46 protein-coding genes (1 of these 46 running past the window's edge) are annotated in these 57,671 nt (G+C 60.2%); 20 read left to right on the top strand and 26 right to left on the bottom strand.

All coding sequences use genetic code 11. The features are described 5' to 3' along the window. The coding region (locus R3C19_21570) for a serine/threonine-protein kinase (GenBank protein ID MEZ6062943.1) at positions 1-1,288 on the bottom strand (1,288 nt) is incomplete at its 3' end. Continuing rightward, positions 1,275-1,919, bottom strand: a complete 645-nt coding sequence (locus tag R3C19_21575; GenBank protein ID MEZ6062944.1) for a sigma-70 family RNA polymerase sigma factor — start codon at positions 1,917-1,919, stop codon at positions 1,275-1,277. The genes R3C19_21570 and R3C19_21575, both read right to left, overlap by 14 nt. A gap of 363 nt (positions 1,920-2,282) precedes the next feature. Between R3C19_21575 and R3C19_21580 the strand changes: the two genes are divergently transcribed. From R3C19_21580 to R3C19_21610, 7 genes are all read left to right on the top strand, one after another. Then, positions 2,283-2,963, top strand: coding sequence for an SdrD B-like domain-containing protein (locus R3C19_21580; GenBank protein ID MEZ6062945.1), 681 nt, complete (start codon positions 2,283-2,285; stop codon positions 2,961-2,963). 617 nt (positions 2,964-3,580) lie between these two features. After that, positions 3,581-3,970, top strand: a complete 390-nt coding sequence (locus R3C19_21585; protein MEZ6062946.1) for an SdrD B-like domain-containing protein — start codon at positions 3,581-3,583, stop codon at positions 3,968-3,970. Positions 3,971-4,122: 152 nt separating this feature from the next. Continuing rightward, positions 4,123-4,257 (top strand): hypothetical protein, encoded by a 135-nt coding sequence (locus R3C19_21590; GenBank protein ID MEZ6062947.1) that lies wholly within the window; start codon positions 4,123-4,125, stop codon positions 4,255-4,257. A gap of 1,122 nt (positions 4,258-5,379) precedes the next feature. After that, positions 5,380-6,720, top strand: coding sequence for a tandem-95 repeat protein (locus tag R3C19_21595; GenBank protein ID MEZ6062948.1), 1,341 nt, complete (start codon positions 5,380-5,382; stop codon positions 6,718-6,720). Between the two features lie 9 nt (positions 6,721-6,729). Continuing rightward, positions 6,730-7,077, top strand: coding sequence for a hypothetical protein (locus R3C19_21600; GenBank protein MEZ6062949.1), 348 nt, complete (start codon positions 6,730-6,732; stop codon positions 7,075-7,077). Beyond that, positions 7,052-9,163: a hypothetical protein gene (locus tag R3C19_21605; protein MEZ6062950.1), complete on the top strand. Its 2,112-nt coding sequence runs from the start codon at positions 7,052-7,054 to the stop codon at positions 9,161-9,163. The genes R3C19_21600 and R3C19_21605 overlap by 26 nt, the downstream gene beginning before the upstream one ends. Positions 9,164-9,518: 355 nt before the next feature. Continuing rightward, positions 9,519-14,216, top strand: a complete 4,698-nt coding sequence (locus tag R3C19_21610; protein MEZ6062951.1) for an Ig-like domain-containing protein — start codon at positions 9,519-9,521, stop codon at positions 14,214-14,216. Positions 14,217-14,584: 368 nt separating this feature from the next. Here the strand turns inward: R3C19_21610 and R3C19_21615 are convergent, their stop codons facing one another. After that, positions 14,585-17,890 (bottom strand): HEAT repeat domain-containing protein, encoded by a 3,306-nt coding sequence (locus R3C19_21615; GenBank protein ID MEZ6062952.1) that lies wholly within the window; start codon positions 17,888-17,890, stop codon positions 14,585-14,587. Between the two features lie 253 nt (positions 17,891-18,143). On the opposite strand from R3C19_21615, the gene R3C19_21620 reads away from it, so the two are divergent. The 4 genes from R3C19_21620 (at position 18,144) to R3C19_21635 (ending at position 21,569) form a co-directional block, all read left to right on the top strand. Continuing rightward, positions 18,144-19,232, top strand: coding sequence for a dipeptidase (locus R3C19_21620; protein MEZ6062953.1), 1,089 nt, complete (start codon positions 18,144-18,146; stop codon positions 19,230-19,232). Between the two features lie 129 nt (positions 19,233-19,361). Further along, positions 19,362-20,591 (top strand): DUF1015 family protein, encoded by a 1,230-nt coding sequence (locus R3C19_21625; GenBank protein ID MEZ6062954.1) that lies wholly within the window; start codon positions 19,362-19,364, stop codon positions 20,589-20,591. A 4-nt stretch (positions 20,592-20,595) separates the two neighbouring features. After that, the gene (locus R3C19_21630; GenBank protein MEZ6062955.1) at positions 20,596-21,000 is read left to right on the top strand and encodes a CoA-binding protein; all 405 of its coding nucleotides are present in this window, start codon (positions 20,596-20,598) and stop codon (positions 20,998-21,000) included. Between the two features lie 194 nt (positions 21,001-21,194). Further along, positions 21,195-21,569, top strand: a complete 375-nt coding sequence (locus R3C19_21635; GenBank protein ID MEZ6062956.1) for a DUF3127 domain-containing protein — start codon at positions 21,195-21,197, stop codon at positions 21,567-21,569. Between the two features lie 425 nt (positions 21,570-21,994). Here the strand turns inward: R3C19_21635 and R3C19_21640 are convergent, their stop codons facing one another. Next, complete coding sequence (locus R3C19_21640) at positions 21,995-22,975, bottom strand: serine hydrolase domain-containing protein (GenBank protein ID MEZ6062957.1); 981 nt, start codon at positions 22,973-22,975, stop codon at positions 21,995-21,997. A 14-nt stretch (positions 22,976-22,989) separates the two neighbouring features. Next, positions 22,990-24,933 (bottom strand): serine hydrolase, encoded by a 1,944-nt coding sequence (locus R3C19_21645; protein ID MEZ6062958.1) that lies wholly within the window; start codon positions 24,931-24,933, stop codon positions 22,990-22,992. Between the two features lie 626 nt (positions 24,934-25,559). Between R3C19_21645 and R3C19_21650 the strand changes: the two genes are divergently transcribed. Together R3C19_21650 and R3C19_21655 are read left to right on the top strand one after the other, a co-directional pair. Further along, on the top strand, positions 25,560-26,183 hold the full coding sequence (locus tag R3C19_21650; GenBank protein MEZ6062959.1) for an alpha/beta hydrolase-fold protein: 624 nt from the start codon (positions 25,560-25,562) through the stop codon (positions 26,181-26,183). 112 nt (positions 26,184-26,295) lie between these two features. Then, complete coding sequence (locus tag R3C19_21655) at positions 26,296-27,300, top strand: SMP-30/gluconolactonase/LRE family protein (protein MEZ6062960.1); 1,005 nt, start codon at positions 26,296-26,298, stop codon at positions 27,298-27,300. Positions 27,301-28,042: 742 nt separating this feature from the next. Here the strand turns inward: R3C19_21655 and R3C19_21660 are convergent. Both R3C19_21660 and R3C19_21665 read right to left on the bottom strand, forming a co-directional pair. Then, positions 28,043-28,513 carry a hypothetical protein gene (locus R3C19_21660; GenBank protein MEZ6062961.1) on the bottom strand — a complete coding sequence of 157 codons (471 nt, stop codon included), beginning with the start codon at positions 28,511-28,513 and terminating at the stop codon, positions 28,043-28,045. A gap of 302 nt (positions 28,514-28,815) precedes the next feature. Further along, on the bottom strand, positions 28,816-29,199 hold the full coding sequence (locus tag R3C19_21665) for a DUF2237 domain-containing protein (GenBank protein ID MEZ6062962.1): 384 nt from the start codon (positions 29,197-29,199) through the stop codon (positions 28,816-28,818). 237 nt (positions 29,200-29,436) lie between these two features. Here R3C19_21665 and R3C19_21670 point away from each other — a divergent pair, with 237 nt between their 5' ends. The 3 genes from R3C19_21670 (at position 29,437) to R3C19_21680 (ending at position 32,299) form a co-directional block, all read left to right on the top strand. Beyond that, positions 29,437-29,928, top strand: coding sequence for a hypothetical protein (locus tag R3C19_21670; protein ID MEZ6062963.1), 492 nt, complete (start codon positions 29,437-29,439; stop codon positions 29,926-29,928). Positions 29,929-30,006: 78 nt separating this feature from the next. Then, positions 30,007-30,846, top strand: a complete 840-nt coding sequence (locus R3C19_21675) for an AAA family ATPase (GenBank protein ID MEZ6062964.1) — start codon at positions 30,007-30,009, stop codon at positions 30,844-30,846. Between the two features lie 106 nt (positions 30,847-30,952). Further along, a complete protein-coding gene (locus R3C19_21680) occupies positions 30,953-32,299 on the top strand; it encodes a heterodisulfide reductase-related iron-sulfur binding cluster (GenBank protein MEZ6062965.1) in 1,347 nt (448 codons plus the stop codon). Between the two features lie 90 nt (positions 32,300-32,389). On the opposite strand, the gene R3C19_21685 is transcribed toward R3C19_21680, so the two are convergent. The 8 genes from R3C19_21685 to R3C19_21720 all read right to left on the bottom strand — a co-directional run bounded on the left by R3C19_21685 (position 32,390) and on the right by R3C19_21720 (position 41,185). After that, positions 32,390-32,854, bottom strand: a complete 465-nt coding sequence (locus R3C19_21685) for a TadE/TadG family type IV pilus assembly protein (GenBank protein MEZ6062966.1) — start codon at positions 32,852-32,854, stop codon at positions 32,390-32,392. 10 nt (positions 32,855-32,864) lie between these two features. Further along, entirely contained in the window at positions 32,865-33,935 is a 1,071-nt protein-coding gene (locus tag R3C19_21690) for a VWA domain-containing protein (GenBank protein MEZ6062967.1), read from the bottom strand. Between the two features lie 150 nt (positions 33,936-34,085). Beyond that, positions 34,086-35,156: a VWA domain-containing protein gene (locus tag R3C19_21695; GenBank protein ID MEZ6062968.1), complete on the bottom strand. Its 1,071-nt coding sequence runs from the start codon at positions 35,154-35,156 to the stop codon at positions 34,086-34,088. 4 nt (positions 35,157-35,160) lie between these two features. Then, entirely contained in the window at positions 35,161-35,589 is a 429-nt protein-coding gene (locus tag R3C19_21700; GenBank protein MEZ6062969.1) for a pilus assembly protein, read from the bottom strand. A 187-nt stretch (positions 35,590-35,776) separates the two neighbouring features. Further along, positions 35,777-36,295: a hypothetical protein gene (locus R3C19_21705; GenBank protein ID MEZ6062970.1), complete on the bottom strand. Its 519-nt coding sequence runs from the start codon at positions 36,293-36,295 to the stop codon at positions 35,777-35,779. Between the two features lie 304 nt (positions 36,296-36,599). Next, entirely contained in the window at positions 36,600-38,225 is a 1,626-nt protein-coding gene (locus R3C19_21710; GenBank protein ID MEZ6062971.1) for a hypothetical protein, read from the bottom strand. Beyond that, entirely contained in the window at positions 38,218-39,024 is an 807-nt protein-coding gene (locus R3C19_21715) for a glycosyltransferase family 2 protein (protein ID MEZ6062972.1), read from the bottom strand. Before R3C19_21715 ends, R3C19_21710 begins: the two co-directional genes overlap by 8 nt. A gap of 7 nt (positions 39,025-39,031) precedes the next feature. Beyond that, entirely contained in the window at positions 39,032-41,185 is a 2,154-nt protein-coding gene (locus R3C19_21720; GenBank protein MEZ6062973.1) for a prolyl oligopeptidase family serine peptidase, read from the bottom strand. Positions 41,186-41,622: 437 nt separating this feature from the next. On the opposite strand from R3C19_21720, the gene R3C19_21725 reads away from it, so the two are divergent. After that, entirely contained in the window at positions 41,623-42,108 is a 486-nt protein-coding gene (locus R3C19_21725) for an Rrf2 family transcriptional regulator (protein ID MEZ6062974.1), read from the top strand. 142 nt (positions 42,109-42,250) lie between these two features. Here the strand turns inward: R3C19_21725 and R3C19_21730 are convergent, their stop codons facing one another. Further along, on the bottom strand, positions 42,251-42,721 hold the full coding sequence (locus R3C19_21730) for a hypothetical protein (protein ID MEZ6062975.1): 471 nt from the start codon (positions 42,719-42,721) through the stop codon (positions 42,251-42,253). Positions 42,722-43,102: 381 nt separating this feature from the next. On the opposite strand from R3C19_21730, the gene R3C19_21735 reads away from it, so the two are divergent. Together R3C19_21735 and R3C19_21740 are read left to right on the top strand one after the other, a co-directional pair. Then, a complete protein-coding gene (locus R3C19_21735; GenBank protein ID MEZ6062976.1) occupies positions 43,103-44,152 on the top strand; it encodes a carbon-nitrogen hydrolase family protein in 1,050 nt (349 codons plus the stop codon). A 153-nt stretch (positions 44,153-44,305) separates the two neighbouring features. Further along, positions 44,306-44,938, top strand: coding sequence for a sigma-70 family RNA polymerase sigma factor (locus R3C19_21740; GenBank protein ID MEZ6062977.1), 633 nt, complete (start codon positions 44,306-44,308; stop codon positions 44,936-44,938). A 132-nt stretch (positions 44,939-45,070) separates the two neighbouring features. On the opposite strand, the gene R3C19_21745 is transcribed toward R3C19_21740, so the two are convergent. Beyond that, positions 45,071-46,543, bottom strand: coding sequence for an SbcC/MukB-like Walker B domain-containing protein (locus tag R3C19_21745; GenBank protein MEZ6062978.1), 1,473 nt, complete (start codon positions 46,541-46,543; stop codon positions 45,071-45,073). 311 nt (positions 46,544-46,854) lie between these two features. Then, positions 46,855-47,310 carry a hypothetical protein gene (locus R3C19_21750; GenBank protein ID MEZ6062979.1) on the bottom strand — a complete coding sequence of 152 codons (456 nt, stop codon included), beginning with the start codon at positions 47,308-47,310 and terminating at the stop codon, positions 46,855-46,857. A gap of 71 nt (positions 47,311-47,381) precedes the next feature. Between R3C19_21750 and R3C19_21755 the strand changes: the two genes are divergently transcribed. Continuing rightward, positions 47,382-47,633 carry a hypothetical protein gene (locus tag R3C19_21755; GenBank protein MEZ6062980.1) on the top strand — a complete coding sequence of 84 codons (252 nt, stop codon included), beginning with the start codon at positions 47,382-47,384 and terminating at the stop codon, positions 47,631-47,633. A gap of 163 nt (positions 47,634-47,796) precedes the next feature. On the opposite strand, the gene R3C19_21760 is transcribed toward R3C19_21755, so the two are convergent. The 8 genes from R3C19_21760 to R3C19_21795 form a co-directional block, all read right to left on the bottom strand. Further along, positions 47,797-48,162, bottom strand: a complete 366-nt coding sequence (locus tag R3C19_21760; GenBank protein ID MEZ6062981.1) for a hypothetical protein — start codon at positions 48,160-48,162, stop codon at positions 47,797-47,799. Continuing rightward, the gene (locus R3C19_21765; GenBank protein MEZ6062982.1) at positions 48,159-49,145 is read right to left on the bottom strand and encodes an AAA family ATPase; all 987 of its coding nucleotides are present in this window, start codon (positions 49,143-49,145) and stop codon (positions 48,159-48,161) included. Before R3C19_21765 ends, R3C19_21760 begins: the two co-directional genes overlap by 4 nt. Then, a complete protein-coding gene (locus R3C19_21770; GenBank protein ID MEZ6062983.1) occupies positions 49,063-49,263 on the bottom strand; it encodes a hypothetical protein in 201 nt (66 codons plus the stop codon). Before R3C19_21770 ends, R3C19_21765 begins: the two co-directional genes overlap by 83 nt. Beyond that, positions 49,254-49,427: a hypothetical protein gene (locus tag R3C19_21775; GenBank protein MEZ6062984.1), complete on the bottom strand. Its 174-nt coding sequence runs from the start codon at positions 49,425-49,427 to the stop codon at positions 49,254-49,256. The genes R3C19_21770 and R3C19_21775 overlap by 10 nt, the downstream gene beginning before the upstream one ends. Before the next feature lie 319 nt (positions 49,428-49,746). Next, positions 49,747-50,310 carry an exonuclease subunit SbcD gene (gene sbcD / locus R3C19_21780; protein MEZ6062985.1) on the bottom strand — a complete coding sequence of 188 codons (564 nt, stop codon included), beginning with the start codon at positions 50,308-50,310 and terminating at the stop codon, positions 49,747-49,749. A 476-nt stretch (positions 50,311-50,786) separates the two neighbouring features. Then, positions 50,787-54,242, bottom strand: coding sequence for a pyruvate carboxylase (locus R3C19_21785; GenBank protein MEZ6062986.1), 3,456 nt, complete (start codon positions 54,240-54,242; stop codon positions 50,787-50,789). 455 nt (positions 54,243-54,697) lie between these two features. Further along, the gene (locus R3C19_21790) at positions 54,698-56,917 is read right to left on the bottom strand and encodes a peroxidase family protein (protein ID MEZ6062987.1); all 2,220 of its coding nucleotides are present in this window, start codon (positions 56,915-56,917) and stop codon (positions 54,698-54,700) included. Positions 56,918-57,197: 280 nt separating this feature from the next. Further along, positions 57,198-57,671, bottom strand: partial view of a hypothetical protein gene (locus R3C19_21795; GenBank protein MEZ6062988.1) — the 3' portion only. 240 nt of this gene lie beyond the right edge of the window; 474 of the gene's 714 nt are visible here — the last part of the coding sequence; its start codon lies beyond the right edge, outside the window; it ends in the stop codon at positions 57,198-57,200.

Raw genomic sequence — 57,671 nt, forward strand, 5'->3', positions numbered from 1 at the left:
GGTTGATCGCTCGCACGTCCGCAGGCGGCGTCAGGCGATCCAGTCGCATTTGTTCCAGGCTGGCATTGTCGGCTCCGTCGCGCGACGGGAACGGGCGCCTTCCCGTGAGCAGTTCGTACATCACAACGCCCAGCGAATACACATCCGCCGCGGCGCTGACGTCACCTGCAGAAATCAGCGACTGCAGATGTTCGGGCGCCAGATACGGCAGCGTACCTCCGACCAGGCTCTGAGCGGCTCCCGGCGACTGCACTTCGGAAGACAGATTGAAGTCCAGCAGCATCGGATGTCCGTCGGCGGCGATCAGAATGTTGGCCGGCTTGACGTCGCGGTGCAGCAGATTTCGACGATGCGCGTGCTGCAGCGCTTCCGCAAGCTGCAGGATGACGAAGCACACTGATCGAGGATAGCTGTCATCGGCCAGGTCGGTTCCGAAACCTTCCGGCATCGACGGCGATTCGTCGGCAAACCGCGGTTCGGTCGGCGTGCCTTTCGCCGCGCCGCGCAGCCAACTGGCCAGCTCCGTTCCTGAGGACGGCAGCCGATCGTGACTGTTCAGTTTCTGAATCGCATCGGCAAGAGTCAGCCGGCCCAGAAACGGCATGCACATCGCCTGCCAACTGCTGGAACGGTGTACCGAATAGACGGGCACGATTCCCGAATGCTGCAGACAGGCAAGCCGCTCCGGTTCATTGGACGTGTCGCTGGAAATCTTGATGACGACGCAGCGATGGGCAAGATCCCGTTGCCGCGCCAGAAACACGCAGGCGAATGCGCCCCGACCGAGTTCCTCAACAATATCGAATTCCGGAAAGGCGGCGGTGAGCCGTTCGACGAGTTCCGCATCGTGACCAGCGTCACCCGCTTTTCGCAACAGACTGCGAAACGAGGAATCCGGTCTTTCATACGCGGTCTCCGGACGTTCGCGGACAGGCCAGTTGGAAACATCGATCCCCAGCCGCCGGGAGTAATCCGCCGGGTCAACCGGCTGACCATGCATCTTTCGAACTCGAAATTCCTCGTAGGCCAACTGCGAACGCCGGTCCTGTTCCGCGAAGATGTCGGGAAAATCCAGCACGTAGTCTTCAACCGTCCGGGGTACTCCCGTGCGCCAGCCTCGCTCCAGATCCACGCGGACCAGCTCGACAACAATCTCCGCGTACGCCGGATGAGACGGCTGCGGCGCAAAGTCAACGGGGGCACAGGGAACACCGGACGCGATGGCGGCTTCGAATGCCTCAACGGCCGAATCCAGGTCGTGCGACTCACTGAGTTCATGCACGCTCATGGTCGCCTCCAATGGCGGTGCGAAGGCGGTCGCGAAACTGCTGCAGCACGCGTTCAATCGTGCGCTTCGATCGCTGAGTGCGTTCCGCGATGCCGGAAACGTCGCAGCCTTCGATGCGCAGGTTGACGATCTGCGCATGAGATTCCGGCAGCGATTCCACCAGTTCGTCAATCACCATTCGCAGCAGAGCGATCTCCGACTGATCGCTTGCCGGAATGTCGCTGTGCGTCGCGTCGAAGTTGACGGTGGTGCCGACGTTCCTTTTCGCGGCGCGATGATGCGCCGAATGCGCCCGGATTTTATTCAGTCCGATCACCAGCAGCAGACCCCACAATTCCTCGCCTTCCGGCACGGCATAGTCACCGCGCGCTGCGCGTCGGAAGAAGGTCCGGAAGACGGACTGCACGACATCGTCCGGGTCGACGCGAATGCGCAGATCATCGGCCAGTTGTCGTCCTGCGAGCGTTTCGAGACGCTCGGCATACCGCACAAACAAAGCCTCGGCCGCATCGTCACACCCGAGCTGTACCCGTTCCATCAGGGTCTGATCGGTCGTCGCGATGTCCGAAGCATTGATACGGGAACCGTCCGGCAACGGGCCACTGTCGGGAGTCGGTTTCGAGTTCATCATCCGCCAAAAAAATGCAGGATTCCTGGTACAGCAGGCATTTTTGTGATGTGGCCCCGGATCGTCAGTGCGGCCCGTCTGTTCCCGGTGATCAGCAGCGCGCCATTCCGTCCGACATCGTACTTGAGCAGGCTTCCGGCACCGAACTCTGCTTTTTGTGGCCGGAAACCGGGCGGACTACTGCTGCCCTCGAAGTTCTCAGTCACTGCAAGTCGATCTGGCGGAGTGCGTCGAAGTGGCGAGTCACGATTCTGAGAACTTTGCGAAGGGTGTCGGTTATTTTGGCGGATCACTCAGCGAAAAGCTACTCACGGTTCCGGAGGCTTTGTGGCAGCGGGTCCAAAAGAATCACCCAAGGGTAGCTAAATGATCATTGATACGATTTTTCGTTCACGTCGTCCGAGCCGGCTTGTTCAAACGCGGCGACGCCGCAACGTCAGAAGGAATCGCACCGAAAGTCGGCTGGAATCGCTCGAATCTCGGCTGCTGCTGGCGGCTCAGATTCATGGGACGGTTTATCACGATGTGAATGCCGACGGAATTCGCCAGCAGGATGAAGGCGGGCTTCCCAACTGGACCGTGTTTCTGGACCAGAATCAGAACGGAGCGCTGGACGCCGGTGAAGATTCGGTCCAGACGGACAACGAAGGCGACTTTCAATTCACAGGGCTTGCGGCCGGTGATTATCGCGTGGTCGAAATTGTTCGCCCTGACTGGACCGCAACGAATCCCGCAACCGGCTATGTCGATGTCACGCTCGCGGATGGCGATGACTTACGAGTTGACTTCCTGAACGAAGGGACGGCCGGCAGTGGGATCATCACCGGCAATGTCTGGACAGAGACATCAACAACGACGCAGAATCATGATCCGGAAGACACCCCGCTGTCGAATTGGACCGTGTTTCTGGATCTTAACGGTGATGGAGTCCTTGATCCCGACGAACCATTCCAACTGACCGACGGCGATGGCAACTACATGTTCACCGGTGTTCTTGGGCTCCGCCGCATGCTGATCAGTTATGAAGTCGCCGCAGTTTGGCCCTGACGGGGTGGGATCCGCGTGACAACAACTTCACCGCCGAAGTTGTCGAACAGGCGAAACGACGGTGATGCCGGATTCTCGCCAACTGGCCGATCCCGAACAGTTCACTTCAATCAGCGGCCGAGTTTCAACGACGCCAACGGCAATGGAATTCAGGACGCTGGCGAATCCGGGCTTATGGCTGGGTCGTGTTCGCGGATACGAACCTGAACAAATGGCCGACGCGCGGGAGAGGCCTCCGCAACGACGTCCGCCAGTGGCAAGTGCAATTATTCGCTATTCGGGCTGGAACCGGGCACGGTGCGAGTCGCGGAGGTGACCCACATCGACTATCGCCCGACATCGCCCGCCAGCGGCTACCGAAATGGCCGTGGCCGGAGGAACGACGACGGCCAATTTCGGCAACCAAAGCTGCGCACCGACGCGGCCATCGGCGGTGTCATCTACGTCGACCGCGACGCTAGCGGAACTCGCGACAAGCCGGGGAAGAAGGCCTGCCGGGCATTACGGGTCTATCTGGACTTTGGACGAAGACGGCGTGCTGGATGCTGACGAACCCAGCATGGTGACGTCGGACGACTTGTTCTATACGCCCGACGACGAAGCCGGACGGTATCGCTTTGAGGCTGGCCGGAGGCACGTATCTCGTCCGGCAGATTCTCCCGGACGTCCTGAGTTCCACACCGGTCGATGAGAGCCGCCAAGTCAGTGACGGTCGGTCCGCTGATGATCGCGACGATATCGACGGCGGCGACCGCTATCGTCCGAGCGAAATTCATGGCATCAAGTTCGAAGACATCAACGGCAATGGCGTGCGTGACGCCGGAGAACCCGGCGTTGAGGGTGTGACAATCTTCATCGATCTCGATCGCGACAATGTTTTCGATGAAGGCATTGTTTCGCCGACTCTGACGCTGGCCGATGGTTCGTACGAATTCCTCGACCGGAAACCGGTGCCTACATTGTTCGCGAAGTTGTCCCGGCTGGCTGGATTCAGACGTTTCCAATGACTGGTGGTGGCGATGGAATTCTGTGGCCAGGAGGTGTCAGCAACCCGGCTGTTGGGAATGTTTCTCCGGACCACATCACTGTGCCTGGCCGAGGCGAACCCACACCGAAACCGTTAGTCTGACGCCGCCGACCACCGGGCGCGATTACCGACATGGTGGACGTGTTCCTGCTGTTTGATGACACCGGCAGTTTTACGTTCAACAGCCCGATTGTTCGAGCTGCCTTTCCGAACATCATCAGCGAACTGCAGACGCGGCTGCCCGGCATCGACTTGGGATCTGTGTGACGTCTGGAGGAATACGGCAACTTCGAGCTGAATACAGCACCGGCAGGCCGTTCATTCTGAATCAGCTGATCATCATTCCAGCCCGACAGGCTACACCGACGCGGAAGTGCAGGCGTCGATTCAGGCGTTCTGGATCATGGCTCCCGGGCTACGGCGGCGACCGTCCGGAAACAGTCATCGAAGCCGCTGTATCAGATGGTCACGGGAGCCGAAGCCGCTGACGGCAACAACGACGGCGACACCACCGACAGCGGCCCGCCGGAGGCTATTCGACTCAGGTCAGTCCCGCACGAGCGGTGACGTTCCTGCGTTTTCAACATTCACTCCCGATACGGCTCATGGAGGCCTGGCCGCGTCCGGAACCATCGGCGGAGCGGGTTCCGGAGCCGCTGCCGATCATCATCACGGCAACTGATACCGGTTTCGCTTTATCAGCCGAAGGGCGAAACCGAGGGTGCTGGTCGGCGTCGACGGTCTGACTCTGCCGGTTTCGAGCGCGTCTCCTACAACGGCCGTGGAACGACGCCGTTCAGCAGCGGAGCCGGCATTCAGGAAACCATCACCGGTTCGAACGCATCAGCGCTTTGGTGGTCGGGCTGGGAACAACTGACTCGCCAACGACTGGATCCTCGTGTTGGTCTGGAAGCCCTCGCCAGTCTGATAGAACCATCAATCGCACGACAACGACGATCGCCAACGGCATCTGCTGACCGATCGACCCCGGCGATCCGTTCTACTTCAAAAATCGGCAGCGGCGGCGATCCTCTGGTTGGCAAATATCGCCGACGGAATCGTGGCGGCGATTGACGGTGCCGCCTGCTCCATCAATGTGAACGTGACTCTACGGGCGTCTGATCCGCGAGTTCACATCGATTTCAGTCCCGGCGTGATCAACGGACTTGGTGCCGGAGATACCGCTACGCTTGACGTTACGTTTACCGGCGACGGACGTCCGCATCGCTTTGATCTGCAGTTCGTGCGCGAAGGCACGGACGTTGTCCTTCGGTCTGACTCCGTCGTGCTTGGCACCCCGGTTTCCGGTGAAGGTTGGGAACAGCGGAGGACTGCGAAGACGGTGAGCACAGGACGGCATCGACTTCGGCAACCAGCAGTGGTGCGTTTGTGCCGAATGTCGCCCCCAGTTTCACAGCCGGAGCAAACCAGGCCGTCGCGGAAGATTCCGGACCGCAGACTGTCGAAGCGTGGGCCACTAACATCAGCCCCGGTCCGCTCAGTGAAGCCGCTCAGGCTGTGGACTTCATCGTCAGCAATGACAACGCAGGCCTGTTTTCCGCCCAGCCGGCGATCTCACCGACCGGCACGCTGACGTACACGCCGGCTGCCAACGCCTTTGGTTCCGCAATCGTCACAGTGCAGATTCACGACAACGGCGGCACCGCCATGGGTGGCGTCGACACGAGTGCTTCGCAGACGTTTGTCATCGAAGTGACTGCCGTCAACGATCTCCCGACGGCCGAAGATGATGGCTACTCAATCGACGAAGACGGTGTGCTGACCATCAATGCCGACACGGGCGTTCTCAACAACGACTCCGACATCGACAGCACGACTTTGACAGCGCATCGAGGCACCGGACCCGCCAACGGAACACTCGTGCTGAATGAAGACGGTTCGTTCACCTACACCCCGAATGCTGACTTCAACGGAACAGACACCTTTACCTACTTCGTATTCGACGGTACGGACTTTTCCGATCCGGCAACCGTTGAAATCCGTGTGAATGCAGTGAACGACGCGCCGGTTGGGCTGCCGACGATCGGTGTGACCGATTCGGGACTGGTCACGTTTCCCGTTGGCACGACGATAACCAACATCTTCCGGACCGGTTCGATGTCGTCGGTTGTCGAACGTAACGGTTACTCCTTCACCATCACCGGCCTGAACACGTATGGCCTGATGTCGATCAATACGTCCGACTTCGACGGTGTTCATCCGGATGGCGGCGGACTGCTGATGCGGCAGGCCGATTACGCTCGCTATCCGGTGATTGTGCGACGCCTCGACGGGCAGCCGTTTGGAATTCGCACCGCAGCAATTCGCGAAGACAGCACTGCATCGGGGCTGCAGCTTCCGATCTTTGGCAAGCATCACGAAACGGGAGCTTCCTTCAGCAACGATTTCATCTTCGACCGTGATCCGACCACCTACGACGTGTTCGACTTCGCTGCAGCGGACGAACGATTCCTGTCCGTCGACTATCTGGTCATCTATCCCGTGGAAAGTACGGTTATCGAACCGATTATCACCACGCACACAATTGATTACCTTGACGTCTTTTCGCTGTCTGCTCCAACCGTGGTTCAGTCCGGCGATCTGCTGACCGCGAACACCGGCGACATCAGCGACGTCGATGGTCTCGGGACCGTTCAGCTATCAGTGGCTGCGAGACGGCTCGCCGATCGCCGGAGCCACCGCAGACAACTATCTGCTGACGGATGCTGACAACGGCACATGATCAGCGTTCAGGTCAACTATACCGACGGCGGCGGTACTCTGGAAGTACTGACCAGCGACGCGATCGGGCCAGTCGGCGGAAGCACGAATTCCCCGCCGACCGGTGAACCCGTCATCACCGGCACACCCACCGAAGACCAGACACTTTCGGTCGACGTGAGCAGCATTGCCGACGCGGATGGACTCGGCCCATTCACCTATCTCTGGAGCACCGGCGCCACCACACCGACGATCACGCTGGGCGACACTGAAGTCGGCACGGAAATTTTCGTGACCGTGTTCTACAACGATGGCAACGGAACACTGGAAACGCTGACCAGTGCCTCCGTTCGGACCGATCGTTAACGTGAACGATGCTCCCACCGGCAACGTCGTCATCAGTGGTACGCCTACGGAAGACGAAATTCTGGCGGCCGATGTCAGCGGCATCGCGGACGCCGATGGCCTTGGCGAATTCAGTTATCTGTGGAGCACCGGTGCGACAACGCCTTCGATCACGCTGGGTGATTCCGACGTCGGCAGCAGCATCACCGTGACCGTCAACTACACCGACGGTCAGGGCACGGCCGAATCGCTGACAAGCGTTGCCGTCGGCCCAGTTGCCAACGTCAATGATCTGCCGACGGGTGATGTGGTCATCGTCGGGAGTCCACTGGAAGGACACGTTCTGTCTGCCGACACGAGCGGTATCGCCGACGACGATGGTCTCGGACCATTCAGCTCTCTCTGGAGTAACGGAGCCACAACGGCCTCGGTCACACTCACCGCTGCGGACGTGGGAACCAGCGTCTCGGTCACCGTCAGCTACACCGACGGCCACGGCGCGGTGGAATTTCTGACGAGTGCCTCCGTCGGCCCCGTCGGCGACGTGAATTCACCGCCGACTGGCAGTGTCATCATCACCGGCGTGCCGACGGAAGACGAAATCCTGACCGCCGACGTGACTGGCATCGCCGACGCGGACGGCCTCGGTCCATTCAGCTATCTGTGGAGCACCGGCGCCACAACGCCGTCGATCACGCTTGGCGACTCCGACGTCGGCAGCACTATTACCGTCACCGTCAGCTTCGTTGACGGCGGTGGCACCAGCGAATCACTGACGAGTGCCGCAGTCGGGCCGGTCGCTAACGTGAACGATGCTCCCACCGGACTTCCGATGATTACCGGCATCGCTCGCAGTGGCCAGACGCTGAGTGTCAGCACGAGCGGCATCGCAGACGCCGATGGCCTGGGACCGTTCACGTACCAGTGGCTGCGAGACGGCGCTGTCATCGCCGGAGCGACCGGAACAACTCTGGTGCTCAGCACCGCTGATGTCGGAAGCCGGATCAGTGTGCAGGTCAGCTACGTCGATGGCCACGGCACTGCAGAAGGTCCATTGACAAGTTCCCCCACGGCGCCTGTGGAAGATGTCATTCTCGATCCGGGCGGCACCAAATTCTTCGTCGTCGATCAGTCTCGCCGACGGACGTTCGAGTACGACGCCGATGGCAATGCTCTCGACAACAACCGCCTGAACACGGAAGAAGAAAAACCTCGCGGTATCGCCGCCAGCCCGGATGGATCGACGCTGTGGGTCGTCGATGCCAAAGGTGAAGTTTTTGTCTATGACAGCGACAACAACCTGCTGGGCAACTTCGAAATCGAAGGAGTCGACAAGCCGGAAGGCATCACCGTTCACGGCGATGACCTCTGGATTGTCGACCGCGGCGAAGATCGAGTGTACTTCTTCGAAGGTGCCGCACCACGACGAGGAGGAAAGGCCGAACCGACCTCCAGCTTCCGTCTTGATCGCCGCAATGGCAACGCGATGGACATTGTCACCGACGGCACGCACATCTGGGTCGTCAATAGCAATGCCAACGATCGAGTCTTCCGCTACTCCGTCGGCGGAACACTGGAAGGATCCTGGTCCATCGACCCGGTCAACGCGACCCCCACCGGGCTGACGATCGACCCCAACGACGTCAACCACATCTGGATCGTCGATGCCGGTACGGACAGCGTCTACGAATACGACGGAGCAACCGCGCTGACATCCGGTTCCGCTGTGGCCAATTCCGTGTTTGAATTGGCCGCAACCAACACCAATCCACAGGGAATCGCGGATCCGGCTCCCGCCGGGCATCCTGCCTCAACGGCACCCGCAACGCTCGTTCCTGTTGTGGTTCAGCCGCCAAGAACAACAACGGAACGGCTCGATTGTTCCGACGATTCCGTTCAGACGGCAACCGACGACGGCGACGCAGTCCAGGTCAGCACATCCGTCGAAACAAATGCGATCCGATGGCGAAGTTTGCTGCTGAAGAGTTCAAGGCCTTCAATCAGCACACCGACGGAAAGCGGCGGTTCACGGCTGATCGCCGCAGATGATGATGCTGCCGTCGATTCCGTGTTTGCGGACGACCTGCTGCTGAACGAATTGTTGTAGAACGAAGAAGGTAACAGGATTCTCAATACTCGAAGCAGCGGTGAGGCGACACCAGGCACACGCATTCCGTGTGCCGAAGCCTCGCTGCTGATTCGCGTCCAAAAATAAGAGGTCACCGCGACATAGACGTGCCAGTTCAAAAGCGTCTCTGGCCGGTGGGCCGACACATAGTCAGCCGTTGGCGTGAGCGACCGGTTCTGTTCCTCTGACCCGTGGCCGCCTGTGTGCGGTGTTGATTCCAAACGTGTTGTATTCCGGCCGGCGAAATGGCAGCCCTCAGGCCGGCCAATGTCTGATCCCGGTGATTCGTCGTCAGCGACTGCATCAGCGGCAACTCAGAAGGAAAGGTCGATTCATGTCACACGTATTTTCACTGTTTGACCGCGGACGCAACATTCGACGTTTCAAAGCCAGAAAAGGATACAAGGCAGCTTTCCTGCGGGCGGAATCGCTGGAATCACGGACTCTGTTGACCACTCTTTCCTGGTCGTCAGCTCCGGCATTGCCTGCTCCGCGAACAGACGCCGTCGCGCTTCAGGGTTCCAATGGTGCCATCTACCTGCTCGGCGGAAATTCGGCCGCAGCCACGGACACGCCCGTTCTGGGTACGACCGCAACAAGCTGGTCCACAGGTGTCGCCATTGACTTTCAGCGAATTGATCTCGGTGCGGTTCGCATCGGGAATTCGCTCTATCTGTTTGGCGGTACCGGAGGCAATGAAGGCAGCGACGAAGTCCTGAACTATGACTACCTGACCGGCGACAGTCAGGATCTGGCCAAGATGAACCTGGTTCGCTACGACCACGGCTTTGCAACGGATGCGGAAGGGCGAGCCTACGCTCTGGGCGGCATCGGCGTCTTTGCGGACGGCGAAATCTGGTCGGAAGCGGAACGCTACGACCCGGCGACGGATACATGGTCTTCCATCGCTTCGATGCCGCAGGCCCTGCATGGGCATTCGGCGGTCAATGATGGAAACGGTCGCGTTCTTGTCTTCGGCGGATCGACGACTCTGGACGATTCCGGCATCCAGCGAACGGTCTACAGTTACGACGTTGCGAGCGACACGTGGTCAACCGTCGCGCCGATGATTGTCGGTACGCGGGACAGCGCGGTGGCTGTAGACCACAACGGTCTGATCTACGTCACCGGAGGAATGACAACCACCGGCGCAACGGATGCCGTTCAGACCTACGATCCCATGACCAACACCTGGTCATCGGAAACAGCATTGCCCGCGCCCGTCTATTCTCACGCGGCGGCGTTTGATGCCGCTCATCGGATCATCATCGCGGGAGGATTCGATCAGTCGGGTACTCCGACCAGCGCTGTCTACCGGACACAGGATCTGAGCGTACCGGATGTGGCTCCGGTCATCTCCACATCGCCCGTTGTAAGCGGTTCGCTGGACACGTTCTATACCTACGATGTCAACGCCAGCGGAAATCCGGTTCCAACCTTCGCACTGACGACGGCGCCAGCAGGGATGACGATCGATGAATTCACCGGTGTGATCTCCTGGCAGCCGGTTGCGGGTCAGGTTGGTGTGCATTCGGTGGTTGTTAAGGCACAGAATCGAGCGGGAACGGCCGAGCAGTCGTTCGACATCACGGTGGTCGCCGATACGATCGCACCGACAACACCAACGGGGTTCGCTTTTGACAGCGCAACGCAGACGTCCGTGACGTTCACCTGGAATGAATCAACGGACGCGGTGGGCGTGGATCACTACGAAGTCGCGACGGCAGCCTATGTCGGTCCACGATTCGGGAAACACTGGGTCTACACAGTCATTCAGACCGTGCCCGGCGACACCACAACAGCAACCATCAGCGATCTGGCACCGCTGTTCACGGAAGACTATGCCGTCCGAGCCGTCGACGCAGCGGGCAATGTCTCTGCCTGGACGGCTCGCGTGTTCGCCACAACTCTGGCTCCGCCGACGATAGCCTTCAGCTACGGTACACAGACCAGCGGCACGATTGTCAGCCCGGCGCTGACTCCGATTACCATTCGTCTGTCGGGCACCGGAAATCCGACTCCGACATTCTCCATCGTTTCCGGTCCGGCAGGTATGTCAGTCGACGCGACCACCGGCGTCGTGCAGTGGACACCTGGCGTTGACGACGTCGGCCTGAACGATGTGACATTTCGCGCGAAGAATTCGGAAGGCACTGCTGACCTGGTCGTTTCGATCGACGTCACCTCCGACGCACCTCAGCTTTCCGTCCAATTCGGCCCGTCGGGTGGCGTCATCCGGTCGGGAACGCTGTTCACGGCAGATGTGATTGATTCCAGCAATACGCCTTCGACCTTTTCACTCGTCTCTGCCGCGGCCGGTCTGACGCTGGACGGTGCGACCGGAGCGATCGCGTGGACACCGGCGGGCGAACAGGGCGGCGTCAATCTGGTGACAGTGCGAGGCGAGAATGCCGGAGGAACGACGGATCTGACGTTCGCTGTCAACGTGCTGTTCACAGGCGCCGTGACGGGAGTGACGGTGACGAATCTGGATTTGCTTGAACACACGGCCAACTGGATCGCGCCGACGGGTGAAGGGTCAGGACTGGTCGCCAGTTACCACGTCCGTGGATTTGCTGAATGGGGCGTCGGCAGAACCTATACTACTCACACGGTTGACTACGACGTTCCCGCTTCGCAGACCAGCGTTGCTCTGGCGGGCCTATTGATTGGCAAGTCGTATCGATTGACCATTACTCCGCTGGACGCGGCGGGTCATCCGGGAGTTGCCGACAATTCCGCGACGTTTGTTCACAGACCCGCTTTGCCGATTGTCAGTTGGACGGTCGACGGCAGCACGGGCGGATTAGGCGTCCCGGGTATCGCCATTGCCGAGCAGCCGGTTCAGGTGGCGCTGACGGATTCCCAGACAGCTTCCAGCACATTTGAACTCATCAGCGGACCCGAGGGTCTGACATTTGATCCATCGACGAACACCGCCAACTGGACCCCAACCGTCGACCAGGTAACCACCGGATACACGACCGCCGATGTCACATTCCGCGCGACAAACTATGTGGGCTCGGTAGACGTGACGGTGCCGATCCGTGTCTTCTTTTCCGGCACCGTTCGCCACGCATTCGCTCAGCGAAACGGGTATGAGGCCAGTGCCAGCTGGGATCCGCCGATTGACAATGCCTCTCCGGTTGTAACCTACAGCATCACTCGCTATTGGACGTTTCAGGGCTCGCATCAGGGTTCCGCCACATACACCGTGCCGGGCGACGTGACCAGTTTTGACTTTGTGCTGGGTCCGACAGGTGCTGTGGTCCACACGGGAATTGATATTACACCCGTCGACGAATTCGGCAACTTCGGAGTGACAACCGGACGAATTGCCTTTGGTTCCTACCAAAACGACCTTCCGCCGATCGCCGTTGACGATGCCTACGACGCGATTGAAGACACACTGTTGTCTGTTCCCGCGCTGTCGGGCGGCGTGCTTCAGAATGACATCGACACGGACAATACGCCGGGAGCAAGCGTGCTGACGGCCCAGCTCGTCTCCGGTCCGGCCAATGGCTCACTGATTCTTGGTTCAACGGGGTCCGTCAGCTACACACCGAATGCTGACTTCAACGGCACCGATTCCTTCGTCTACCGCGTCTTCGACGGTCGCTTCTATAGCGAAAACGCCACGGTCACGATTAGTGTCGCAGCAGTCAACGACGCTCCGAAGGCGCTGGATGATTACTACTTTGCTACAGCCGGCACTTCACTGCCCGTCGATGCCGCAGCCGGCGTGTTGGGCAACGATTTCGACGTTGACGGCGACGCGGTGATTGTCAGCATCACGCGCAGCCCGTTCAATGGTTCGGTGAATCTCAATGCGGACGGTTCGTTTGTGTACATACCCGGCCCCGGATTTACGGGAATCGACACGTTTACTTATGTTGCAAGCGACGGACTACTCGACAGCCGGGAGTCCACTGTCTCCATCGAAGTTGCCCTGCCGCCAACGAAATTCTTTGTCGTGGACACGGATGTCGAGAGCACGTTCGAGTACGCCGAAGACGGTACGCTGGTGGACAACTACAGCCTGCGCGGCAACAACCGAGCTTCTCAGGGAGCAGCGGCGACGAGCGACGGATCGACACTGTTTGTCGTCAACGCCAACAAACGCGTCTTTGTCTATGACGATGCAGGAGGTTATCGCGGATTCTGGACAGCACTTGGACCCATGCGAGTCGATGGGATTGCGACTGACGATACCGATATCTGGATTCTCGATCGGCGGCTCGACATGGTCTTCCACTATGCCAATGCGGCGTCGCTGCGATCCGGCGAAATGGAACCAACTGATAGTTTCGCTCTGCATGTGAATAACAGGAACGGAACGGGAATCACAACCGACGGCACAAATATCTGGGTCGTCAACGATATCCCCGGAAAAGACAAGGTCTATAAGTACGACATGGAGGGAAAATATGTGACCCGTTGGAATATCGATCCGGTCAATTCGCAGCCAACCGGCATCACCATCGATCCCACGGGAGCCAGCAACGACATCTGGATCGTGGATAGCCTGACCGACAGCGTTTACCAGTACAATCGCGGAGCGGCTCGTGTCGGCGGGAACGCGACTGCCGACGCCGTCTTTGCTCTGGCTCCCGGTAATACGAACCCGCAGGGGATCGCGGACCCGCCGCCTGTCGGACGAGTGTATTCGAAGCCGACAACAGCGAATCCCGGCTTTGCAAAACGTGCCGTGGCAGCACCGGTTCGGGCGATTCCGGCTGTGACGATTCCTGTCTCGTCGCCGACGTCACCTTTGGTTCCGCCTCGTCGGCACGCATCGGAACGTATTTCCGTGGACGATTCCGCTGTGACGGCATCCGTCGGTGACATGGGGGATGACGTCGGCAGACCCGTCAGGAAAACCAGTTTCGAATGGCAAAGTCTGATGAAAACCCGCACGCAAAGTTCACTCGACGCAAACACGGCAGCGGACAATTTTCCGGTGTTCGCTGATGTGAATGCAGCCGTGGACTCCGTGTTTGCGGACGATCTGCTGCTGAACGAACTGCTGTAGGAAGAAGGTGGAACGCCGGGCTGCGGTGTTGCTGACGGTTCCCCGCTATTGAAGCATCGGCAAGGCGCAATCGGGCACACGGCCACCGTGTTCCTGCGCGTCGACCGTGGTTGAATTCATACAAACCGGGCCGGCCAATTGTCAGACCGCATGTTGTCGGTCGCATTCCGTAAGAATTTCCACGGGGTCCCTTTCATGAAGCTCATCAACCGGCGAACCGCATTCGCCCGTGCCGGCATCCGGCGCTTTCAATCGGACTCCGGGGACTGCGATCGATACCCGGTGAAATGATCTGAAAGCTGCCGGCACGGGCAATGCGACCTGCCTGGTTACGCGTAACGCGTCCGGACGGCAAACCTTTGGGGAAACTACAACTCCCGAAGATAGGCATACAGATCGGCCAGGTCCTGAGCACTGACGTCCTTCAGCAGCCCGGCGGGCATCAGTGATGTTCGCTGTTGCTGCCGGCCTTCGATTTCATGGGCTTCGATGCGGTAGGTGTTGTGAGCCGCATCGCGCAGCAACAGCCCGTCCACGGATTCATAGACGATCAGGCCGGCGTAGATTTTTCCGGAAGTCGTTTCGATGGATGTGGTCTGATATCGGGACGACACGTCTCGATTCGGTTCCACAACGGCGGCGAAGAGATCGTTCCGGGAAAACCGCCGGGCGACACCCTGCAGGTCCGGTCCCAGAGCCTGGCGTCCTCCGTGGCACCGCGAGCAGGACAGCTTCGCAAACAGTTGTTCGCCGTGCTTTTTGTTGCCGCGTTCCCAGGCGACGGTGTCCAGCATTTCCAGCGTTTTTGCCGCATCTTCGCCGGCGTCGGCGGGGTGATAGTCCGGAAACTGCTGACGCAGAAACGCGTCGCACGCAGCCAGTGGTTCGGGCTGCGGCTTGTGCCCGTCGTCGCCGAATTCAAACGCGAAGTCTTCGCCGGTGTTGACTTGAAGCAGCCGAACAGCCTGTTCGCGAAGCTCGTATTCGCGGCTGTCGTTCATCAACCGGCGAGCGGCGCTAAGCAGAGCGAACTGTTCGCCCGCGTCGGCGGACGCGGGGAGTGCCTTCAGCGCTTTCAGGCAGGCTTCAACGGCGTTGATCTGCCCGGATGCCAGTCCGTCCACGAACAGTTGCCGATCGGCGGCGTCGGGCTTCTCGGCAATCACCATCAGCACGGCGTCGCGGACGCTGAGATTGTCCAGTTGCTCACGCAGCAGCTTCTGATGAGCGGGGTTGGTGGATTCGCCGATCAGAAAGACGACTTCATTGGACCACTTATAGTTTTCGTCGGCCGCAATTCTGGTGACGAAGGCATTGATGGCTGCGGGGACTTTTTCCTGACTGATTTCGTTGGTCAGCAGAACATGGCCGGGCAGCCCCAGGCCGGGCTGATCGACGATGACCTGCGGAATTGCCGGGTCCACGGCGATGAGTGCCTTGTAGAGTTCTCCGATGCGGTCATTCCAATTGGAATCCTGCTTCAGATTCCGCTGTTCAATTTTGACATCCAGATTCACCAGACCGGCGGCGGTGGCGACTGTTTGTTCGTACGTCCGGTCGACGGCGATCCGCGCGAGTGCAGCCAGCCGGTGGATGTCTGCCGTCGGCGCGGAATCCGCTGTGATGCCGGCCAGCAGCGGATCGATCAGATCGCGATTCAATGGTGCCAGCATGGCGATGATGCGAATGAGTTCGTGGTCAAGTTCGTCGTTCCCTGACGGAAAGACGGCTGCGATCGAAGTCCGGACGGGATTGAGCTTCAGGTCGAATTCATCAAGCGACAGTTGCGGCGCGTAGCTGTCGAACACGGCGTCGCGGCCGAGTTTCGGACCGACGTCGCCGAGCCCCAGTTCCAGCAGCCGAGCCGCGTCCGCGCGCAGATCCGCAGGTTGCGCTGAATCCGCCAGCACTGTCATCGCCAGTTCAACGGCATCCAGATCGAGCGATGTCGGTCGCAGATGCATTCCCAGCGACATCGCAACCAGAGCCCGCGGGTTTCCGTCCAGCAGTGCGGCCAGTTTCGCCGTCTGAGTTTCCGACAATTGTTCCATCAGACTTCCGGCGGAGTACCGCACGAACCGATCCGACGAACCCAGAGCCGCCGCGATTCGCGGAAGTGCCTTTTCCAGCACTTCAGAACCGGATGCCGTAACCAAAGCTTCCAGAGCAGCGCGGACAACCTGCGGCTCGCGATCGCCGAGAAACGGCAGCAGCATCGCGACGCCGGGCGATGCCGGATTCTTCCGACCAATCCCCCATGCCGCGCGAGCCCTGACCTGCGACGACTTCGCTTTGCTGAGTTTCGTCAGCGTCGCTTCGCCCGGACCCCGGAACAATTCGGTCAGAATCTCCACAGCACGAACTCGCTGGTCCGGACGCCGGCCTTCGTCGACGGCCGCGTCCGCAAACACATCGGCTCCCAGAGTCTCCGCCAGCGGCACCCAGACGGCGCGCGACCAACTGCTTGCGGGCTGGGGAGCCGTCAGCACACGGTCCAGCCGTTCGGGATCATTCGTGGCCACCGTTTGCGACAGCAGCGTTTCCTGGTTCTCGTTCGCTTCGTAGACGATGCGGTACACGCCGCCGCGAGTCCCCCGGCCGCCGACGCTGACGTACAGGCTGCCGTCCGGAGCCACTTCCATATCCGTGGGGGCGAAACCAAACTGGCCGCTGCCGGCAGCGAACTCAATCGGCTCCGAGTCCCAGACGGAACCATCGGGTTTCAGCGGCAGAGCCATAATCCGGCCGAAGGTCCAGTCCTGAACAAACAACGCTCCGTAATATGTTCCGGGAAACTGCGTGTGCCGGTAACAGATGACTCCCGTCGGCGAACCTCGCCCGAAACTGGCGACGACGGGCGGCATGTCGAAGAAGCGTTCCGGCCGTTTCCAGCTTCGCGTGACCCAGCCGGCGTTCGACCGGGGAGTCACTTGAAAGACGCGAGTCGGCTCGTACCACGGCAGCGACACGTCGCGTTCTCCGTCGCTGTCGTAGGTGAAGATGTCTCCCGAAATGGAAAACGCGAAGTCGTAGGCATTGCGAAATCCGTCGGCCAGGACTTCGCCGCCGAACAGGTCAGGTTTCAGCCGCAGCAGCGTTCCCGCGTATGGTAGCTTCAGCGGAGACGTCGGCAGCGTGGCATACGAACTGGTCACGCCCGACATGTTGCCGGCGATGATGTACCACCATCCGTCCGGGCCTTTCTGGATCGAATGCACATGATGTTCGCCGCCGGCCTGAATTCGCAGAAACACTTCGGGATCGCCGTCCGCGCGGCCGTCGCGATTGTCGTCACGAAAAATCTGCAGCCCGTCGTCTCCCGAACACAGCAGATGCGGCCCCAGGAAGTACATTCCCTGAGCTCCGGTTTTCGGTCGATCGGCGAACTCACGGTATCGGTCGGCTTTTCCGTCGCCGTTGATATCCAGCAGCGTGCGAACGTAGCCGGGGCCGGAAACAACGATTCGCCCGCGGGAATCGGTCGTCAGACTGTGAATGTCGTGGGCCAGATCATCGTCCGCGAACAATTCCACGCGAAAACCCTGCGGGACGGTAATGCCGATGTCGTCGGCGCTGGCGGCCGGCAACAGCGCAACCCAAAGGCTAAGCATCGCCGGGACGGGCAGACAAAAGGACAGGCTCCGCGATCGCGCCGCGAGACTCTGGTTCACCATGAATCGAACTCCGTTGCTGTGTGAAACGCCGGGACTCGAAGTCTAACGCGTCGGAAAAATTTTGTCCGCCTGCTTTCGTCTGCGGCACGTCGTCACCCGGTTCACCGCGCGATTCGACGCCGGCGGCTGATTTCCTACACTTCCGCTGACGTTTTCGAATCCCCCACCGGACTCGCCAGGCATGTCAGCAGAACGGTTACCCGCGGCTGGTCGACGACAGGTCGCCGCAATTTGCATCACACTGTGGTTTTCCATGGCCGCCGCGCAGCCACCGTCCGGCGACAATCGTCCTCCCGTCGTGCTGACGGAAGCCGGTGCCGCGCTGCATCGCGACGGCCTGTTGTTCGACGGTCACAACGATCTGCCGTGGGAAATTCGCACGCGCGGGAAGTCTTCGTTTGCGGAATTCGACATCTCGCAGCCTCAGCCGGAGATTCACACGGACATCGTGCGGCTGCGATCCGGCGGCGTGAAGGCTCAGTTCTGGTCTGTGTATGTTCCCGCCGACACGGATGCCGCGGGGACAGCTCTGCTGCAGACGCTGCAGCAGATCGAACTTGTGCAGGCGATGATTCGCCGCTATCCGGAAACGTTTGAAATGGCGTCGACGGCCGACGACGTGGAACGCATCATTCGTGAAGGCAGAATCGCCAGCATGATGGGTGTCGAAGGCGGCTATTCCATCGAAGGATCGCTGGACAACATTCAGCGGCTGTACGACCTGGGCTGCCGCTACATAACGCTGACGCATTCGAAATCGCTGGCCTGGGCGGATTCCGCGACCGACGAACCTCGCGTCAACGGCCTGTCGGAATTCGGTGAAGCTGTCGTTCGCGAAATGAACCGCGTCGGAATGCTGGTGGATCTGTCTCACGTGTCACCGGCAACGATGAAGGCCGCGCTGAAGGTGACGGCGGCCCCCGTCATTTTTTCGCATTCGTCGGCACTGGCGATCAACGACCATCCTCGCAACGTTCCCGATGACGTGTTGAAACTGACGGCGGCGAATGGCGGTGTCGTGATGGTGAACTTCTTTTCAAAATTCGTCGTCCCGACGTCGCGACTCAACGCGAATTCGTCCGACCGCGGAAGCATCCACGATGTTGTCGACCACATCGAACACATCATCAACACGGCCGGCATCGATCATGTCGGCATCGGTTCGGACTTCGACGGAGTGCCGCAGTTGCCGACGCAACTCGACGACGTATCGACGTATCCGCTGATTACTCAGGAACTGCTGAACCGGGGACACTCCGCCGACGACATCCGAAAAGTGCTCGGCGGCAACATCCTGCGAGTTCTCCGCCAGACGGAACAGGTCGCCGCCGAAATGCGCTGACGATACGGCGCCGGCGCAGGTGCGCAATTTACGGAATCCTGTCTTCCATCCTCGCCGGACGCTTGGCCCGTGGCACGTCACTCGTTTCAATCCGTCCGCTCATTCAACAGCTTTCTGCGGAATCGCAATATGCCCCGGATCAAACCTTTCAAGGCCCTGCGTCCCGCCGACGGTCAGGCTCAACAGGTCGCGTCCGTTCCCTACGACGTCGTCAACCGCGAAGAAGCCGCAGCACTGGCCGCCGGCAATCCCAACAGCTTTCTGCACGTTGTGCGCCCGGATATCGATCTTCCGCCGGACACCAATCCCTACGCCGACGAAGTCTATGCGAAGGGCCGGCAGAATCTGGATCGCCTGGTCAGCCAGGGAATCCTGCAGCGTGACAGCGACGACTGCCTGTTTGCCTACCGGCAGATCATGAACGGCGTTTCTCAGACGGGAGTCGTCTGTTGCTGCCACATCGACGATTACGAAAACAATCTGATCCTGAAACACGAAAAGACGCGTCCGGCCAAGGAAGATGACCGAACGCGACATGTCCTGGCACTGAACGCTCACGCCGGACCCGTGTTTCTGACCTACCGCGACGTTCCGGACATCACTGTTCTGGTGGAGGCCGCCTGCCGGCAGGCGCCGTTGTACGACTTCACTGCGGTCGACGGCGTGCAGCACACCGTCTGGCGAATTGCCGACACGGTGCCGCTGGTGGAGCAGCTTTCCGCCGTGCCGCGGTTCTACGTTGCCGACGGACATCATCGTTCCGCAAGTGCCTGGCGAGCCGGCGCGGCGCGGCGAGCCGACAACCCCCGTCACACCGGCCAGGAAGAATACAACTGGTTTCTGACCGTGCTGTTTCCCGCCGATGAACTGAATATCCTGGCCTACAATCGCATCATCCGCGATCTGAACGGACTCACGCCCGACGAAGTGTGTTCGAAGCTGGCCGCCGTCGGCAGACTCGAACCGGCATCCCATCCGGTGCCGGACGCGACTGGTTCCTTCTGTTTTTACCTGGCCGGCCGATGGCACAACCTGACCATTCCCGCCAATTCGATCGACCACAGCGACGCAATCGAATCGCTGGACGTTGCGATTCTGGAAAGACGTGTGCTGGAACCCGTCTTCGGCATCGGCGACGTGCGGACGGACCCTCGCATCGATTTTGTCGGCGGCATTCGCGGTACGAAGGAACTGGAATCGCGAGTCAACAGCGGTGAATGGGCCTGCGCCGTGTCGATGTACCCAACGTCTGTGAACCAGCTCATGGCCGTTTCCGACGCCGGAAAAATCATGCCACCCAAAAGCACCTGGTTCGAACCCAAGCTTCGCAGCGGGCTGCTGGTTCATACTCTGGATTAGACACATGACGCCTGAAACACAAATCGCAGAATTCCTCGACGGAAGCCGTTTCGCAGTCGCCGGAGCATCCACGGATCGCGACAAGTACGGAAACAAAGTGCTGCGCGTCTATCAGCAAAAGGGCTACGACGTGGTCCCGATCAATCCGAAAGCGGACACGGTCGAAGGCATCGCGGCCGTGGCTTCGCTGAAGGACATCGCCGAACCCGTCCACGGCCTGTCAATCGTCACACCGCCGTCCGTCACCGAACGTGTCGTGAACGAAGCCATCGAACTCGGCATTCGACACATCTGGATGCAGCCGGGAGCGGAAAGCGACGCAGCCGTCACCGCCGCGCACCAGGCGGGCGTCAACCTGATTCACGGCGGCCCGTGTGTTCTGGTCGTGCTGGGGTTTCGAGATCACTAGCCCGGACAATTTATGCTGCTTTGCCTCGTTCCAGTGGCTCCACCCTGGAACGCCGTGCCTGGCAGGTTCCGCCTGCCGTTCATCGCGATGAAGAGTGCTCGATCGCCTGCCGTGGTTGTCGTGCCTGTGCTGAAAATCTACGATGTCGCACCGCAGTTTTTTCACCGGCTTCTGACATCATTCGGCACAGTTTCATGAGCGACCCGTCCGTCACTGGAAAAGTTCACGTTATCGAAGACACAAAGACGTTTGGACAAAAAGGGTTTCGCAAACGTCTGGTCGTCCTGGAACAGGACACCGGACGGTTCACAAACTATCTGCCGATCGAATTCATCCAGGATGGCTGCGACACCGTGGATCAGCTCAGCGTCGGGACGGAGGTCCAGATTAGCTATCGCCTCACCGGCCGAAAATGGCAGCGAGATCCCAACAGCGAAGTGAAATACTTTCTCAGCGCCGAGGCCACCGGCTTCCAGATCCTTGGCTCGGCACCAGCGTCCGACACTTCGGACCGCGACGACATCCCGTACGGCGAAACCTTCGAATCCGATGAAGAAGCGCCGTTTTGACAATCCTCCGGCGAATGGAGGTTGTTGCAGGCAGTCCGGTCAGTGGAACTCACTGATGGCTGCCACGAACGCTGTCGCATCTTCGAAGGAAATCTGTGCCGCGAGCAACCGTGTGCCCCGTGTCGGAACGCTGATGCGCGACACGAATTGAACGACGGCAGCGGACTGTAATTCGTTTCCGCTTAACCGCGAAATGGGTTCATGACGCCATTGGAATCCATTCAAACCCATGACATGATCGCGCTCAGAATTATTCGCCGAACGGATTCGGAACGACCAAAGGGAGTTTTCCCGGGCAGCTTCTGGAGAGATCGACATCGCTCGATCGTGTGGCCGCTGAGCTACTGCGTAGATTGCATCGCGATGGCTCTGTCCGCGGAAGGCAATCTGTCCGCTGAGACTATCGCGAGTTTTCGTCCTCAACGTCATTCTGCAACACGCTTCTCGTCCGGAAAGTAGACGGAAAATTGATCGTCTTCGGGCCATGTTTCAACCGTGTCAGCTGCCTTGTGAAGCAACCGGTCGATGGCTCGGCCAAGATGATCGGCGGACGGACTGACTCGACCGTTCATCAGGGCCACGAAGTTTCTGCCGTCGTGGCGGCGGATCAGAATCGTGGCGGTGCCGTCCAGAGAACCCGTGTGCCAGTGGTTGATCCGGTCGTTCTCCGTGACACGATTGATCCAGCCGAGCGAATAGTACGTCTCCTTCGGCGTTCCATCGGTCTCGAAACCAGCCGACCCCGGCGGCCGTTCATACATCAGTTCGATGCTGGCCTTCGACAGAATCGGGCAGTTGTCCGGATCATCGAACGCTGCGGCGAAGCGAGCGAGATCGACCGCCGACGCGATCCAGCCGCCGTGAGAATCCATCGCCTCCAGGTACCACGCTCCGTACGGCCAGGGCGTGTCTTCGTTCAGATCGTCGGCAAACACGGACTTGCCCGTTCCAGGCTGATAGTAGCGAACTTCGCGTTCCGCCCGTCCGTCCAGCCGAGTCGCTCCGATGCGCATCGACGTGATTCCCAGCGGAGCCAGCACATGCTGTTTCACATACGCTTCGTAGGGCTGACCGGTCAGTTTTTCGATGACGCGCCCGAGCAGGCAGTAGCCAAAGTTCGAATAGGCGTAGCGTTCACCGGGATCGAAATCCAGAGGCTGATGCAGCATCGCCTGAATCACCGTGTGCTGATCCGCGGGAGGCGAAACGTTCAGTTGCCGGGCGAAGTCGACCGACCGGAACATCGCGTCAAACGATTTGTCACGGTCCCAGCCGCCGCGATGCTGCAGCAGATGCCGAATCGTAATGTCCCTCAGTCGAGCCTCCGTGTGAGGAGATTCGACGCGATTTGACTCCGCTGCGTCGCTGGTGGCATTCGGTTGCAGGTCTTCAAGCACGTCCAGCACACGGTCATCCAGCTTCAGTTTTCCTGTTCCACCAACTGCAGGATTGCCACGGCTGTGATGGGTTTGGAAATGCTGGCGATGCGAAACAGACTGGTCGGTTCCACTTTCTGCTTCGCGGCGATATCGGCGTAGCCAAAACCACGAGCCATCATCAGCCGGCCTTTGTTCGTCACGGCGACCGACAAACCGGGAACGCGGTGTTCGGTCATGAAGTCGGCGATCAGCCGGTCGTATTCGGCAAAGCGTTCGTCCCGGATCCCCGTCGATGCAGCCTGAGCTGCCGTGGAAGAATCAAAGCCCGGCCCGCGCAGAATTCGGCCCGGACGAGCGTCGGTGATCTGGCCGTCGCGCAGCACCAGCCGACCGTTGACGATGACATGTTTCATGCCGTGCGACACCGCGTGCGGATTCGCGAAGTCCGCTCGATCGGCGAGTTCTTCATAATCGAACACGATGACGTCGGCGGCCAGTCCTTCCGTGATTCGGCCCCGGTCGTATGCCATCACATCATTCGCGGCGGCAGCGCTGGCCTGCGCGACCGCACGCTCCAGACTGATGGCTCCCAGGTCGCGGACATAGTGAGAAAGCAGGCGCGGGAAGGAACCGAAGGCTCGCGGGTGCGACGCGGAACGGTCTCCGCCGGCCGGTCCGACGTCCGTGCAGAACGACACAAACGGTTCCTGCATGGCCAGGATCTTGTTGGCATCCGTCATCGATTCCGGCAGCGCAAAGGCGCCGGCTTTGACGAGATTGAAAAACGTGTCCCACGGATCTTCGCTGCTGGCCGCCGCGATTGCCGCGACCGACTGGCCGTCGAGTTTCGCGTACCGCGGATCGTTGCTTCTGCCGATCACGACACGGTCCCAGTCATTTCCGACATGCCGGTACCAGTTTTCCCAGCCGCCGAGCGTTTCCATTTCCCGGCGTATCTCGTCGCGCAATTCGGGATCATCCAGCCGGTTTCGCAGAACATCGTAGCCTTCGGCAAAGTGGCGAGGATGAATCATCGCTGCGATTCCCAGGCCGTTGTTGATGTACGGATAGATGTCGGCCGTGACCTGCTGGCCGGTGAATCGAGCCGCCTTGATTCGCGCGATTGCCAGCGGCATCTTGCCCCAGTTCTGACGACCGGCTGCCTTCAGATGAAAAATGTGGACGGCAGTTTGTCCCTGACGACCGATCTCCAGAGCCTCGTCAATCGCTTCCAGCAGGCGGTCCCCTTCGTTTCTCATGTGAGTGTAGTACCGACCGCCGAACTGCCCGGCGATCTTTGCCAGCGCTGCGATTTCTTCCGTTTCAGCGAAGACGGCAGGCGGATAAATCAGCGCCGTGGAAACTCCGATCGCTCCGGCTTCCATCGCTTCGCGGACCAGATCCTGCATGCGTTTCAGTTCGTCAGCGTCAGGCCGCCGCTCCACGTCGCCCAGCACAATTCGGCGCACCTGAGTATGTCCGACGCTTTGCACAACGTTGACCGGCAGACCCTGCATTTCCACGAGAGCGAAATATTCGGCCATCGTCGTCCAGCCTCGTCGCCGGCCGACATCCGGACTGAGCGGCGCTTCGGAAGCGCCTTCTCCCGCGTTGATCGTTGTGATGCCCTGAGTCAGCAGGTTGATGGCCGACTTCGGGTCGTCGACCATGGGAGTTGCCGTCTGACCCATCATGTCGATAAACCCCGGCGCGACAACATGCCCGGCCGCGTCGATCACGGTCTCCCCAAGCGCCGTGTCGATGCGCCCGATCTTCGCGATCCGTCCGTCGGCGATTCCAACGTCTGCTTCGTACCAGGGAGCTCCCGTGCCGTCGACGATGCGCCCGCCGACGATCACGATGTCAAACGGCCTGTCGTCAGCCGCGGCTGACCGGTTCAACAGCAGGCAGGAAAGAATCGCAATGATCCGGAGTCGGTCGAAGCTCCGGCGTCGCCTGAAGCTGAAAGCAGTTGGCACCTTCACACGATCCCCTTTCCGCGCATGTGTCATGATTCGCAGGCAGGGTCATGTTGACTGCAACGCGGCGGTGAAGCAACCAGCCAGAAGATTGCTCGCGGGCCGGATTTGAGTCGTCACAGCGTGCGCGCTGTTCGCGCGGAAAGCGACATCGCTGCGGAAAGATTCACCGGACGACGGCGGGAATCGATCGGTCGCCACAGACGTCGAGCTCCCGAACCGGGAATCAGAAAAGAGTCGACGCGGCGAACCGCGCCGACTCCCCCCGGCAAAGCGGGAGCACAGCGGACTCGGTCCGAGAACTCCGTCCACTGTCCAGCCTCCAAAGACGACAAAGCCGCCCGGTGAGGCGAATTCTAAATACCGCTCGTCCGACGCCGATGCACGCTGTTGATGGCTGTGAGGACGAAATTACGGGATTTTCCCCGCACTTTATTCTGCCGTTCGCGCAGGTCGCGTCGCAGGGCTTTCTGCCATGAGCCGCCGGAGCCGCCTGGCAGTCGCATTCGTGCCTTGCAGATGTTCGAGGGAGGTGCTTCCAATGGCGTACCGATTTCGCTATCACGCGACGCGACGACCGTGTTCGTTTCGAATTCGCTTCCATCCTCCGTTCCAGCAAACAGGTTGACGCCATGAATCGATACTTCCGACTACTGTTGATGTCGGCCGTTGTGTGTCTTTCCGGAATCGCGAGTGCTCAGGAGGAAGATTATCCCACGCCGCCGGAAGCCGTGGAACGCGACGGAGTGCCGAAGGGACGGATCGACGGTCCGCATGAATTCCGCAGCACGATTTATCCCGGCACCGTGCGGAACTACTGGGTGTACGTGCCGGCTCAGTACGACGCCGCGAAGCCTGCGGCGCTGATGATCGTTCAGGACGGACTGGGAAAGGCGAAAGGCTGGAACCTGTCGACCGTGCTGGACAACATGATTCACAGCGGAGAGATCCCCGTTCAACTGGGGATCTTCATTGACCACGGCGTCGTCCCGGCTCCGCATGAGAACGCTCAGCCGCGCTTCAATCGCAGCTTTGAATACGACTCGATGGGAGACCGCTACGCTCGGTTTCTGATTGAAGAAATCCTGCCGGAGGTGGCGAAGACATATTCATTCAGCGACGATCCCAACGATCGCTGCATCGCCGGCAGCAGTTCCGGGCTATCTGCGCATTACCGCTGCATGGGAACGACCGGATGCGTTTCGTCGCGTCTTCAGCACGATCGGCACATACGTCGGTCTGCGCGGCGGGAATGAATATCCGATTCTGGTTCGCAAGACGGAGCCCAAACCGATTCGCGTCTTTCTGCAGGACGGCAGCACGGATCTGGATATCTACGGCGGAAGCTGGTGGAACGCCAATCTGTCAATGTTGTCAGCCCTGAAGTTCGCCGGTTACGACGTCGAACATGTCTGGGGCGAAGGCGGCCACAACAACAAACAGGGAGCCGCCGTGACTCCGCAGGCGCTGCGATGGCTGTGGCGAGATTACCCGGAACCCATCCAGGCCGGGCGCGCCGCGGAACGACGCACCGATCTGCTGATTGATGGGGAAGACTGGGAACTGGTCAGCAACGGTCATCGCTTTACCGAAGGCCCCGCCGTCGGTAAATCGGGAGATCTGTTCTTTACCGACATCCCCAACAACGTCATTCACAAAGTCGACGCCGACGGAGACGTCACCGTCTTCGCCGAAGACACCGGCGGAGCCAACGGCCTGATGTTCGGACCTGACGGAAAACTCTACGCCTGCGCTGGCACGGACGGGCGAGTTGACCGGTACACCGTCGGCGGAGAAGCCAACGGCAGGCGAGAAACGTTTCTCGACGACATCAAGCCGAACGATATCGTCATTCTGCACGATGGCAGCGGCTACGTGACCGAACCCGGTGCGAAGAAGGTCTGGCACTTCACCGCCGACGGAAGGAAAACCGAAGTCGACAGCGGCATGGAGTTTCCAAACGGTGTCATCACGTCTCCCGATCAGACATTGCTGACCGTATCGGATACTCGAAGCCGCTTCTGCATGTCATACAGCATTCAGGCGGACGGTTCGCTGACCGCGAAGCAGGAATACGGCTGGCTGCACGTCACCGATCACGTGCAAAGCGGCGCTGATGGAATGACGGTGGATACTGAAGGCCGCATCTACGTCACAACATCGCTGGGAGTTCAGGTGATGGACCAGCTTGGACGCGTGCATTTCATCATCCGGAAACCAACCGACCAATGGCTGTCCAACGTCGCCTTCGGAGGACCGGACCGCAGAACTCTGTACGTCACCTGCGGAGACAGCGTGTTCAGGCGACGCGTGACAGCAACAGGAATCGACACCGCCACCGAACCGCTGATGCCGCCGAAACCGGGTTTGTAACGAGGCCCTCGAACGCCACCGCCGGCAATGAGCGGCGCTGGTGTATGCACCCCTCCCGGCCGAAGGCCAAATGGGAGGGGTCGAACGAGCGAAGCAAGTTCGGGTGAGGGCACGTCCGCGCAATGGTCGCGCTGCGTTGCAGGACGCTGATCGCGCACTCGGCCCTCTCCCGGGCATCGCTCCAGTCGCCCGACCTCTCCCGGCCGCTGCGCTGGGAGAGATGCATGCGCGGATGCGGGCATGGCGAGAATTCTGCTGCTGTTCTGGTCATCTGCGGAAACTCAGCGCCACGCGATACGCCTTTCTGCAGCCGCAACTTCTGCTGATCGGTTGAAGGAAGCATCGCGACGAGTCACGCTGACGCATCCAGGAAGCGTACGCATGAAAACGATTCAGCCTTCTCCCGGGCATCCTCGCTGCCCCGACCTCCCCGGACGCTGCGGCAGGGAGAGATGGATAGCGCGGACGCCGGCAATGAGCGGCGCTGGTGTATGCACCCCTCCCGGCCGAAGGCCATAGGGAGGGTCGAACAGCGAAGCGACGTTCGGGGAGGACGTCCGCCCGTTCGTCGTGCTGTGTGCGCAGAACGCTGAACGCCACTCGGCCCTCTCCCGGGCATCGCTCCGCTGCCCCGACCTCTCCCTCACGCTGCGGCTGGGAGAGGTGGCTACGCGGACGCGTTGCGGGAAGGCGAGTCGGCTCGAACCGCGCGAATACCAATCCGGCAGTGAACTGACGGCGGCTACGGATTCGGAGACGGCTTCTGCGCGGGGATGCAGATGGCCCGAATCACGCCCTCCGAGTTCTGTTCCACGCTGGTGCCGGCCGAATAGGCGGCGATCCGCTTGATCGCGGTGACGACTTCGTCAGACACTCCTGCCGATTCCAGTTCTGAAACCGCGGGATCGGTGATTTCGAATCGGCCGCCGTGAGTCTGCACCTGGGAAATGATGGTCGCGACGTCGGCGCCGGATTCTGTCAGACGAACCAGATCAGCGTTCGTGAAATCGCCGGGCTGTTCGTCAGCCCGGGCAGATTCGTCGCCCACCGAAGATGGAGCGGCGTAGTCGTATCCGTCAAACATGTGCGTGAACGGGTGAGGAACCGATCTGTCTCGGGTGGACTGGCAGCCGCTGAACGCCGCGGCCAGCACCAGAATGGCAAGCAATCGCGCAACAACGTTCCGACCTTTGGACGTAATGATCGTGTTCATGATCTCCTCCGTTAGCTCATTCGACCTCTTTCTGCCTGCAGCATAAATCGCTCGTCCCTGCGGCTGCCTTCGAACTGACGTCTTTCAGTTCGTGCACAGCCATTAACGCCGCGAACGCCCGCAGGTCGAGGGGCGAGTTTTCGAAATCGCGCGATTCCGAGGAGAGAAGTTTCTCCGGACGCTCGCGAACCGGCGAAATCCGCCGCGCGACTCGGAGTACCGGCGATCAATGTTCGCGCGGCGCGTTGCAGGGGCCGCAATTCGGGACGGAAAACATTAAAGCGAAACGTTCCCGCAGAGCATTACGCTCGGTCTGTCATTTCGTCGGCGTCCAGACTGTGTGCAATCAGAGTTTCCATCGAAATGTGTTCGATGGCCGACATATGCGTCGCGCGCAGGACGAGCTTTGGAGCGACGCCGGCGTCCAGAGCTTCCAGCCATCGCGGCAGGCACAGGCACCAGCGATCGCCGTGTTTCAGTCCGGGAAACCGGTACTGCGGCACGGGAGTGGTCAGGTCGTTGCCGACTCGTTTCGAGAACTCCAGAAACTCGTCGGTGACTTCGACGCAAACCGTGTGCATGCCGACATCGTCTCCGCAGGTATCGCATTTTCCGGTACGAAAGAATCCGGTCAGCGGATCACTTGAGCAGACCTGCAGATCTTCCCCAAAAACATTCTTGGCCATGGCTGATTGATGATTCCGGTGTGATTCAGGACATCAGAACGCACCGCCGAAAGTTGACGGCGATTGAGCAAAAACTGCCGATCTGACGGGTCGAATGGTAAGTTCCTTCGTGATCGCCGCCTAACCGTAAAGTTCCGCCCGACCGGAAACCGATCCAGTTTTCGAAGGACCATAGTTCCGTTGCGCAAATCTTGTAGCGGAAAACGCAGACGTCAATAGCGACGCCGGGGGATTGCCATGGACGACACTCAAGAACTGACTTCGCGGTCCGCACCCCGTCCGGCCGAGCGGCAGGAAACGTCGGACACGACGACGGAGACTTCCGGCAAATCAAAACGCCGCAAGCTGGCAATTCTGATCCTGTTGCTGATGTTGGGAGCCGTATTTTCGGACGCCGGCTTCTTTTCGGGCGACAACCCGGAAACGTCGGCGGACACCCCTGAAATGGAAGAAATCGACGAGTTGCTGGCGGATTTTTCTGACGCCACCCGCTCGGCGTCAACTCCTGACGAATGGGATCACGATGACCGGCTGTTTGGCAGTCGCGACGGTTCAACCGCGGTCACCACAACGTCACTGTCGACACAGCAGCCGCAGGATGCCGGTTTCACTCTGACAATTCCGACCAGCGCTTCGACACCACGCCCGGCGCCGTCGTCGGGTTACGCACCGTCGGCTGCCGCATCGCCGGGGATTCGCTTTACGGGTTCGATTCAGCCGGTTCGATAGCCCGGCGCCGCGGCTTTCCGCGAACTCCGTGATTCACGTCATCGTCCTCCGAAACTCTGTCAACCGGGCCGGGCTGAAATGTACGAGGCATTCTGGGGCTTTACTTCGAAACCATTTGGCGGCCGGCAGGCGCTGGAAGCTCCCGCGTCGTCGCGATCGCAGCAGACGGCATTGCTGCGGCTGAATTACGCCTTCGACAACGGTTCCCGCGCTGCGGCTGTGGTCGGAAGCTGCGGGCTGGGGAAGTCACAGGTCATTCGTCTGCTAAAGGCTGAACGGCCTGAACGAAGGAACGTGATCTCCGTCGTGTTTCCGTCGCTGAGTCCGCTGGAACTTCTGCGGATTGTCGCGGACGACATCAATCCGGGTCATTCGTCAGCGCTGGAATCGGCACCGATGGACGCGGTGCTGCTTTCAATTCGGACGTCACTTCGCCGTCTGGCGGACGGATTGCATCAGCAGGGCGGCGGTCGTCAGACGGTGATCTGCTTCGATGACGCTCACCTGCTGTCGTCCGACGCAATGACCTGTGCGATTCAGTCGCTGCTGAATCTTGCCGACATTGAATCCCGCAGCGAACTGTGTGTTGTGCTGGCCGGTCAGCCGGTGCTGGTATCGCGTCTTGTCCGGCAGCCGCAGTTGAACGAACGCATCGGCGTGGTCGCTACGCTGCAGGGCTTTGGCTTCGCGGAAATGGTCAACTACGTTACGTCTCAACTGGCTTCTGTCGGTTGTTCGCGGCAGGTCTTCACGGAAGCAGCGCTGCGGAGCCTGTACGATCTCAGCCACGGCAATCCGAGGCGGATCAATCGCCTGTGCGACATGGCTCTTCTGGTCGGCTGCGCGGATCGGTGCTCTGAAATCACGGAACGCGAGCTGGAAGCTGTGGCCGCGGAACTGATGCCCGCGGCGGCATGATGTTTCGGGGAATCGACCCATTGCGCCGACGCCTGAGTTGCGGGATCTGACGGTTTCGCGACAATCGCATGCGGTTTGCCGTTACCTGCACGCGTCGCCGATTTCCATGTCAGATTCTTCCCATCCGTCCACATCGCCGGTTGGCCAGTCGATTCAGTACGACCGGTTTCTGGACTGCGTTCATTGCGGACTGTGTACGTCGGCATGTCCGACCTACGTCGAGACCGGCAACGAAAACGATAGTCCCCGCGGACGAATCTATCTGATGCGTTCCGTCGTCGACGGGCGGCTGGATCTGACCGACAGAGTCAGGGAGCATCTGGATCTGTGCCTGGACTGCAGAAGCTGTGAAACGGCGTGTCCTTCGGGAGTTCAATACGGTCGGCTGCTGGAACCTTTCCGCGTTGAAATGCACCGTTCCGAAACTCCCGCCGCCGGTTTGTCACCCGATGATTCCGGCAGGCCCGACTGGTTCCACCGGTGGATTCTGCACGGGCTGTTTCCAAACCGCCGGCGCATGGCGTGGGCTCTGACGCCCGCGCGTTGGATGCAGACGCTGAAAGTCGATCGGATGCTCGAAAGCACCGGTCTGACAAAGCTGCTTCCGGGACGATTGCGTCGAATGCAGCAGCAGTTACCGGTCCTGCAAAAACCGCTGCCTCCGCTTCCGGAGCTGTTGCCCGCAAAGGGAGACCGCCGCGCGACGGTCGGGCTGTTTCTGGGATGCGTCGCCGATGCGATGTTTCGGCGAGTCCACTGGGCGACAGCTCGCGTACTTCAGGAAAACGGCTGCGATGTCCTGGTGCCGAAAAGTCAGAACTGCTGCGGAGCAATCCATTATCACAGCGGATCATCCGGTCCGGCTCTGCAACTGATGCGTCAGAACACGCTGGCGTTTGAACTGAACACGCTGGACGCGATCATCGTCAACGTGGCCGGCTGCGGAGCGATGCTGAAGGACTATTCGCACATCGCCGACGAACTGAACGGCGACGATGACGAACGTCTGCCGGCATTTGTCGCGAAAGTTCGTGACGTGTCCGAGTTCCTGGCTGAACTCGGGCCGGTGAAACCCTCCGGCGCGATCAACGCGGTCGTCGCCTACCAGGACGCGTGCCATCTGCAGCACGCGCAGAAGATTCGCCAGCAGCCGCGCGACCTGCTGCAGATGATTCCCGGCATCCGACTGAAGCCGATCGCCGAACCGGAACTGTGCTGCGGAGCTGCCGGAAGTTACAACCTGACTCAGCCGGAGATGGCGGATCGTCTCGGCCGGCGCAAGGTGGCGAATCTGCTGGCCGTGGAACCCGACCTGATCGTCAGCGGCAATGCCGGCTGCTCACTGCAGTTGCAGGCTCAGCTAAAGCAGCAGGGCCGCGCGGTCCCGGTTCTGCACCCGATGGAACTGCTGGATCTCAGCTACCGCAACGCGAAACTGTCGGACCTGAGCTGAGCAGCGCCGGGGCGGCATGACGTGCACTCGCGGCGCAGACTGCGCGGCTGCAAATTGCGTGCACCAAATCGCCGGCGAATTCTGCGAATCCTACGGAGCGGGAATGCCGTCGTAGCGCTCGGTGGCCAGAGTCACTTCCGAAGTCACATTCGCCGAGCTCATCCACCGCGGAATCAGAATTGAGTTCGCGGCAAAGCTCAGCGTGATGCGGACGGTCACTTCCCGCGTGGCATCCGTGATGACGGCGGGAGTCACGGTGACGTTCAGGTTATTGGCGCCGACGATGCTCATGATTCGCCGCGCTTCCGCTTCGCCGGTGGCCGCGACGGCTCCGGGCACCACCAGTTTTCGGCAGCCTTCGTAGGCCGCGTTGTTGGCGGTGTTGCGAATGTTGTTCATGTTGGCGAACTCAATCCCGGCAAACAGAAAGATGAAGAACGGGATCGCCACCAGTGTGAATTCAACCGCCGTTGTTCCCTTCCGGGATTTCTGACGGGATGGCTGTAAGGCGCCGACGCCGTAGCGGGAGCGCTGCAGGGGTCGATGTGTTTTCATGGCGAATTTCCTATTCGGTCAGCAGAGTGGGCAGGTTTGCGGCGATTTCCTCAAACACGGCAATCAGCGAAGCCTGGTCATCGGCATGCCAGTGCTGGCCGCCTCCTTCGCTGGCAACCAGTTGCATCCACGCCTGATCGGCTGAGGAACTGAATGTGATCGTGTGGACCGTGATGCCGTAGGTGACGTGAGCGTCGCGGGATTCGATTTCCGGATTTATGCCGGTGTTGTGAATTCCGTCGGTCATCACCACCAGGGTCTTTTGTGCCGTCGGGCGGGCAAACGCCGGATCGGTCACAGCGATCCGTCCCTGCTTTGATGCCTTGCCGATCGCTGTGAAACCGCCCGGAGAAAGATTGTTGACCGTGGTCATGATCGTCGGATAGGAAAGCGTCATGTCCTGGTCATTGCTGGATGTGGTGGAATACGATGCGACTCCGACCAGTTCATCCTGCGGTGTCGTGGCAAGAGCATTCAGAAACGCCTGCACGGCGACTTTCAGATCGGTCCAGCGAGTTCCCGTTGGCGTTACCGTGTTCATCGATCCGGACCGGTCCAGCACCAGCACAACGTCGCGGTCGATCTGTGTGGCCGTGGCCGTCTTAAGCGGTTCGAAGATCTTGCGTGTGAACAATCCGGCAAACAGCATCGGCACCGGTCCGGTGGCCGATCCCGAACGGCGGTCTCCCCAGACACGAGTCGCGTTGATGTCATTATCCGTGTCCAGACGGGGCGAAAACACATAGCCGCCGAATCCGTCCGGAGCCGAGTTGCCAAAAATGACGTCCGTCGGAGCCAGGACCAGCGGAACACCCGCGACCTGATTGTGCAGGGCGGCCGCATTCGCCCAGGACCGGGCAATTGCGGTGTCCTGGCTGCGGCTCAGCATGCGGCTTCCCGACCGGGCTGCCGCGTCCGTGGCCGTTCGAAGTTCCGTCCGGGTCAACTGCATCCATGCAACGTTGATGGCAAAGATCGCGAACGCAAGGATGACGGGCAGGCAGACCAGAATCAGAATCAGCATCGCCCCGCGGCGAGCCCGGCTGCATGGGCCATCTCCGCAGGTGAGAAAACGTTTCATGGCTTCAGAATTCCTTCGTGTGGTCGTGTGGCCCGCAGGATTCGGATCGGGGGGATTCCGCCGGGGATGACGGCGTTTGTTGTTGAGGTCATCGTGGAAGTTTGGTGAACAGCATGGAATGTTCCGCCGATCAGGAACATCGCCGGCGGATCATTCGGTCAGCAGAGTCGGAAGGTTGGCGGCGATCTCCTCAAACACCGCAATCAGAGACGCCTGGTCGTCGGCGTGCCAGTGCTGACCGCCTCCTTCGCTGGCCGTCAGTTCCATCCAGGTCTGATCCGCCGCGTCGCTGAACGTAATTGTGTGAACGGTGACGCCATAGTTGACGTGAGCGTCCAGCGATTTGATTTCAGGATTCACGCCGGTGTTGTGAATGCCGTCGGTCATCACCACGATCGTCTTCTGAGCCGTCGGTCGAGCGTAGGTGATGTCGGTGACGCTCAGTCGGCCGGCTTCGATGCCTTCCCCGATCGCCGTCATACCGTCGGGAGTGAAGCTGTTGACAGTTGTCATGATACCGGCGTAGTTCAGCGACAGATTCAGATCGCGTGACGCTGTTGTGGAGTATGTCGCCAGGCCCACGAATTCGTCCTGAGGCGTTGATGCCAGGGCATTCAGGAACGCCTGCACGGCTGCCTTCAGGTCGGACCAGCGTGTACCGGTCGGCGTCACGGTCGCCATGGATCCCGAACGGTCCAGTACCAGCAGCACATCACGGTCGATCTGCATCGCCGTCGCGGACTTCACCGGTTCAAACGCCGACGTCGTAAACAGTCCTGTGTACAACATCGGAACGGCTCCGGCGGCGGATCCGAATCGCCGGTCCCCGGTGACTCGCAGTCCGTTGATATCCGGGTCCGTATCCAGACCGGGAGTGAAGACGTATCCGCCGTATCCGTTGTCTGTCGCGTGACCGAAGACCACGTCGCCCGGCGCGACCACCATCGCCTGACCACCGACGGTGTTCTGTGCCGCGGCCTGGATGGCCCACGATCGAGCCGTGGCGGGACTCTGGCTGCGACTCAGCATGCGACTTCCTGCTCGCGCCGCGGCGTCGGTGGCCGTACGAAGTTCGGTTCGTGTCAACTGCATCCACGCCACGTTCAGCGCGAACACAGCGAAGGCCAGAACAATCGGCAGGCAAATGACAATGAGGACGACCATCGTTCCTCGCCGATTTGCGCCGGACGTGAGTCTTTTTGGAAATGGCAGGCGTCGCATGGCTTTAGAACTCCTTCATCATCGTCGCTCTCGCGGCAATCTGCTGGTTGTCGTAGAACCATCCGCGAACGACAGAATTCGAAGAACCCGGCGCCGACACGGTGACGGTAATCCACGTTTCCGGCGGCATCGATTCGAAATTCACGGGACTGATCGTCACCACGGCACCGCTGACGTTGCGTGCCGTCAGAATGCGATCGGCGGCCGTATTCACTTTGGCAGTATCACCGCTTGTCGTCACCGCGGCCCGAATCCCTTCGTAGGCGGCGACGCTGAGCGTCTGCTTCAGATAGATCATCGAGCAGGCTTCGATGGTACCGATCAGCAGAATCATCAGCAGCGGCAGGCACACGGCAAACTCAGCCGCAGCAGCTCCCGATCGCTTCGATGCGACCTGTGAACGATGCCGACCGGCTGCGAAGTGCTTTTTCATGAATCTTGCTCCTGTTCGCCGTTGGACGTCTTGATAACGAACCACGGCAACTGAATTTGAAGATCGCGCCCGCGTCTGCAATGTTCAATGACTGGCTGGAGATTGTCCGGACCGGCATCCCGCCGTGTTCCGGAAGTGTGTTGCGTTCAGCGGGTCCGCCACGAAGTCATTCGCCGTGGCTGGTCACTCAGACTTCCGCCAGTTCCTGTTCGTCAGCGGTCTGTTGGGCGGCTGCGTCTGTTTGGCCGGCTTCGCCGATGTGCAATTCGCGGACAGCCTCTTCAACGGGATCGGATCCCGAGTTCCTCAGGACGCTCACCATCTTGTTGAACGAATCCGGCAGGTCATTCCACATGTCTCCCTTGCGGAATTTCAGCGGCGGTACAGACTCGTTGTTGGAAAGGTGCTTGACGGTATCACGCAGGCGGCAGATCGGTCCGACGATGCGATTGCTGACAGTCAGCGTATCGCGGATAAAAATCGGCAGCAGACACAACAGCGCCACCATGTAGGGTCCGTTGTTCGACCAGAATGACTGCAGGTGTCCGTTCAGTCCCCGGAAGGGATCGGTCATGAACTGAGCGATCAGTCCGAACACGGCTCCACCGACAATGAACGTGCAGAAGTGCATGACGAATCTCATGGCCAGCGTCCACTGCATTCTTGCGTCGACGACGGATTTCTTTCGCTGTTCTGATCTCGCCATGACGGCACTCTCCGGGAATCGTGGTGTTGCTCTTGTTGCGCAAATCGAAATGAACTCAGACCGCCCGACGGTGAGATACCGGTTGCGGGAAACATCATTCAACGGGGCAAGCGTTGGTCAGAATCGAACCGTCTGCTGACGGCTGCGGTGGGAATTCCCGCGAATCGTCACGCAGCGGACTTAGTCGTAACGATTTCTCCGCCGTGTTTTCAAAACGCCACATCGGCGAAGTGAGCTCAGCCGACAGCGACCGCCGGGCGTTTTCCCTGACGCCGAGGGAATTATTTCCAGGCCGACATGCGCATCAGGCGAGCGTGCGGCCCCGGCGCGGAGTCCGTCGGCGGCGATACTCGCACGCCAAAACGACCAGCCACGGCAGGTATTCCACCCAGACGACGATGTAACGGAAGACGTCAGCACCGTCATAACGATGTCCCGCGACCGGAAGTTCCACCGGCAGCCAGACCAGCAGAAAGCGCAGATAGTAGATCGACACACAACCCGACAGCAGCAGCCAGCTCCTGACCCGTACAAACGGCAACAGCGGCATCGCCCACGTCCAATACCACGGGTTCATCGTCGGCAACAGAAGCCAGAACCACGCGATTGACAGGAAGGAAAGCTCCGCAAGTCGCTTCGTTCCGGCATGCCGCGCCTGCCACGCAAGAAACCCGATGACGGCGACGGACAGCAGCGTCGTCAGACTTCGAGCGGCCAGAAACGCGGATTCGGCGTCCTTCGCCGGCCGGAATGCCTGCGGGACGACCGAAAACCACGCCCGGGATTTCGGTGTAAGGTTTTCCTCAATCAGCAGGAAGAAGAAGTCATTGATCTTCCACGATGTCAGGAACGTTGAAAGTCCCTCTTCAGCCGGTTCACTGTCCGTGTCGGCGGTATCCGGCTGGCGTGTTTCCGTCTGCAGCATCGGCCACATTGCAGCGCCGGTCACCAGCAGCAGCAGTCCGGCATTCGCGACGAATACGCGCTGGTCGAACCGTTTGGCGACGGACACCGCGATCACGGGCGCAAGCACCACGGGAAACAGCTTCGCGCCGATTCCGAGCCCCAGCAGCACCGCCGCGCAGAGCAGCCGGGTTATCGACCTTCGGCGAATGCCGCTTAGCCACAGCACGACCGACCAGACCGCAAGGCCAATGGATATCGCGTTCAGATGACCACTGTTCGCAAACTCCTTCAGGACCAGTGGCGACCACGCGTAGCAGATCAGCCATCCGGGCGGTTTCCGAAACTGTCTCAGCAACTGCTGCAGCGCCAGCATCGTCAGCACATCAAACAGCACAATCGCTGCCTTCGTGACGACCAGCCGCTCGTACACCGTTGCCGATTGGGGACTAACGGCCGCTGCAGTCGCAAATACTACCTGGCTGACCGGCGGATAAATCGTCGTCAGGTGACCAAAGTGAATCCGCGACAGGATGATTTCATTGGCCTTCGCGGAATCACGAAGAAGCACCAGATGTTTCAGCCGGATGTCGTCCGCTTCCGCATCACCGGCATGAACGCCGCGGACTTCGGCGGGACTGAATTCGTATGGGTTGCCGCCCGACGACGTCACCAGGCCATCCCACATGTACCGATAGATGTCGACCTCCAGAATCGGATGTGTGGGCAGCAGCAGCAGCCGAAACAGCAATCCCGTCCCAAGCACAAAACGGGCAACGGTTGTCCGGCCGCGAACCGAAATCGCCGTTCTCAAGGCGAACAAATGCAACACGAACGCCGCCGTCATCAGCACGAAGAACTTACCAACCGGTCGATCCGCGGGATTCGTTTCGTAACGAAATCGGTCGGACAACATCGCGATTCCGCCGTACGTCAGCGTCAGCATTGCCGTGAGCGCCAGCAGCCTGCGCCATCGCGACCGATCGGCCAAAACGGCTGCCGATGCCGCAGACAGCCTGTTATCCATCGCGTTGGTCTCCGGCTGCCTGCGGTGCTGCGGCAGCACTGCGTCGGAAGACACCATAGCGAGCAATCAGGTACAGAATCTTCCAGCCGGCACGGATACTGCCGGTGACGGTACCGCTGATCTTGCTGAGGCCGACTCGACGACGATAGGAAACCGGAACCTCCTGAATTCGCAGCTTCGCGCGAACAGCCTTGATCTGCATTTCAACCGTCCAGCCGAAATTCCGGTCCTGCATGCGCAGCGCTGTAAGCGATGACAGCCGGACCGCTCGAAACGGGCCGAGATCCGTGTAACGAAATCCCAGCAGCCAGCGCATCAGAAAGCACGCCAGCTTGTTTCCGAACACGCTTTGAAACGGCATCGCGCCGGCTTCCCGTTTTCCCAGAAGCCGTGATCCGATGACGAAATCGGCGGCACCGCGCAGAATCGGTTCGACCAGCAGCGGCAGTTCCTCCGGATGATCGCTGTAGTCCGCGTCAAGAAACACGACGATGCGAGATTCGACTTCACCGGCAGCCAGCAGCGAATTCAGTTCCTCAAGTCCCTTCAGGCACGCTGCTCCGTAGCCCCTCTGAATTTCCTTCACGACATGCGCACCGTGTGCAGCAGCAACAGCGGCCGTAGCGTCCGTCGAGCCGTTATCGACGACGATCACCTTCGCGACATCGGGCAACTGCCGCAGCACCAGCGGCAGCGATCGTTCCTCATTGAGCGCCGGAATAATGACAACGACCGAGGAAAGGTCGACGGCATCACAATCTGCCCTTGCCGCTTGGTGCGTTTTCGGAGCCGGATTCATCGTGCCTTCAACGTGAAGCCGGCTCGCCAACGGTGACCTGCTGTCCGGTCCAGCGCGAATCAGAGGCAAGTCGCTCAGCGAATGCCGTCGCACGTTCATCGGGCTGTTGCACTCGAACCGGAGCCCCATGAACGGCCAGCGCGAACAGTTCGGGCAGCGTTGTATAACGTGCGGCGTTCAGCAATTCCGCCTCTGCTTCCCGGTTCGCAGGCAGCGATTTCAGCCAGATGGAATCAACCGGCGGTTCAAACAGCGACGCGACCAGCACCAGTTCACCGGTTGCGCCCGGATCACCCAGGTGCAACTGCTTCAGCGATCGGCAGTTCGTTCGAACAAGTTGAATGGCTCGCCGAATGTCCCAGACTCGCATTGCGTCCGCCGTGGTACCGATCAACTGAAACCGGCGACGAATCTGAACCTGCTTCTTTTCGTCGCCCTTCCACGCATGCGGCCCGGTGCCTCTTGGGCTGAACACAGCAACGGCGGAACCGGGATCTTCGGTCATGCTCAGGAACAGCGGCACAACCGGCACCGGCGCGATCGGATCGACCTCGTCATCACCCGGAACCAGCGACGCATAGTGCTGCCACTGCTGATCGTCGGCGACAAACAGCCGAACACTCGTGATCGATCCGAGTTGTTCCCACGCAGCGGCCGCGAGGTCGCTCGTCGAAGTTTGCTTTCGCTGAATCACGTCGATGAACAAGGGAACGTTTTCCTGGCTGTCAAAGTGCAGCCTGGTCACCGACAAGTCCGCCTTGCGCGGATCATTCGTGACCGGGATTTCGATCGATTCCACTCGAACATCCTGCGCGGGACTCCAGTCGGCATCGTTGTCAGGCCACGCCGCGAACGTGTCGTGCCGCAGTCGGGCGATGGCTGCATCGATCCACTGCTGCTGCCGACCAATGACTTCCGCAGCGTCGCCGGGAGACGGGTCGCTTGCCGCCGGTGCGAATTGTTCGTCGATCGAAGTATTGCGCTGATCCGACGGCAGCTCGCTGAACACTCGCAGTTGTGGCGGTTCGAACAGCTTTGCGGCGGTATCGGAGATCAGTGAATCGTCATGACGCAGCCAGCGATTCAGCCAGCGAAAGGCATGAATTCTGAGTTCCTGTGTGTCCTTGTGCGGTCCTTCGGTGATCTGCAGTCCGAGATTTTCCGGCTTGCCGTAAAGCCGGTAGATGTGCCGCACCTGCCGGTGAATTTCCACGACACCTTCCAGCGGAAAGATCGTGTCCTTGTCGCTGTTGCTGATCAGCAGCGGTCGCGGAGCCACCAGGGCCGCAATGGTGGCGTAGTCCCAGCGAGCCGTGTTGACCATGAACATGCAGTCGCAGTGTCCTTCAACGCAGCCGTCGACAACGTGATTGCGCAGCGTGGTGATTCCCGCGACGGGCACCGCGCACTGAATTCGTTCGTCAAGTGACGAAATCCACCAACTGTAAATGCCGCCTCCTGATCGACCGGTAACGCCGAACCGGCTCGCATCGACTTCCGGCCGCGTCTCCAGATAGTCCAGCGCCCGAATGCAGTTCCAGGCTTCGACACCGGCGGGCGTGTATCCTCGAGAATTCCACCACCAGCGGCCTTCGCGATATGTTCCGTGATGGATGCCTTCGATTTCTCCGAGCTGCAGTGAATCGATCGTCAAGCAGCAGTAGCCGTTGCGAGCGAACCAGGCTCCGTGATGATGGTAGCCGACCTTGTTGCCAAAACTCACGCCGCCATCCTTCACCTGAGCATGGCCGCAAACGTACAGCACAGTCGGCAGCGGCTGCGTGACTTCCTTCGGACGGTAAAAATTCGCCGTGACATACAGGCCGGGCATCGACTGGAAATGCAGTTTTTCGACAACGAACGCCGGTTCTTCAACGATACCCGTGACCTGCGCGTCCAGCGGCGTCTTTGCGGGCAGTGGATTCAGCCCGAGTTGATCCAGCAACTGCTGCCGGAGGCCCGACCGTGCGGATTCCCATTCGTCAAGCGTTCGGTAGTTGAACAGGGAACTTTGGCGTTCGATCTTTGCGACTTCCGCTTCGAAGTACCTGGCCAGTTCCGGATTGCCGTCCAGTGACCAGTCCGCGGCAAAGACAGCGCTGCTCAAAACAGTCGCCAGCGCTGCAATGATTGCTGTTGTGGCTTGAAGACACGGATTCATCAGTAGTACCCCCTCGGAATTCGGCAGCAACAGGACTTCTCGGCCAGTGACCACAGTGTCTCCAAACATCGCCGATATTTCATCCGAGCATTGCAGTTTCATCCGCGGCGCGGGCATCCTGAATGGTTTCCTGGGCGGCCGGTTTCCAAGGCGAGCGGCAGATGAGCAGTTACCTGCCTGCAAGCCGCACGGCGCTAGCCGCGGTTGTGTTCGCTGAGAACCGGGGCCAGCGCCCTGCGGCTGGCGGGTAGATTCTCATCTGCCCCACGCTTAAACCGTAAACACAATTTCCATCCGGATCGTTACCCTGAGATGGCGTGCTTCGCGATTTCAAATCACAATACGACGACAGGCGTCCAGGGGCGTCTGTTGATCGAACGCCCGCCGCGCCGGTGCCGTTCGGTATCGCGGAACACGATATTCCGGATCCAACGCCCATGATTTCGCAAACCGTTGAATATGCCCTGCGTGCCGTTGTGACGATTGCGCAGCATGACGGGACACCGTGTACGGCTCGCAGAATCTCAGACATCACGCAGGTTCCGCTGCCCTACCTTTCGAAGCTGATGCAGGGCCTGGTTCGCGGTGGAATCGTCAGTTCCCGCAGAGGCCTTCACGGTGGATTTGTTCTGAAGCGTGATCCGGCGGAACTGACAATTCTGGATGTCGTCGATGTCGTCGAACCAATCCAGCGGATTCACGAATGTCCGCTGGGAATCAAGTCGCACGGTAAGACGTTGTGCCCGCTCCACAAACAGCTCGACAGTGCGATGGCGGCCACGGAAACCGCGTTTCGTGAAACCACCGTGGCGCAGGTGCTCGCCCAGCCAGGCAGCGTGTCGCCGCTTTGCGAGGAACAGAAGCTGGTGTCGCTGGGTTCCGGCATTGCCGCAGGAAGTTCTGCGAAGAAGTCGGCCGATTGATTTGTTTCAAACGTCGCGGGACAGAAGCTTCAGATTCCGCGAAGTCGAGCTGCAAAGTGACGGAGTGAAGCAAGTCCGGAAGTGGGCGGCCGTGGGATTGACACGGTCGAACATCAATTGCAGTCGTCCGCTGCCAAAGTGTTCATCCGACTGTGCTGCGCGAAACGCTTCGCGCGGTGATCGCGATCGCCCACAGCAGGCACACCGCGCCGATCGGCACCAGCAGGATTCCCAGATTCGGATCGCCGCGGTAGATCACCAGGCCGCCGACAAGGAACCCCGCAGGCAGCAGCAGGCCGGCAAGGATAAACAGTCGCGAGCAGCGTATCAGATGGCGTTCGCCCGCCGTCACAAATCCAAGACTTGCGGCGAATGCGATGTGAACCAGAGACAGCAGCGTTCCGTGAGCATGTGCCAGCGTGAACATCAGACGCCGAGTCTCATTTCCGACGTCCAGGTAATATCCCAGCTTCAACCCGTGCAGAGCTTCCAGAACAATTCCCGCGGTCGCGAAGAAGAACAGCGACCACCAGCCAATCCGCAGGTGTCGGCGAATCAATCGGCTAACGGTGTTCACATTGCCAGCCGGAAATGAGCTTTCTTCTGGAGTCATGAAATCCTCAGATCAAACATGTGATGGCCACGCGCGAAGATTCAATTGCTCTGTCCGGCAAGGTCACACTTCCGAAGACCGTGCTCGGCAGCCGACAGGGAACGTCGACGCTCACGCGAAGACCGCAACAACGCAATCGGTCCCCGGCTGGAGCACGAGATTGTACATGACGACCGACCCGTTTTTGATTCTCCGGTGAACGGACACGGAAAGACGTAGTGTTGGCTCTCCATCTCCTGGTGACGCATCAGTCCTGCTGTGACGATGCATGCTGCCGTCAGCGGAACGCGTGTACGACCGCAGTCCATGGCCGCTATACTGCCCGACGGGCTGTTTCCAACCCGCGATAAACCAACCGGCAACCGTTTCGGAGTCTGTTCAATGCCCGACGCAAACCATCCTGCTTCGAATCGTCGAAGCTTTCTGCAGAAATCAGCGCTCGGTTCGGGATTGGGTGTCCTGGCCTCCGGAGCCGTTCATGGTTCCAGTCCCCCGATGGTTGCGGTGCGGGCTGAGCGTCTTCCGCGCGAAGTCTGGATTGCCACGATCTCGCAACAGGGTCTGCAGGCCGGCGACACGGCGACGATGGTTCGTCAGATGCTGTCACGGATGGACGAAGTTGTGGCCTTCCACCCGGACATCGTCTGTCTGCCGGAGACATTCCCGTACAACAATGTTTCCGGCACGCTTCCCTCAATGGCCGAACGGGCCGAGGAGCCCGACGGTGAGTTGACGCGTCCGTTTGCAGGGTTCGCCGCGGAACACAACTGCTATGTCGTTTGTCCGATCTACACTCGGCACGACGGGCGAGTGTTCAATACTGCCGTGATCTTTGATCGCAAGGGTCAGGTGCTGGGTGAATATCACAAGATGCACCCGACAACCGGTGAGATGGACGACGGCATTTCCCCCGGATCGCTCGAACCGCCGGTCTTTCAAACCGACTTCGGCGTCGTCGGAATCCAGATCTGCTTCGATATCGAATGGGACGACGGCTGGCAGAAGCTGCAGCAGGCCGGCGCGGAAATTGTCTTCTGGCCGTCCGCTTTTGCCGGAGGACTGATGGTGAACACGAAGGCATGGCAGCACAGATATTGCGTCGTCTCCAGCACCGCGAAGGATACTTCAAAGATCTGCGATATCACCGGCGAAGTGGTTGCTCAAACCAGCCGCTGGAATCACTGGGTGTGTGCGCCGCTGAATCTTGAGAAGGCGTTTCTGCACACATGGCCTTATGTCCGCCGTTTCCCGGAGATTCAGGCCAGGTACGGCCGCGACGTTCTGATTCACAACTTCGCGGACGAGGAATGGTCGATCATTGAAAGCCGTTCAGCGGACGTGAAGGTCGCGGATGTACTGAAGGAATTTGACCTGCATACTCTTGATGAGCTGACGCGACTCAGTGAAGCACGACAGTGTGAGTGCCGGTAGCGGCCATCCGCCGCACACGCGCGGTTCACCCACAAGTCTGCCTGCGCCGTTTCGGCACCGCTGTATGCTTTGGTGAGACTGGCGGCGTCGGTTACCATTTCCGCGGTGGCAGACGTGCCGGCAGTTTTCGCTTGGGTTCTGACAGGCGGCGATGTGACACATTCTGATCCGGACACTCAACTGATCGATCGCGTCATTCGAGGCGATGAAGACGCGCTGGCGGAGCTGTTTTCCGTCCATCGTGACCGGTTATGGAGAATGGTCAATTTCCGCATGGACCCGCGGCTTCACGGACGCATCGACGCGGACGACGTTCTTCAGGAAGCGTGGATGGCCGTTGTTCAGCGCATCGATCATTTCCTGGCCGACGCGTCGCGTTCCATCTTTGTCTGGTTCCGATTGATTACCAGCCAGACACTGATCGACATTCATCGACGGCACCTGGGAACTCAGAAACGCAACGCGGCGATGGATTTTTCCATTCACCGCGGCTGGTCAGCCGAATCGACGTCATTCTCACTGTCGTTCCATCTGCTGGGTCATCTGACATCACCCAGCCAGGCCGCACTGCGGCAGGAACTTTCGGATCAGTTGAAGCAGGCGCTGGGTTCCATGAACGAAATTGACCGCGAAGTTCTGGCGCTGAGGCACTTCGAACAACTGTCAAATCGCGAGACCGCTCAGATTCTGGGGATCTCGGACCAGGCGTCCAGCGACCGCTACATGCGTGCTCTGGCCCGCCTGAAGGCCGTTTTGACGGCGCTGCCCGGCTTCATGGACCAATAGCTTTCTGATTCCGGACATGGCGCGAATCCATGGCCCGAGCCGTCGAGGGCGACGCCGCGACGTGTCCTCAGTCGTTTGACCCAACGCCGAATTTCACCGAATGACAACACACCGGCGGTATCGTGCGCTGCTTCACTCACACAGTCGCAGGCTCCGTCCGTCGAGCGTTACCTGGTCGCCAAGACGCGACTGTGCGGCTTTGAAGTCTTTCGGCGGGCAGTCAATTTCCTTTCGCAACGCTGTCAGCGACACCTTGTCTTTGCCGCCCTGCCGCTCGCGATGCAGGATTTGAAGGATCTTCTCTGCGACGGTCGCGGTTTCACGGGAATCGGCGTTGCCTGATGACAGGGCGTTCGTCGAAAATTCCGCGCAGTCGTCTGGTAGCTGCCGAACTGCACCGGGAACGACGACCCGCGACGCTCCGCCACGGCGTTTGACCACGTTGATTTTCACCGGAATCGCGTCCGTCATTTCCTTCACATGCGAGATCACTCCGACCTTGCGGCCCTGAGCTTCCAGGTGCATCAGCGCGTTCATCGCTGTATTCAATGTGTCCGGGTCGAGACTGCCGAAGCCCTCGTCAATGAACAGCGATTCAATCCGCAAGCGGTTGGAAGCCAGCGACGCCAGCCCCAGCGCCAAAGCCAGAGATACCAGAAACGATTCGCCGCCCGACAGAGAATGAACCGACCGGCGTTCGTCGCCCATGTCGCAGTCGATCACGACCAGATTCAGTGACTCCGGCAGTCGCTCCAGACGATATCGCGCCGCCAGTTGCGACAACTGGTGATTCGCGTTGCTCAAGAGCACGTCCAGCGTGCGCCGCTGAGCGATCATGCGGAACTTCGCTCCGTCGGCGGAACCAATCAGTTCGTTCAGCTTCAGCCACGGTTCCGCTGCCGACCGTTTGGAATTCAGTTCATCCGCCAGCGTGGCATTCTCGGCGCGCTGATCGTCGCCCAGGACAACCGCCCGCGCTGTTTCGGCATTTTCCTTCGCGGTCAGGAGTTCACGCTGAAGGGTTTCGACGGCGGCCAGCACGACAGGTTCTTCCTCGTCGGTCGAACGGTTCTCTTTGTGCTGTTCCAACTGCTGAGACCGCACCCGGCACGCTCCTTCGGCCGACTGCACGGCTTCGTCGAGGCTCTTCAGATGCTGTCGTTCACCATTGATCCACGCTTCATCACGCAGCAGAACGGCATCGAGTTCCTCCCGTGAAAGGCCGCGCGCCGTGCGTTCTCTGAACGCTGTCAGCCACGATCGCATTTCGTCGCGAGCGGATTGCTGTGCCAGGGCTTTTTCATTATGTGCGCGGTGAGCAGCTTCGCGGGCTTCGCCAGAGGCCGCCAGCAGTTTTTCACTTTCATGCTTCGCCGTTGTGATTGACTCCACAAGTTCCGCAGCGGTCTTGAACGCGCCTGTCAGTTCGCGTTCCACGTCGTCGACCGGTCGGCCGTCAAAGATCTGATTTCGTTCCGTGGCCAATGCGTCGTACTCACCCGTGGCCGATTTCACTTCAACTTCACAGGCGGCGAGCGTTGTGCCGGCTGTGGCGAGCGACTCCTCCAGCGGTCCGATCGCGGCGTCTGCCTTCTGGATTTCCAAGCAAGTTCGGACAGTTCTGTCTGAATGCGCCGCACTCCGCGGTTGATGATTCAAACAGGTCGCGAAACTCCGGCCCGCTGGCGTCGAAGCGGTTGCTTGCATCGGGCACGCCGTTCCACAACTCAGCCAGTGAATTCATCGCGTCGCGAAGCCGCTTGTCCGCCTGCTGCGACGATTTTTCTGCGGCGGAACACTGGGATTCCGCCACACTGAACGACTTGTCCAGCCCGGCCAGTTCGCCCTGCAGCTTCGTGAGCTTTTCCTTTTCCGCATCGGCGATCCTGCGGCACGATGATGTTCGCTTGACGGCTTCACGGAACGCGTTCCTTCGCGTCGAGTTCTTCGCGCAGAGAGTTGATTTCTGCCAGATGCCGCAGCGCCGCCGGCTGTCGTTCGGCTTCCTCCAGAGTCAGAAGTTTCGCGACGTACGGATTTTCAGGTGCGTCGAACTGAACGTCCGCGACGTCTTCCAGCAAACGAGTTCGCTTCGCGAGCTTGTCCCTGATTTGCGCAGCACGATTGGCTGTGGCAAGTTCCATTCGATCGAACAATCGCTGGTGGCTGTCGCGGTGCTGTTCCCGTTCCGCGAGTGTCCGTTCGGCCGCTTCGATGGCCGTTGTCTCGTAGTCCGGTTCTTCGTCGCGGTATGGGTGATCGAGCGACCCGCAAACGGGGCACGGCTGATCTTCACGCAGCGATGTGCGCGCCTTCGCCGAATCGTCAATCGCGGCCCGAAGGAACTGCAGAGCACTCTTCGCGCCCGCCACTTCGGCCAGCCGCGCGGAATGTCCGTGTCACGCAGTCGAGCCAGCTCGGCGAGTTCCTCTGCCTGCTTTGAGTGCAGCGACTCAATTTCAGAACGCAGCAACTCCGCTTCATCGCGGTTCTTCTGAATGGCGGCAAGCTGCTGCTGCACGCGAGTCAGTGCGTTGCTGGCGTCGTCCAGCCGCGATCGTTCTTCGGCGAGATGATCGGCATCGAATGCATCTTCCGCGGCAACGGCTTTGAGCAACGTCTGCGTGGCGGTTTCGCTGAGCTGCCGAAGTTCGCGTTCGGAATCACGGTGTTGCTTCAGATCGCGTTCGAGTGAATTCCGCAGGTCTTCCGCTGACGCAAGTTTCTTTCGAAGTTGTTCCGCCGCGGCTTTCGCGTCGAGAGCGTCGTCGATGCGATGCAGCCACTTACCCGCTTCCTTCGCGAAGGGAACAAAGCCGGCCAGCCTGTCGCGATCGAGTTCGCGCTTTTGCTGCTGGTCAACGCATAGCCGACGCCGCGTTGTTTCTCGTTCGAGCTTTTTCTCGCACTCCGTCACAGCTTTCGCGGCCGCATCGCGAGCCGTATTTGCGATACGCCAATCGTTCGTGCCGCAGCTTCAGCGTCGTGTCCAGATCGCGAGCACGTTTCAGCAGCGGTTCCGCGGCCTGCTGCCGTTGACGCAGCTCATCGCGTGTCCTGATGGCTTCGTCCAGCTTGCCCGCCGTGGTCGCGGCGGCTTCCGTGTGCTCTGCCAGTTTTCGTTCGGCAGCGTGCAGCGCCTTTTCCGCGAGCCGCACATCTCGCTCGATGCTCAGCTCGGCCTCGCGAAGCCGCCGCGCGTCGCGGGAAACGATCTCCGTCAATTCCAGGTCCGCTCGACGATCGGCCGCGGCATCGCGTCCTTTGCCCGCCGCAGATCGTCGTTCGCCTTCGCGAGATCGCCCGTCAGCCTGCGGAGTTCCGTGAACCACTTCGCGACGTCCTGCCGCCGCGTCAGTTCGGTTTCGAGTCGCGCGACTGTGTCGGCAGCGGCACGCTGCGCGGCTTCGGCTTCGGCGCGAGCGTCATTCGTCAGCGGCTGGCTGCCTTCGAGCTTTGCTTCGAGAGAACCGATTGCCCGGCGTTCTTCATCGCAGCGTCTGTAGACGGCCTGCGAAATCGCTTCGAAGCGTTCCGTTCCCGTCAGCGCTGAAGAATCTCCGCGCTGTTTGTCGTCGGCTGTCAGGAAACGGGCGAAGTCGTTCTGAGCCAGCAGAACCGCTCGCGTGAACTGATCAAATCGCAGGCCGACTTTTTCGAGGATCGCTTCCCGAACTTCCGTCTTCTTTCCGCTGGCTTCGGGCGTTCCCTGACCTCCGGGCGGGATGTGACCGCGAAACAGCGTCATTTCAACCTGCTGCAGCGATCCGTCCGGTCTCTTGTGACTTCGCCAGACGTGCCAGCGTGCCGTCCATTCCTGCTGATCGACGCCGACAAAGGCAACTTCCGCGAAGCCTTCTCCGGCACCTCGTCGCAGCAACATGCGAGGATCACTTTGCCGTTCGCCGTCGGTCAGTTCTGCCAGCCGGCCGACCTGCTGCAGCCGCGGCGTCGCGTCGAACAACGCCAGGCACAGAGCGTCCAGCAGACTGCTTTTGCCCGCCCGGTTGCTCCGCTGATCGCAACAGCCCGGCGCTTCGCAGCGGTTCTCGAGTGAAGTCGACAGAATGCGTGCCTTCCAGAGAGGCGATGTTGTGAACGGTGATACGGAGAATTCGCATGAGCTACGACTCTCCGAGCAGAATCTCGCGGAATGCTGTGACGACGGCGGCGTCCGGTTCGCTGTCGTACTTCTCGCGGTAAGCATCGAGGAACACGTCTTCCGGATTGATTGTGCGCAGGTCGGCCGCGGGAGTTTCAGCAGCTTCGAAACTCTCGTCCGCCGCCCGAGACGCCGTTTCCAGCTTGATCGATGCTAGTCGCACGGACGGCTCTCGAGTGCGTCTTCGATGCGTTTTCGCCGCAGCGGATCGGGGCCATCGTCCAGAACTCGAACTTCCAGGAACGGATGCTGTTCGGGCGGAGAGGCGTCGTCCAGATCCATCGCTGCCAGCTGTACGAGCACTTCGTCGATCGTGCTGCCGGCCATCCGCGGGAACTCGCAGCAGTGGCGTCGAGCGTGGCGGCCATCAGCGGTTCGACCGATCGCAGCTCTGTGTTTTCGAACGTCAACTGCAGGACCTGATGAGCGTAGCCGGTTTCGGAAAACGACAGCGGAATCGGGCTGCCGCTGTACCGAATGCGTCCGTTTTGAAACTGTTGAGCCTTGTGCAGATGCCCGAGCGCGACGTAGGCGATCCGCGGATCAAACGCGTCGGACGACACGGCTTCCGCTCCCCCGATGACCAGCCGTCGTTCGGAATCGCGTGATTCGTCACCGCCGTGCAGATGACAGTGTCCCATGGCGATCAGAGCCGCGTCAGGACAGTGACTGTCTCGCAGTTCGACGGCGGCGCCGTCACCATCCGATAAAGCTCGCGGATACCGTCGAGATACGCATCGTCTGCGTTCGGCAGCAGCGGTACATCGGACGGCCGCAGGAACGGCACCGCCATCACAATCGCTTTCACGTTTCCGGCGGCGTCGGTCAGCGGGACAAGCAGCTTCTGCGGATTGATGTCGCCATTGTCGTCCCGTTTCACCGTTCCGACGACCGAAATATTCAGCGAATCGAGCAGCGCGCGCGGAGCTTCCAGACGCGCACCGGCGTCATGATTCCCGGCGGTCAGCACGATGTTCAGTTGTGGTACGGCATCATGAGCAGCGGCGAGAAACGAATACAACCGCCGCTGAGCCATTGCCGAAGGATTGATCGTGTCGAACACGTCACCGGCCACGATCAGAGCGTCCGGCCGCCGATCCCGCAGTTTTCCCAGCAGCCATTTCAGGAAACAGCCGTGCTCGTCGTCACGGTCGAACCCGTGAAACGTCTGGCCCAGATGCCAGTCAGCCGTATGCAATACCTTCAACATCCGCCACTTCCTGCATCGCTCCGATCCCGGCGCGGTTCCGCATTCCTGCACGGCCTCGCGTGAGGAAAACCTCGCATGCACCAGGCCGGCGAAAACCAGATGTGTTCCGCGGTTTGTGGTACGTCGCCGGCACGCGTCCAGGCCGGACCAGACTATCTCCAAATCGGCAGAGTGAAACAACCATGGCCGGGTTCCGGTGAAGTCGAAAGTCAGTACGATTGACCGGAAATATCGAACTCGCCTTGTCCGTGCCCCTCCCGACCGAAGGCCGTCGCGGGAGGAGGCCAACGAGCGGAGCAAGTTCGGGGGGAGGCTGATGCGCTGGTCGCACAGCGTGGCGACGGCGCCGCTTGCGCGCTCGGCCCTCTCCCGGGCATCGCTTCGCTCGCCAGACCTCTCCCTGCCCCAGCGCTGGGAGAGGTCGGTGCGGGGACACGAATCGTCTCGAGCGGGGCTGCAGACCGGTGCGGTTCAGATCAGGCGTCGGGGTTTTCCAGGACGAGCAGCAGGTCTCCGGTGGCGACCTGACTTCCGCTTCGCACGTGCAGTTCGGCGACTCGGCCGGCGACTTCCGCCGCGATGGTGGTTTCCATCTTCATCGCTTCCAGCGTCAGCAGCTTCTGACCCTTCTTCACGCTGTCACCCGCCTGGACGGCGACGGACACAACCATTCCCGGCATCGTCGAACCCACGTGTCGCGGATTCGCCGGATCGGCTTTGACGGCTTTCGCGGAGTCGGATTCGATGCTGTGATCTTCGATGGTGACTTCGCGAGGCTGGCCGTTCAATTCGAAGAATACGGTCCGCGTGCCGTCGGCGTGAGGCGTGCCGACTGCGAGAAACTTGACGATCAGAGTCTTGCCAGGTTCAATGTCGACGGCGATTTCTTCGCCTGGCTTCAGGCCGTAAAAGAAGTTGGGAGTCGGCAGCATGCTGACATCGCCGTATTTGCTCTGGTGAGCGGCGAAGTCTTCGAAGACTCGGGGATACAGCAGCCAACTGATGACTTCACGGTCCAGCGGATCGCGTTTGAGAATGGCCTCGACCTTGTTTCGCGCTGCCGTGAAATCCGCGGCGGGAAGCGATTCTCCCGGACGGCCGTGGAACTCCTTCTTTCCCAGCAGCACACGATCCTTCACGGCTTGCGGAAATCCTCCGGGAGGCTGGCCCATGCCGCCGCTGATCAGGTCGATCACGCTGGCGGGAAACGCTATGTCGCGATCGCCGCTCAGGACGTCTTCGTTCGTCAATTCGTTGGCCACCATAAACAGCGCCATGTCGCCGACGGCCTTGCTGGTGGGAGTTACCTTGACGATGTCGCCGAACAACTGGTTGACGCCGGCATAAACGCGGCAGACTTCCATCCAGCGGTCGGCCAGTCCGAGTGCTCGCGCCTGTTCGAACAGGTTCGTGTACTGTCCGCCCGGCATTTCGTGATGGTACAGGTCTGCCGTCGCGGGAAGGACTGCGCTTTCGAAGGGCGCGTAGAATTCCCGTGTGGCGCGCCAGTATTCGGCCACCTGATCCAGGTGATTGGAATCTAGCTGCGTGTCGCGGTCGGCGAACCGCAGCATTTCGACGATGGTGTTCAGATTCGGCTGCGACGTTCCGCCGGACATCGGAGCCATCGCGGCGTCAGCGATATCCAGCCCCGCGCGGCTGCCTTCCAGAATCGCGGCGGCCTGAATCCCGGCGGTGTCGTGAGTATGAAAGTGAATCGGAATGCCGATTTCTTCCCGCAGAGTCTTCACCAGCGTGGCAGCGGCAGTCGGCTTGCACAGTCCCGCCATGTCCTTGATCGCCAGAATGTGAGCCCCCATCGATTCCAGTTGCTTCGCCAGATCAACGTAGTACTTCAGGCTGTATTTCGTGCGGTTCGGATTGCTGATGTCTCCGCTGTAACAGATCGCTGCTTCGCAGATCATGCCGGTTTCGATCACGGCGTCCATCGCCACTTTCATGTTCGGAACCCAGTTCAGAGCATCGAAGACTCGGAACAGGTCCATTCCCGCCTGAGCCGCCTCATTGACGAATGCGACGACAACGTTGTCCGGGTAATTCGTATAGCCGACGGCATTGGACGCTCGCAGCAGCATCTGCGTCAGAATGTTGGGAATGCGTTCGCGCATGTCCGCCAGTCGCTGCCAGGGACATTCCTTCAGAAACCGCATCGACGTGTCGAAGGTCGCACCGCCCCACATTTCCAGGCTGAACAGTCCGCTGCAGTGGCGAGCGTACACGTCGCTGATCTGCAGCAGGTCAAACGTCCGCATTCGCGTCGCCAGCAGGGACTGGTGAGCATCGCGGAACGTCGTGTCCGTGATCAGCAGCCGCTGCTGTTCACGAATCCACGTCGCGAAATTTGTCGCGCCGAGTTCCCGGAACTTGTCCCGCGAACCTTTCGGGATCGGCCGGTCGTGACTGACTTTTGGCACGAAGGCTCGTTCGCGCCGCAGGGCCGGCGGGCGGCCGGAGACCAGTTCGTTTCCGTTGACGATGGTTTCCGCCAGAAACGACAGCACCTTCGTCGCGCGGTTCTGACGCGGGTCAAACCGGAACAGTTCCGGCGTGTCATCGATGAAGCGAGTCGTGCAGTCGCCGCCGCTGAATGTCGGATGGTGCAGAACCTTCAGCAGGAACGGGATGTTGGTCTTCACACCTCGCACACGAAACTCCCGCAGCGCTCGTTCCATTCGCACGATCGCCGTGTTGAAGTGTCGTCCGCGAGCGGTCACTTTGGTCAGCAGCGAATCGTAGAACGGATTCACAACCGCTCCGGAAAACGCGCTGCCGGCATCCAGCCGAATGCCCATGCCACTGGCCGAACGGTAGTGCGTCACGCGGCCGTAATCCGGCATGAAGTTATTCGCCGCGTCTTCCGTCGTGACCCGGCACTGCAGCGCGAATCCATGCGGCACGACCGATTCCTGCGACGGAATATCAATCTGCGGATCGGACAGCGGCATTCCCTGACAAACCAGAATCTGGGACTTGACGATATCGATTCCGGTGATTTCCTCCGTGACGGTGTGTTCGACCTGAATGCGGGGATTGACTTCAATGAAGAAGAACTTCTGGGCTTCAACGTCGACAAGAAATTCCACGGTGCCAGCGCAGGAGTATCCGGCTTCGCGTCCGATTCGAATGGCGGCGTCCAGAATCCCCTGACGCAGCGCGTCAGACAGATCGGGAGCCGGAGCGATTTCGACAACTTTCTGATGCCGCCTCTGAACGGAACAGTCGCGTTCGAACAGATGCACCAGGTTGCCGTGTTCATCGCCAAGCAACTGAACTTCGATGTGCTTGGCTCGCGCGATGTATTTTTCGATAAACACATCCGGGCAGCCGAATGCCGTCTGAGCTTCATTGCGAGCACTTTGAAAGGCGTCGGCGAAATCAGCCGCTTCCCGCACGACTCGCATTCCCCGCCCGCCGCCGCCTTTTGCCGCCTTGATCATCACCGGAAAACCAACGGCTTCCGCGCGGGACTTCGCTTCATCCAGCGATTCGACTGAACCTTCGGTGCCGCCCAGAATGGGGACTCCCGCGCGGATGGCGATCGCTCGTGCGGCGGTCTTGTCACCGAGCGACTCCAGAGCCGCCACCGACGGTCCCACAAACTTGATTCCCGCGGCGACACAGGCACTGGCAAATTCCGAACGTTCGGAAAGAAAACCGTAGCCGGGATGGATCGCGTCGACATGAACGTCCCTGGCCAGGCTGATGATCGCGTCGATATCCAGATACGCCCGAATCGGCTCGCCCTGCCGGCCGATCATGTAGGCTTCGTCAGCCTTGAAGCGGTGCAGAGCGTACCGGTCTTCGTGCGTGTAGATGGCAACAGTGCGAATCCCAAGCTCCGTCGCGCTGCGAAAAACACGGATGGCGATTTCGGAACGATTGGCGACGAGCAGTTTCTTAATGCGGGGCATGGATTGTCAGCGAGTCAGAAGTAGCGGGCATAAGGCGTGCGGCAGATGAGTTCCTACCAGTCTGCAAGCCGCAGGGCGCTGGACCCGGTTCCGTTCACAGAGAAACCGGGTCCAGCGCCCGGCGGCTTGCCGGTAAATCGACACCTGCCGATCGCCGAAAGACGGTCGTCAGCCGTTCCAGCAGGCATTGTGGGGACGACTGCCGCACAACATACCGCAAGCGCAGCCGGCAATCCAACGCAGCAATTTCCAGCGGCAGCCCGTTGCAAACGACGGCTGCCCGTTCCGCGGCCCGGCGCGTTTCATGGACGCGTCAGCGACGCACGCGTGATGCTTCGACGGGACGCCAGTCGGCAACTCTCGCGCGACACTTGGTACGTGTGAAGTAGATACCGGCCGCTGCCTCGTCAGAAGCAACGGCCGGTCGCGGCGTCGTCAGGCCAGAATCGGAGTCGTCAGACAAGTCCGGCGTCGGACATGGAAAGTCCGAAGTCCAGTCCGGACAGCGACAGTCCGCCGCGCGAAATCAGGATGTCGATCACTTCGCTGGTCGTCAGCATCGAACCGGACGGCGGCACGATGCGAAGCTGGTACTCACCGGTTTCGTCGAAATCGTCGAACCGGTACATCCCGGTGCTGCCGGTGGTTGTGGAGGCGATGACGGTGCCTTCATCGTTCAGCAGTTCCACGGTGACTCCCGCGACGCCGACTCCGCCCCGTCGCGTTCGCGCGAGTCCGTCGGTGTTCGCCACAACGCGGCCGCTGACCTCGCCGGTCATCACAAACACGTCGTCCTGAATATTGCTGACGCCGGTGTTCCGCTGAATGATGTCCGCCAGAGTCGTGTGTTCGATGTCGCGAAGTTCGCGGCCGGAGAACACGTTCTGGTACCAGAATCGGTCGCCGTCGCGCAGCCGTTCGAACTGATCGACGATGATCGTGCGGAACAATTCACCCGTTGAACTGCCGGCAACGTGGTCTTCGGCCAGTCCGCCGACCCACAAGTCGATGTTGTCGACGGTGCCGTAGAGTTCTTCCAGCGTCTGCTGCAAACCGACGTCAGACGTGATGTCGGCAAACGTTTCCACGCGAGTCAGACCGTAAGCTTCACGAACGGTGTTGTAGTCGGCCAGCCCGTGGTCACGCCCGCGCTGAATGTTCAGCGACACCAGATCGAGTCCTCCCTGTCCGGGTTCACCAAACAGAAAGTTGCGCAGGCTGTCGACCACTTCCAGATCGATTTCCTGAGCCGTGGACGACGCGACGTACTTCAGCACGGAATCGATGCCCGTCTCCCGCAGCAGATCGGGATTGAAGAACGCTTCACGCAGCGCCACTTCGTCCCGAACCGGAAGACCATCGTTGCCGAAGAACTCGATGTCTTCGTTCAGGGTGGAATGTCCAAACCGAAACGCGGCCGTCGAAAACTCATTCGCGATACTCGGGTCGACGGTTGGATCGTAGCCGGCATAGTCCGACACAGCTCCATCTCCCAGCAAAGCCGGCAGGAACTCGTTGAACGTGATCGCCTGCAGTTCCGCAATCACGATGGCTCGCGCCTGCTGGAAGATTTCCTCATCGCTCAGACCGGGGTTTTCCGCGGCGATGCGGTCCGCCTGCAGATTGTGTTCGCGAACAAACAACGTATGCATGGACGACAGTTCGATGTTTTCGTTCGCGCGAATGTCGCCGGCCAGAAAGCTGCCGTCTTCACCGGATGGCAGCAGTCCGTCATCGCCAATCAGCAGACGTCCTCCTTCGAATGTTCGCAGCGAGGCCGCGGTTTCCGCATCTGAACCGTAAATCTGGGAACCATCGATCCATGACGTGATCTGTGTGATTTGTTCGCGCGGGCTGTCTGTGCCGGTGGAATCGTCGAACACGGATCGAGTCAGTGGAATGGTTTGAGTTCCCGTGCCGTTCGGGTCGAACGACGCGTCGCCGGCCGGAACGGAGATGTCGAACGATTCGCCGTCTTCCTGCGCTTCGGTCAGATCGATGTCGTGGTCAAGAAACTGTCCCCACACGTACAGGAACGCCGACAGGTCGCGATCGTTCGTCAACGTGTCTTCCTGCTGCGCGGATAAAGCGTTGCTGATTTCACGGGCACTCGGCCGATCTTCTCCGGCGGGAGCGGAGATGCCATCGGCATAGTCCGAGGCGGCGACTCGCAGAAGTTGTTCATCGGTGCTGCCGAGTTCCGGGTTCTCCAGGTTGTTGCCGGTCCCGTCGATCGAACGGACCTCAACCGGAACTTCCGGCGGCGGGTTGCGGATTCCGTCGCGGCGCTGACGGAGCGCCGGCTGTCGATGTCCGCGTTCGGCCGGTTGTGCGGCGCGACCCGAATTCTGTGGCTGATTCATGGGCTGTTCCGCGATTGCCGACGGCCGGCGCGGAGTCATGCGCTGGTCGTCCGGCGTGGCGGCTGGTTCCGGAGCGACCACGTTATCGGCTGCTGTGTCGGTTGCTGCGGCAGTCGATTCGGTAACGGCCGTGGCTTCGGCAGCGGGAGTCTGTTCAGCGCCGGAATCCGACATCACGGGCGGAGCCGCGGTGACCTGGTTCGCGTCCACCAGGTTTCCGCATGACAGCATCATGCGGTCTTCGCAGGTTTCTGCGGCAACCAGGGAGGAACGTGCTTTTCGACGTCGCTTGTTGCGTTTGGGGAAGAACATGACGGTTCCTTTTCGATGGGAGTCACGGAGACGGGAGTGATCGGCGCGCAGCGCGAACCCGGACGATGGAGCGGGAGGACTCACGTAGTCAGCGATCGCGTGCGGTTCGATCAGACGGGACGAGTTGCCGAAAGCAGCGCACGAATGCGCGGGCGTTCCGGCGAAAGTTGTGTCAGCAGGAACTGACGATCGAAGAGAAGGGAAGTTGCGAAGTGATTCGCCGCCACCCGACAGTATCGGGCGGAGAATTCTGCATCGTCGCGGCAGCCGGGAACGGACGTCAGCCGAGAGAACGAATCAGTGCCGCCGCCATGACCTGAGCTTCCGCGGCGTTCAGCGTGCCGCTGGCGTCGGCATCGTAGGAGAGCGCCTTCGCCACGAATCCGGCAGTCATCGCCGCCGAAGAATTTTCGGATCGCCGCGATGCTGTGGACCGTCTTCCGCGGCGCTGTCGCGAATCGGGTTGCGACGCTGTCTGGTCCTGCGGCTGACGCGACTGCAACTCCGCCATGACGGCTGCGGCGACCAGTTTCAGTTCCGGGCCGCTGAGTTCTCCGTCGTGGTCACGGTCATATTTCATCGCGCCCTGCACGAATTGAACGGTCTGCCGCTGAAACACAGCGACTGCCGGATCGACGGTGGCCTGGTTCTGCTGCTGTTGCTGCGCTGCCATCCTTTGACGCGTCATTGTGGAATCGCCGAATCCGAAACCGGAACCCGTGATTGCCGCAGGATTCATGGTTGCTCCGGAACC

The sequence above is a fragment of the Planctomycetaceae bacterium genome (assembly GCA_041398785.1).
Classification (GTDB): Bacteria; Planctomycetota; Planctomycetia; order Planctomycetales; family Planctomycetaceae; genus JAWKUA01.

Coding starts and splice junctions, on each gene's coding strand:
- R3C19_21730 (MEZ6062975.1), bottom strand. CDS start 42,721: ATGACTCCAGAAGAAAGCTCATTTCCGGCTGGCAATGTGAACACCGTT.
- R3C19_21685 (MEZ6062966.1), bottom strand. CDS start 32,854: ATGAAAACACATCGACCCCTGCAGCGCTCCCGCTACGGCGTCGGCGCC.
- R3C19_21725 (MEZ6062974.1), top strand. CDS start 41,623: ATGATTTCGCAAACCGTTGAATATGCCCTGCGTGCCGTTGTGACGATT.
- R3C19_21665 (MEZ6062962.1), bottom strand. CDS start 29,199: ATGGCCAAGAATGTTTTTGGGGAAGATCTGCAGGTCTGCTCAAGTGAT.
- R3C19_21590 (MEZ6062947.1), top strand. CDS start 4,123: ATGGTGGACGTGTTCCTGCTGTTTGATGACACCGGCAGTTTTACGTTC.
- R3C19_21695 (MEZ6062968.1), bottom strand. CDS start 35,156: ATGCGACGCCTGCCATTTCCAAAAAGACTCACGTCCGGCGCAAATCGG.
- R3C19_21655 (MEZ6062960.1), top strand. CDS start 26,296: ATGTTGTCAGCCCTGAAGTTCGCCGGTTACGACGTCGAACATGTCTGG.
- R3C19_21705 (MEZ6062970.1), bottom strand. CDS start 36,295: ATGGCGAGATCAGAACAGCGAAAGAAATCCGTCGTCGACGCAAGAATG.
- R3C19_21700 (MEZ6062969.1), bottom strand. CDS start 35,589: ATGAAAAAGCACTTCGCAGCCGGTCGGCATCGTTCACAGGTCGCATCG.
- R3C19_21775 (MEZ6062984.1), bottom strand. CDS start 49,427: ATGGCCGGCAGCACGATCGACGAAGTGCTCGTACAGCTGGCAGCGATG.
- R3C19_21650 (MEZ6062959.1), top strand. CDS start 25,560: ATGAATCGATACTTCCGACTACTGTTGATGTCGGCCGTTGTGTGTCTT.
- R3C19_21580 (MEZ6062945.1), top strand. CDS start 2,283: ATGATCATTGATACGATTTTTCGTTCACGTCGTCCGAGCCGGCTTGTT.
- R3C19_21785 (MEZ6062986.1), bottom strand. CDS start 54,242: ATGCCCCGCATTAAGAAACTGCTCGTCGCCAATCGTTCCGAAATCGCC.
- R3C19_21630 (MEZ6062955.1), top strand. CDS start 20,596: ATGACGCCTGAAACACAAATCGCAGAATTCCTCGACGGAAGCCGTTTC.
- R3C19_21660 (MEZ6062961.1), bottom strand. CDS start 28,513: ATGAACACGATCATTACGTCCAAAGGTCGGAACGTTGTTGCGCGATTG.
- R3C19_21765 (MEZ6062982.1), bottom strand. CDS start 49,145: ATGCTTACCGCGAGAAGTACGACAGCGAACCGGACGCCGCCGTCGTCA.
- R3C19_21615 (MEZ6062952.1), bottom strand. CDS start 17,890: ATGGTGAACCAGAGTCTCGCGGCGCGATCGCGGAGCCTGTCCTTTTGT.
- R3C19_21610 (MEZ6062951.1), top strand. CDS start 9,519: ATGTCACACGTATTTTCACTGTTTGACCGCGGACGCAACATTCGACGT.
- R3C19_21690 (MEZ6062967.1), bottom strand. CDS start 33,935: ATGAAACGTTTTCTCACCTGCGGAGATGGCCCATGCAGCCGGGCTCGC.
- R3C19_21710 (MEZ6062971.1), bottom strand. CDS start 38,225: ATGGATAACAGGCTGTCTGCGGCATCGGCAGCCGTTTTGGCCGATCGG.
- R3C19_21600 (MEZ6062949.1), top strand. CDS start 6,730: ATGATCAGCGTTCAGGTCAACTATACCGACGGCGGCGGTACTCTGGAA.
- R3C19_21675 (MEZ6062964.1), top strand. CDS start 30,007: ATGTACGAGGCATTCTGGGGCTTTACTTCGAAACCATTTGGCGGCCGG.
- R3C19_21575 (MEZ6062944.1), bottom strand. CDS start 1,919: ATGATGAACTCGAAACCGACTCCCGACAGTGGCCCGTTGCCGGACGGT.
- R3C19_21625 (MEZ6062954.1), top strand. CDS start 19,362: ATGCCCCGGATCAAACCTTTCAAGGCCCTGCGTCCCGCCGACGGTCAG.
- R3C19_21620 (MEZ6062953.1), top strand. CDS start 18,144: ATGGCCGCCGCGCAGCCACCGTCCGGCGACAATCGTCCTCCCGTCGTG.
- sbcD (MEZ6062985.1), bottom strand. CDS start 50,310: ATGTTGAAGGTATTGCATACGGCTGACTGGCATCTGGGCCAGACGTTT.
- R3C19_21670 (MEZ6062963.1), top strand. CDS start 29,437: ATGGACGACACTCAAGAACTGACTTCGCGGTCCGCACCCCGTCCGGCC.
- R3C19_21680 (MEZ6062965.1), top strand. CDS start 30,953: ATGTCAGATTCTTCCCATCCGTCCACATCGCCGGTTGGCCAGTCGATT.
- R3C19_21720 (MEZ6062973.1), bottom strand. CDS start 41,185: ATGAATCCGTGTCTTCAAGCCACAACAGCAATCATTGCAGCGCTGGCG.
- R3C19_21790 (MEZ6062987.1), bottom strand. CDS start 56,917: ATGTTCTTCCCCAAACGCAACAAGCGACGTCGAAAAGCACGTTCCTCC.
- R3C19_21635 (MEZ6062956.1), top strand. CDS start 21,195: ATGAGCGACCCGTCCGTCACTGGAAAAGTTCACGTTATCGAAGACACA.
- R3C19_21735 (MEZ6062976.1), top strand. CDS start 43,103: ATGCCCGACGCAAACCATCCTGCTTCGAATCGTCGAAGCTTTCTGCAG.
- R3C19_21715 (MEZ6062972.1), bottom strand. CDS start 39,024: ATGAATCCGGCTCCGAAAACGCACCAAGCGGCAAGGGCAGATTGTGAT.